Below are 57,671 nucleotides of genomic sequence, written 5' to 3'. Positions count from 1 at the left end.
TTGACCACTGACTATAACACGCAGGTCACCCAATTTGCCGCAGGCCAGACTGCCATGCTGCAGCAGGGGAACTGGACTGAAAATATGATCTATGAGGTTAATCCTGATATGAATATGGGCTTTTTGCCGATTCCGATCTCAGATGACGAAAATGCTGACCGCCTCCCTGTCGGTGTCCCGAATAACTGGGTGCTGAATAAGAATTCCGAGCACCTGGATGAAGCGAAATTGTTCCTGGAATGGATGGTATCTTCTGATACAGGAAAACGCTATTTAACAGAAGAGTTTGCTTTCATCCCTGCTTTTGACAATATTGAGGCATCAGGTCTTGGCGATCTTGGCCAGTCAATCCTTGAGTACTCCAAAGAAGAGAAAACAATTCCGTGGACATGGTTCAGATGGCCGGACGGGGCGAATAAGGAATTCGCCGCTAGCATCCAGGAATATGCGGCAGGTAAAATTGATTATGATACTCTGCTCGAGAGGTTCCAAAAAACCTGGGATAACTTAAAGTAAAGCAGGGATCCCTGCCAGGAAAAAAAGCATGTCTGCAACAGGGCATGCTTTTTATTTTCGACAACTGAAAAAATCTTCAGCATGTCTCCGCCTGTCCCATATATACTTACATTATCAGGGCCTGGGGAGGACTATTTATGATTAAGAACAGTATCCGCAATAAACTGATCGTCCTGCTGCTGCTGATCACGATCATTCCTTTCGGCACATCGATTATCATTACCTACTTCCATACGAAGGAGTTTTTGAAGAATCAGGCTGTAGAGGAAAACAGCAAGCTTCTCTATCAGGGCAAAATCAACCTGGAGAGTTATATGAATGAGCTGAATGGATTGACATTGTCTCTGTACAATAATCCCGGCTTCTTGAATTTCCTGAGGTCTTCTAAAGATGAGGACAATTATTTAACAATAGGAATCATGAAAAATGTGGTCCAAACCATCCTTTATGCCGGGGATACCATTAACAGGGTCCAGATAGCCTTTGCAGACGAAGACAGGGTCATCTCCGCTTCCAGGAGGTCGACAGTCGTCTTCATGAAAGGAAGGAGCGCCAAAAGCGCAGATGCCTTCAATAGAGCCAGGGACAGCTCCTCACATATGTATATTGAACCGCTGATGGAACAGACGAATTCCCGGAATATCATGGCAGTGCATCGTGCGTTTACAAATATTCCATCAGACAATGTGCTGGCCTATATTACCCTTGAGATCGCTCCGGATGACATCGTGGATCTCAGCAGGAATCTTTATACTCCGGGAAGCGAGGAATTTTATATCGCATCTCAGGATGGCCTGCTCATTTATAGCTCTGATGAGAATGGTGCAAGCGGGCAGGTGCACGAAAAATGGGTGGATGCCATTTTGAGTTCAGGAAATAAGGCGGGGACGCTTGAATGGAAGAAAGATGATTTCAGCGGCATGATGATTTACGAGCAGATGGAAGAAAGTGCGGGCGGCTGGTTCCTCGTAAAGCGGGTCCCGGATACAACTTTATATGAAAGCGCTTTTAGCGTAGCGAAAATCAATATCCTTTTCGGCATTATCGGGTTAACGCTGGTTATCCTTGCCACCTTATTTGTTTCTTTTAGAATCACCTCCCCAATCCGGGTGCTGCTGAGGAGCATCAGCCAGGTAGAGCGGGGGGACATGAATGTTGAATATGATTCATTCGGGAAGGATGAAATCGGCATTCTCGGTATGAGGTTCAATGAGATGATCGAGAAAATAAACCACCTCATCAACAGGGAGTACAAGCTGGAGATTGAGAATAAAACCAATCAGCTGAAGGTGCTCCAGTCGCAGATCAACCCGCATTTCCTGTACAATGCCCTCCAGTCAATCGGAACGGTTGCCTTGAAGAATAAAGTCCCGCAGATTTATACCCTGATCACCCATCTTTCAAAAATCATGAGGTACGGGATGGACATGGAGGAGGACCGGGTGCCGCTGATGAAAGAGATTAATTATACAAAGGCCTTCCTGCTCCTGCAGAAAGAGCGGTTTGGCGAAAAGTTTATCTACAGAATTGATGCAGGCGAAGAGGCCTCATCTGTCAAAGTTCCTAAAATGCTGCTGCAGCCGGTAATTGAGAATTATTTTAAGCATGGATTTACTCCGGGTGAAGGGACAGGCGAGCTGGATATCGAATGTTATAAAGACAGCGGATTTCTTTGCATAGATATTAGTGATAATGGCGCCGGCGCGGATGATGGCAGGCTGAGGGACATATGGCGCCGTATTAAAGGCGGGCCGCTGGAGGCCAGAGGGGAAAGCACGAGCATCGGGCTCAGGAATGTGTATGGGCGGCTGATGCTTTATTACGGAGAAGAAGCAATCCTGCAGCTTGGAAATCGTGGAGGCAATGGCTTTATCGTTTCCATGAAGCTTCCGCTGCACCCGGGGGGCGAAGAGGATGAAGGCAATCATCATCGATGATGAAAAGCATGTCAGGGAAGGGCTTCTGATGCTTGCAGAATGGGAAAAGCATGGAATCAGCTCCATCTTTGAGGCAGAGGACGGGGAAGAGGCAATCAGACTGATCGGCGAAGTGGAGCCTGATATTATTTTTACTGATATGAATATGCCGAGGTGCGACGGCATCAGCCTTTTGAAGTGGATCCATGGTTCCCAATGCCAGGGGAAAACGATCGTTGTCAGCGGTTATGATGACTACGAGTATATGAGAAATGCCATCTATTATAAAAGCTTTGATTATATATTGAAGCCGATTGATCCGGAACTGCTGAATGAAACGCTCGAAAGGGCAGTCAATGACCTTGCAGCTTCACGTTTGGCAGGGGAGGGCTTTAGAGAGCCCAGGGAAAGCAAAACAGCCCAGAAAGAGAACAATAACATCAAGCAGATCGAAGAATTTCTGGTGCAGAATTATCATCTTGATATCACACTGCAGGATATCGCTGACCGTTTTTATTTGAGCAGAGAGTATATATCCAGGAAATTCAAACAGGACTTCCAGGCAACCATTACAGATTATTTGACCAATATCCGGATGGAAAAGGCAAAAGAGCTGCTTGGCAGCCCATCTTTGAAAATTTACGAGATTGCCTATCAGGTTGGATACCAGAATGAAAAATATTTCAGCAAGGTTTTTAAAAAGCTGACCGGCTATACACCGAATGAATATCGGAATCTGCCGCCGGGCAGCAGATAGGAGGAAGAACAATGGCAAAAGTAACAGTATGGAATGAAAATCAGCATGAGCAGAAAAACGCGGAAGTGAGGGCCGTATATCCGGATGGGATACATGGAGCGATTGCCTCCTTTTTGGAAGGTGAGTCTTTTGAAGTAAGGACAGCGACGCTTGATGACGATGAATGCGGATTAACCCGGGATGTTCTGGAAGATACAGATGTACTGATCTGGTGGGGGCATATCGCCCATGATGAGGTCCCGGATGAAATTGTTGACAGGGTGAAACAGCGGGTGCTGGACGGCATGGGGCTGATCGTCCTTCATTCAGGCCATTTTTCAAAAATATTTAAATCATTGATGGGAACTTCCTGTGATTTGAAATGGCGGGAAGCAGACGAAAAGGAACGGATCTGGATCGTGGATCCGAGCCATCCGATTGCGGAAGGGCTGGGGGAGTATATCGAATTGGAGCGGGAGGAAATGTACGGTGAGCATTTTGATATCCCTGCGCCGGACCAGCTCGTGATGGTCAGCTGGTTCGAGGGAGGAGAAGTGTTCCGGAGCGGCTGCACCTATCAGCGCGGGAAAGGAAAAGTATTTTATTTCCGGCCTGGACATGAAACCTATCCGACATATTTTAACCAAGATGTTCAAAAGGTCATCATCAATGCTGTCAGGTGGGCAAAAGGATCCCGGCAGCCTGAGGTGAAGTATGGGAATGCCAAGCCGCTGGAGCATATAAAAGGGAAGAACGGGGAGGGGTAAGGATGGAACAGATTAAAATTGGGGTCATCGGGTGCGGCAGCATCGCCAAGCACAGGCATCTGCCGGAATATCACCTGAACGGCAGGGCTGAAATCATGGCTGTCTGTGATATTGTGGAGGAAAGGGCGATGGATATGGCTGCCCTGTATCATGCTGAAGCATATACCAGCTATGAGGATCTGCTGGCAAATCCGGAAATCGATGCAGTGAGCGTGTGCACACCGAATTATCTGCATGCACCCATCTCCATAGCCGCCCTGAAGGCCGGGAAGCATGTTCTTTGTGAAAAGCCGATGGCTGTGTCGGTGGAGGAAGCGGAGAGCATGATAGAAGCGGCAAGGAAATATGGGAAAAAGCTTATGATCGGCCATAATCAGCGGTTTGTGCCTTCCCATCAGAAAGCCCGTGCGTTTATAGCGAGCGGGGAAGCGGGCAAGGTATACAGCTTTAGGACCGCTTTTGGGCATGGCGGACCGGAAGGATGGAGTGCGGATGGGAAGGACAGCTGGTTTTTCCGGAAAAGCGAGGCATTTATTGGTGCAATGGGAGACCTCGGGGTACATAAAACCGACCTGATCCGCTATTTGCTTGGAGAGGAGATCACACAGGCAGGCGCTTTTGTGGAAGGGAGCTCCAAGGAAAACAGCGATGTGGATGATACGGCTGTCTGTATTTTAAAAACAGAAAGCGGTGTGATTGGAACTCTGGCAGCAAGCTGGTCCTATGTATCAAAAGAAGATAATTCGACCATCATCTATGCTGAGAATGCGATCCTCAGGCTTGAGGACGACCCAGAGCATTCCCTCGTCATCCAATACAAGAACGGAGAAACACTGAAATATGAGCTTGGCGGCATTCAGACGAATGAAGAAGGAAAGCAGACGCAGTCCCATGTTATCAGTACATTCATTGACTGTGTTGCCGAAGACAAGGAGCCTCCTGTGAGCGGGGAAGAGGGACTGAAATCCTTAAGGGTTGTCCTTGCTGCGCTGGAGTCGGGCCAGTCCGGGAAAATAGTGAGATTGCCTTAAGGGGGGATTGTATGGAAAAGCTGCGTGTTGGAATTATCGGGGCAGGGGGGATTGCGCAGAGCCGCCATATCCCCGCACTGCTGACATTATCAGAGCTGGCCTCTGTTGAAGCAATCTGTGACATTCATGAAGAGACTGCCAGGCTTACTGCAGAGAAATTCGGGGTGCCTCACGCCTTTGGTGATTATCAGGATATGCTGGAAATTGTGGATGCTGTAGTGATTTGCACGCCGAACCGGTATCATGCTGAAATTTCTGTGGCAGCATTGAAAGCCGGAAAGCATGTTCTTTGTGAAAAGCCGATGGCGATGACTGCCGAAGAATGCGAAGAAATGATTAAAGCCTCTAAGGAATCAGGCAAACAGCTGGCGATTGCCTATCATTATCGGTTTATGAAAGAAGCAAGGGCTGCTAAAAAGGTCATAGAGGAAAACGAAATCGGCCAGCCGATCGTTGCCCGGGCAAAGGCACTGAGAAGAAGGAAGGTTCCGGGCTGGGGCGTTTTTACCAATAAAGAGCTGCAGGGAGGAGGCGCCATGATTGACTATGGCTGCCATTTCCTTGATCTTGCACTATGGCTGCTCGGCAGCCCGGAACCTGTTGAGGTAACGGGAACAGCTTACAATCAACTCAGCAGGATGGAAAATCAGGTGAATCTGTGGGGAGATTATGACCATACATCCATCGAAGTCGAGGACCATGTGACTGCCTATATCCGCTTTGGAAATGGCGCCTCCCTCCTGTTCGAGACTTCCTGGATGGTCAATATCAAAAATGATGAAGAAAGCCTTGGCATTTCCGGGCTTACCGGAGGGATTGATATATTTCCATTCCAGCTGAACCAGCTGAAGAATGGGATGCTCCTGAATAGTGAGGCTGAGTGGCTGCCCGGGGAGGAGGATCCCGGCATACCGCAGGCAAGGAATTTTCTCAATAGCTGTCTGGGAAAAGAAGAGCTTATTGTTAAGCCGGAAGAGGCCCTGCGCGTATCGAAGATCATTGATGCCATATACAGGAGCAGTGAATTGGGCAAAAGCATTGTCCTGGAATAAGGGGATGCGGCATTATAATCTGGACTTGACTGCCAGCTGATGGATGCCAAATGAGAAAAAAGCAGATGCATGTTAATGTGAGTAGTTCAGTTTTTGTGGAGAAACTTCGCAAATGGTATATGAATTAGCATAACTTTTAGCACAGTAAATAACAGAACCGTTTGTATTGTTATATCAGCATTTTATAAGAATATAACAACAAAATATGATAAGAAATAGCACCCATAATAACAGTGTGACAATGGCTATTGTCATTGTGCGAATAAGGGTGCTATTTTATTTGTGAATGGGTAAGTGATTGTCATTCTGTTGCGAGACAAATCAAGGATTTATTGCATTAGGCGGTAAAATAAATTTAAACATTATGAAAATTAGTTCCTCAAATAACGGTCAGAAAAGTTGAAGAAGAATTCAATATTATTTCGGTTTGAATTTATGTATGATTTTGGAGAGGGGTGAACGAAATGAGAAAAATTTTTAGTGTATGTTTACTGTTGTTCTTAGTTGCCTGTCAAACTGTTCAAATACATGATAGCTCCCACATCACAGAAGAAGAGGTAGTAAAAGCATTACAAGATAATGGTATTAATCTAGCGGAAGCGAAATTTCCACGAAGTGTCTACGGTTCGAAACTGGGAAATGCGGAGCCTCGAACGTATGAAATAGGCGGAAAATCGATTTTTATCTTCGAATTCAAAACAGAAAATGACCTTGAGAAGGGCAAAAAGGAATTTTCTAAAAAAACTGCAACAATGGATTTGGTATCTGCTAGTAGTTTCGAAAAGAGAAATATCCTGATTTTTTATGTGCATGGACAGGATTTAAATTCAGATAATGTGCCATTTGAAAAAGAAATACAGGCGGTATTAGACGGTATTGTTGAAGGATAAAATGCTAATATAGAACTTCTGTTGACGGAGAGATTGTATAACATGGTTGGCCAATCTTGTGCTAACGGGTGCTTTAAATTGAATAAGAACAACACATTCAATAACAAAAAGCTTGAGATATCCCAAGCCTTTTGTTGTGTTAATTGTATTGTTAATTCAATTGCTATTTAAGTTGCGAAAACGTAGTTTTTTAGGGTAGTGATTTTAAGTTTTCTCCACATTATCTGAACTACTTAATGTTAATGCCTCTGCTTTTTTCTCATCCAACAATACAGAATTCCCCTTCTCCTCCATGAACCTGCAAAAACATCCCCATAAGGGATTCCGCCAATCTGGCACAGCTGTCTTTTTCAAGAGACGGCCTGAAATAGATGATCTGCACAGCTTCAGTTGTTTCTTCTGTAACAGGCGCACGATTGGAGTCGACAAACGGGCTGCCGAATGGGCCGTTATGATCTTCGGTGATAATCAGGTTCTCAAGTGAATTCGGCCTGCCGTTCAAGCCTGTATATTCTTCTCCTTCATGTCCCAGACGAAAATGGACATCTCCATCCAGCTTGCTTTTATCATAGATGCCGATTGGAGACTGATATTCCAGCGAGAAAAAATTATTCAGATCTGCGGCACTGTTCACGGTGGAAAGGTAATTCTGCTTCCTGATCCTCCGGAATAGGGCCTCTGCTGAATGGCGGTAGCGGTTCGGATCTTTTCCCGCCTGCTTGAACACCTGCCTCCATTCTCTGATTCCTTCGAATTCTGTCACATTCTTATTCTCGAGCTCAAAGAAAATCGACTCCTGGAACAGCTGCAGCCGCCCTTTCAGCATCTGCGGGGAATCTCCTACCACAATATTTTCATACTCAATGATGCCGGCTTTAAAACCGGGCACCTTCTGCATTAAATCAGGCGCTATACTGATTTCCAAACCTTTCACCTCCAAAAATCCTTTAAAATAGTTTATCATAGAAAGGATGCGAATAAATATCTTGGCGATTTGCCTTTTTATATACTAAACATGGGAATGAAAGGAGCGGGAGGATATGAACTACTCAGAGCTTAAACAGGATATCATCGATTACAGCAAAACGATCGGCATTGATAAAATCGGATTCGCCTCTGCCAGCACTTTCGGGGAGATGAAGGGCAGGCTCATCAGACAGCAGGAACTTGATTACCAATCAGGCTTTGAAGAGCCTGATATTGATAAAAGGACAGAACCGGCCCTATTGCTTGATGAGCCGATGTCCATCATCTCCATTGCCCTTGCTTACCCTTCAAAGATGAAGACCCGGGTTGTCAGCAAAAGGGGCGAGCGTCGCGGAATTTTCTGCCGGGCCTCCTGGGGGACGGACTATCATACTGTTTTGCGGGACCGGCTCGGGAAGCTTGAGGCGTATATCAACGAAAGGCTGCCTGAAGCAAAGCTCAAATCGATGGTCGATACAGGCGAGCTTGTGGACCGGGCGGTCGCTGAAAGGGCCGGTATTGGCTGGAGCGGCAAAAATTGTTCCATCATCACGCCAGAATTCGGCTCTTACGTGTATTTGGGAGAAATGATCACAAATCTTCCGCTCGAGCCGGATGAACCAATCGAAGACGGGTGCGGTTCGTGCAATCTGTGCGTCGATGTCTGCCCGACAGGCGCGCTTGTCGGCGGCGGCCAGCTGGATTCCAAGCGCTGCATCGCCTTCCTGACACAGACAAAGGGCTTTCTTGAGAAAGAATTCAGGGTGAAAATCGGCAACAGGCTTTATGGCTGTGATACATGCCAGACAGTCTGCCCGAAAAATAAGGGCATGGATTTTCATTTTCATGAAGAAATGGAGCCGGATCCTGAAATTGCCAAACCGCTGTTAAAGCCTCTGCTTCACATGAGCAACAGGGAGTTTAAGGAGAAGTTCGGCCATGTATCCGGGTCATGGAGAGGCAAGAAGCCGATCCAGCGGAATGCCATCATCGCCCTTGCCCATTATAAGGACGAGACAGCTGTATATGACCTGATCCAAGTAATGAAATCAGATCCAAGGCCGGTTATCAGAGGGACAGCAGCCTGGGCACTCGGAAAGATCGGCGGGCTGGAGGCAAGGGAAGCTGTCGAGTCTGCCCTTGAAAAGGAGACGGACGAAGATGTGCTCAGGGAAATGGAAAACAGTTTGTATATGTTCAATTAAAGAGAGGGGAGCCTCTCTTTTTTTATGGACATTTATCAGAAACCTTCAGCAGCCATTTTAGAAATGATTCGGCATTTTCTTTCATATGAATGAATGATGGGAGGAATGCATATATGAAAAAACAGCTTCAGGAGCTGCTGGAGCAGAGGGTTCAGCAGTGTGTGTCCCATTCCCGCAATGACTTTCGCACATGCCCGAAAATTGAAAGGAAAAAGGATATTCTCTCAAGAAGATCCGGGGAAATTGTTAAAGCGAAAGCTTCAGGGAAGATTATTGAAAAAGCAGGACAGGATGCAGATGAACTAAGCACAGTCCATTATCATGTCCACTTTCAATATTTGATAAAGGATAAGGACGGATTGTATCTGGAAGAGGAAGTCGAGCAGCGTGAGGCTGAATTTTATAAAGGGGTGCTGGTCGGCGATGGTGAAAAGAATCCGTTCCTTCATTTGGAAGAGCCGGCAGCACTTCCGGCGGAGCCTGCTGCTGATGGGGAAAGGGCGGGATTCAGATATGACCGCCTGAAGGCTGTCCAGTATGCGGAAAGATGGTGGAATGACTATAATCCTGCCTATAAGAAGTTCGAGGTTGACTGCACAAATTATATTTCGCAGTGCCTCCATGCGGGTGAAGCGCCCATGAGGGGCTATCCGAACCGTTCAAAGGGCTGGTGGATGAGGAGCGATAATTGGAGCTACAGCTGGACGGTCGCCAACTCGCTGCGCTGGTATCTTCCGGGCTCCCGGACAGGGCTGAAGGGAAAGGAGGTAGGCAGTGCAGAGCTGTTGCAGCCGGGCGATGTGATCTGCTATGACTTCCAGGGGGATGGCCGTTTTGACCATACGACAATCGTGACAGCCAAGCAAAGCGACGGGACACCGCTTGTCAACGCCCATACCTTTAACAGCAGGATGCGCAACTGGGCATATGAAGATTCAACCGCCTATACACCAAATATTAAATACAAGTTCATCAGCATCGATGATGAATCATGACCCGGTTGTATGAGAGATAAAGAGTGGTATAATAGCTGGTAGAGTTTTTTTTGAGTATTGGGGATAAATTACTCCGCAGATAAAGTTTCACTTGATGAGGTGATGGACGTGGCAATACATGTAGTACTATACCAGCCGGAAATCCCGGCCAATACGGGCAATATCGCCCGTACCTGTGCAGCGACAGATACAACCCTGCACCTGATCAGGCCCCTTGGATTTTCCACTGATGACAAAATGCTCAAACGGGCAGGCCTTGATTATTGGCAGCATGTAACAATCCTTTATTATGATTCATTGGATGAGTTTTATGAAAAAAATGCCGGCGGCGAATTCTTCTACTTAACCAAATTCGGGAAGAAGCCGTATACAAGCTTTGAATACAGCGACAAGGAAAAAGACTATTATTTCATTTTCGGCAAAGAAACGACAGGCCTTCCGGCAGAGGTCAAGGAAAATAACAAGGACCGCGCCCTCCGCATTCCGATGACTGGCAATGTGCGGTCATTGAATCTGTCCAACACCGCTGCCATTCTTATTTACGAAGCATTGAGGCAGCAGGATTACCGGCATTTAACATAAAGGATCGAGGCCATGTCCAAGGGGATATGGCCTTCTTTTTTTGCAGCTTAAGATGGGAAGGCGCCGAGCTGTCTTTTATGATATTGTACCGGGATTAGGTTAAAATGAAGATATTCATTAGAGGAGGTACATACCATGAACGTAACGGTAGAAACAATACTGGCCCACCGGTCAATCAGAAAATTTGAGGAAAGGGAGCTTTCGAGGGAACAGGTGGAAACGATTGTATCCTGTGCCCAGGCAGCTTCCAGCTCAAGCTTCATCCAGGCGTACACCATCATCGGCATAACAGATCCGGAGAAGAAACAGAAGCTGTCTGAGGTCGCTGGAAATCAGTCTTATGTAGCGCATAACGGACACTTCTTCGTTTTCTGTGCGGACCTGAACCGCCATCATGTCCTCTCTGAAATGGAAGGGAAGGATTTAAGCGAGTCCCTTGAAAGTACGGAAAAATTCATGGTTGCGCTGATTGACGCTGCACTGGCGGCCCAGAATGCAACAGTCGCCGCAGAGTCAATGGGCCTTGGCGTCTGCTATATCGGCGGCATCCGCAATCAGCTTGAGGAAGCTGCCAAGGTGCTGGGTACACCGGAAAGGGTCATCCCCCTCTTTGGCCTGAGCGTAGGGTATCCGGCCCAGGATCCCGACAAAAAGCCAAGGCTTCCTTTAGAGCATGTCTATCACGAAAATGGCTACCAGCAGGATCAGGAAAAATATAAACAGCAGCTCGAGGATTATAATCAAACGGTGTCAGCTTATTATGCCGAACGCACGCAAAACATGAGAAATGACACCTGGACCGGCCAGATGGCAGCTATGCTCGAAAAGCCAGTAAGGATGTATATGAAGGACTTTGTGAATAAGAATAAACTCGATTTGAAGTGATTGCAGGGAGTGGCTGCAGGATTGGCTTATGGGATACATGAGTTGTGCTCGGGAAGGGCAGTCATGTATTCGGGGAGCGTTCCGGGATACATGAGTTGTGCTCGGGAAGGGCAGTCATGTATTCGGGGAGCGTTCCGGGATACATGAGCTGTGCTCGGGAAGGGCAGTCATGTATTCGGGGAGCGTTCCGGGATACATGAGCTGTGCTTGGGAAGGGCAGTCGTGTATTCGGGGAGCGTTCCGGGATACATGAGCTGTGCTCGGGAAGGGCAGTCGTGTATTCGGGGAGCGTTCCGGGATACATGAGTTGTGCCTGGGAAGGGCAGTCATGTATCGAAAGAGGCCAAATCGATACATGACCCAGCACTAAAAAGGCAAGTCATGCATAGAAAGAGCCCTCATCAATGCATGACACACACCCAGAAAAGAAATGCCTCGCCCAAAATATGGCCGCACTCCACCAGGCACATCTAGTTCTGCTGACAATCAAAAAAAGGACCGGAATCCCAAGATTCCGGTCCTTTTTTTTTACTTATTCATACCTGGTTTGTCGTTGTAGCCGGCAGTGAAGATGGCTGACAGGAACGCGATAGTTACGCCGATGATCAAAATCAAGCCCATGATGTTTGCCTCCTTTTTATGTAGGAATTCCCTTTTGCATACCTATGTAATCTTATTATAGCCCAATTCCGGCATGGTGTGAATGAAAAACTGTGGATATTTTATGGAGAATATCCGGGGAAATGCGGCACGGCTGGCAGTTTGAGGGACCCTGAGGGCGAGGGGAATTCTGCTTTTCTTCCGGGTTATAGAATGTTTAATTGCCCAAGCGCATAGATTATATTAATCGTCTCTGATAATGCGACAGGGGGAGGTCCTTATGGATATTTTAAAAAAAATCGAGATGTACAGACACGAAGAGGAAAAGCTCAAATGGGAAGGGACATTCAGGGAGTATTTAGACATTGTCAAAGAGAAGCCATGGGTAGCCCAGTCAGCACATTCCAGGGTATACAGTATGATCAAGGATGCCGGTGTCGAAGACGATAAAGGGAAAAAGCGGTATAAATTTTTCAGCAATCAGCTGTTCGGGCTGGAGGAATCGCTCGAGCGGCTTGTGGAAGAGTATTTCCATCCTTCTGCAAAAAGGCTTGATGTCAGGAAAAGGATCCTGCTTCTGATGGGTCCTGTGAGCGGAGGGAAATCCACGCTTGTCACGATGCTGAAACGCGGGCTTGAAGCGTATTCCCTGTCCGATAGAGGTGCAGTATTTGCAATCAAAGGCTGTCCGATGCATGAAGACCCGCTCCATCTGATTCCGCATCATCTGCGCAAGGACTTCTTCGATGAGTATGGAATCAGGATTGAAGGGAATCTGTCTCCGCTGAATATGATGCGGCTTGAGCAGGAATATGGGGGAAGGATTGAAGACGTTGTGGTTGAGAGGATCTTTTTCTCAGAGGACAAACGGACAGGTATCGGGACATTCAGCCCGTCTGACCCGAAATCCCAGGATATTGCCGATCTTACCGGCAGCATAGATTTCTCCACAATCGCCGAATATGGTTCAGAATCTGATCCGAGGGCCTACAGGTTCGACGGGGAGCTGAATAAGGCGAACAGGGGGATGATGGAGTTCCAGGAGATGCTGAAATGCGATGAAAAATTCCTCTGGCATCTGCTCTCCCTCACACAAGAAGGCAATTTCAAGGCAGGGCGGTTTGCGCTGATTTCTGCGGATGAGCTGATTGTGGCGCATACGAATGAAACAGAGTACCGTTCCTTCATTTCCAATAAGAAAAATGAGGCGCTCCATTCCCGGATCATTGTCATGCCTGTCCCTTATAACCTGAAGGTGACGGAAGAAGAAAAAATCTATGAAAAAATGATCAGTGAAAGCGATGTTTCTGATGTCCATATTGCACCGCACACTCTCAAAGTGGCAGCGATGTTTACGACCTTGACGAGGCTGAAGGAGCCTAAAAAGGGTGATATTGACCTGGTGAAGAAGATGAGGCTCTATGACGGAGAAAGCGTGGAAGGCTACAACCGCGCAGACGTGGAGGAGCTTCAAAAGGAATATCCTGATGAAGGAATGAGCGGAATTGATCCGCGCTATGTCATCAACCGGATCTCATCCACAATCATCCGGAAAGAGATTACTTCAATCAATGCACTCGATGTTCTGAGATCCCTGAAAGAAGGGCTTGATCAGCACCCGTCGATCACAGCTGAGCTGAAGGAACGCTATTTGAACTTCATTTCACTGGCCCGCAAAGAGTATGATGATATTGCCAAGAAGGAAGTCCAGAAAGCATTTGTCTACTCATATGAAGAATCCGCCAAAACACTCATGGACAATTATCTGGACAATGTGGAGGCATATTGCAATAAAGCCAAGCTCCGCGATCCTCTGACAGGAGAGGAAATCAATCCGGATGAGAAGCTGATGAGGTCGATTGAAGAGCAGATCGGCATCTCGGAGAATGCGAAAAAGGCATTCAGGGAGGAAATCCTGATCCGCATTTCTGCCTATGCAAGGAAAGGCAAGAGATTTGACTACAATTCCCATGACCGTCTCCGCGAAGCGATCCAGAAGAAGCTGTTTGCAGACCTGAAGGATGTTGTGAAGATTACTACTTCTTCCAAGACTCCGGATGAACAGCAGCTGAAGAAGGTGAATGAAGTTGTAGCAAGGCTCATTGATGAACACGGCTATAATTCTACTTCTGCAAATGAACTGCTGCGGTATGTTGGAAGTTTGCTGAACAGATAAATGAAAAGGCTGGCAGGGTTTGCCGGCCTTTTTGGCTGTTTTCTCCCAGCCAAGAGTTAGTTTCAATTCGGGCGGACAGGGGAAAAGGGTGTATAGAGGTGATTGAGATGAAAAAAAAGGAACTGGACAAGGACTTTGTGCCAAGAAACAGCTCCATGGCTGAAAATGTAGAAGAGATGCATAATCTGGGAAAGCAGATGGAGCATCTCAGGACTGGGGAAGAGCTTGAAGAGGACGGAAAGCAGCCTGATCCCATCCAGTATAAAGATAACGAAAAGTGACTCCTGCGCTGAAGCTGCAGGAGTTTTTTTGACCGCATTTTTCCGGGGTTCTATTTCAACCTGACACTTAATAGATATAGCAATAAAAAGCTATTAGTCAGGGGAGAAGCAGGGATGAGAAAATGGGTGGCTGCTATTTTAATAGCGATTGTGCTGTTTGTACTGCAGGAAGGACAGGCTTCTGCCGCACAAAGGAATGAGTATATATGTGCTGTCGGCGTGAATGACTCTGTTTTGAATTTGAAGCAGAACCCTCCGTTAGTGCTGGAGCATACAGCCTATATGCCTATTAAAGATTTGGCAGCAGCCATTGGAGCCAGCATCTCTATAGAAAATCCTGACAGCTATACGATCAAAAAGGGGAAATCATGGATCCGGTATTCTGTAAAACAACAGCAGGCTTTAACGTCTGCGGGAAAAACGGCCGAATGGAAAGCGATGATCCGGGAAAGCACCCTATTCGTACCAATCCGGTCAGCCGGCGAGTTTTTTGGCTATAAAGTTGAATATCTATCAGCTGGCCCTGCAGTCCGTCTGCTGAACAAAGGAGCGAAAATGGCAAACGAACAATTCATCAGCGCCAATAGAGCGGCTATAAAAGATTTTTATGTGAAAAAAAAGGCTGTGTACTTAACCTTTGATGACGGTCCTGCAAAAGGGATGGAATCTATCCTGGATATTTTGAAGAATAAGAAAGCAAAGGCGACATTCTTTATGATTGAACCGCAGGCAAGGGCCAACCCGGCTTCCGTTAAGCGGCTGGTGAAGGAAGGGCATTATCCGGCCCTGCACAGTGTGACCCATGATAAAAACAAGCTTTATGCCGGAAACCCGCAGAATCCGGCCCTGGAAATGGATAAGACCAGGAAAACGATATTGAGCCTGACCGGCATCGACTCCAGGCTGGCGAGGGTGCCTTATGGGAGCAAGCCTTATATGACAGGGCCGTTCAGGGATGCTCTTGTGCAGAAGGGATACAAAATGTGGGATTGGAATATTGATACCCTGGACTGGAAATATGCAAGAACCAGTCCGCAGACCATCTTTGATAATATGAAAAAGGGGCTTCAGCCGGCGGCTGCAGGCGGGAAGCCCCCGGTCATCCTGATGCATGTGAACAGCGGTACGGTTTCCATGCTGCCGCAGATCATCGATTACCTGTACTCACAGGGCTATGAATGCCTGGCTTATAATCCCGATAACCACTTTACAATGAATTTCTGGAAAGATGACAGGCTCTAAAAAGGCTTGTCCGACAGCATAGGCATTTGTCTTATTGTCAAAATTATTTGTAAATTATTTCGATGTCTCGCATAGTATAGAGTAATTAATATTTCACGTTCCTTTTGACACTCGGGATATTGTATGTTGCTTAAGGCAAATGTGTGCAATGAATCCATGAATTTTTTTCAAGGAGGGGTTATAATGACCGACATCAACAACCGCCAGTTTGTGATTTCCGAAGAAGATTGGTCCCTCCATCGCAAAGGCCACGATGATCAGCAGCGCCACCAGGAAAAGGTACAGGATGCGATCCGGAACAATCTCCCAGATCTGATAACAGAAGAGAGCATCATTATGTCCAATGGCCGTGAAGTCGTGAAAATTCCGATTCGCTCTCTTGACGAATATAAAATTCGTTATAACTATGATAAAAACAAACATGTAGGCCAGGGAGACGGAGACAGCCAGGTAGGCGATGTGGTCGCCAGAGACGGCTCCAGCGGCCAGAAAGGCCCCGGGAAAGGCCAGGGTGCCGGCGACCAGCCGGGCGAAGATTATTTTGAGGCTGAAGTGTCCATGATGGAGCTTGAGGAAGCACTGTTCAAGCAGCTGGAGCTGCCGAACCTGAAAAGGAAGGAACAGGAAGAGCATCTGGTTGAGAATATTGAATTCAATGATATCCGCAAAACAGGATTAATGGGCAATATTGATAAAAAGCGGACAATGATGACCGCATTTAAACGGAATGCGATGACAGGCAAGCCGGCATTCTATCCGATCTATCAGGAGGATCTGAAGTTCAAGACATGGAATGAAATCGTAAAGCCTGATTCTAAGGCAGTCGTGCTCGCAATGATGGATACGAGCGGATCGATGGGATTATGGGAGAAATATATGGCGAGGAGCTTTTTCTTTTGGATGACCCGGTTTTTGCGGACAAAGTATGAGACGGTGGAGATTGAATTCATCGCTCACCATACAGAAGCGAAGGTCGTATCAGAGGAAGATTTCTTTTCAAAAGGGGAAAGCGGGGGAACCATTTGTTCATCAGCCTACCGCAAAGCTCTGGAGCTGATCAATGAAAAATACAATCCAAGAAGATTCAATATCTATCCTTTCCACTTTTCTGACGGAGACAATCTTACCTCTGACAATGCCCGCTGTGTGAAGCTTGTTGAAGAGCTGATTGCGGTATCGAGCATGTTCGGGTACGGTGAAGTCAATCAGTACAACCGCCACTCGACCCTCATGTCCGCTTATAAGAATATAAAAAATGAACACTTCCGATACTATATCCTCAAGCAAAAAGCAGATGTTTTCCATGCGATGAAGAGCTTCTTCCAAAACGAAGAAAATAAAATTTATGCCTAAAACAGAACCGGCGGGCAAGTTGCCTGCCGGTTTTTCTGTGCGCCTGCACAAAAAAAGCCGTTTAATGAAAAGCGGCTTTCGTTGCATGGTTCCTGTTTATTTCTCCAGCGGGATTGCGATGATCTTTCCGCCGATCTGGACGTGGACTGTGTCATTAAATACGGCTTTTACAATTCCTTTTAAGGAGATCGATGAATTTAATGCCAATTTGGATTGTGCTGAATTTTCCGCCATGAAGATTCCCCTTTGCTTCGTATTTGAAGAGTAGCACCTAAATAAAGTAAATGAGTTAGTTACTTTCTTTTTGCCACTTTTTTGCAACTCCTAAACCTGATTTGGCGCATTATGCAGGAAATAAAGCCGGGGGTAGGGGGAGAGAAAAAGCAGTCGCTCATGAATAGCAGACTGCTTTTTCTTCCTTCAGCACTGAGCTTTTGCAGACCGGGCAATCAATATCATCGATCTGCCTAAATTGGATTTTTTTGAAATCTTTTTTAATGAATGTGGTAAAGCCTTTGTACTTATAGCCGCATTCACAGAAATTCGAGTCTTTGACCAGATGCCTCTGATTAGTCTCTTTGCATAAAAATGTCGGGTAAAACATAGATCTCCCTCTCTTTAATAAATGGATTAGGCAAATTAGAAAGGGTGTATGATTTATAAAAGTTTACAAGAATGATATTCTTGGCGGCCCGGCTGCCATGACAAATAATTTGTTTTAGGCCCGTGGCTTTGCGTCTTTTACTTTCGTAAAATTTGCCCTTAGTAAGATTAGCATTAAATCAGGGGAAAAATAAAGAGTTTGTTTATTGTTAATTTTCTTACTTCGATCACTCTCCGTTGTAGAGCGGATAGATTCCCTATGGGGAATAGCAGAAAAGAGCAGCCTGGCCGGCTGGCCAGGCTGTGAGGTTAAGATAGGAACTCTGCAGGATTGAGCCCGAGCTCCCGGCAGATATCACTGACTGCCTGCTGCTCATTCGGATCAAAATGTCCGTCTGCAAAGCCGATTGCGATACAATAGCGGGCCACCAGCCTGGCGATTTCCGGTTTCGTCCGTATCCTGCCAAGTGCTCTGAATGCCTCTGCCCTGCCGATCGAAGGATCGCGTTCAATCTTCTGGACGTACAGGTTGAACTGCTGGATGACTTTCTGCGTATCAAATACCCGAAGCTCATCACTCTGATTGACGAATTCAAGCATTTTCTGGCGTTCTGCCGGATCCAGCCTTCCATCAGCCATAGCTACAAGTGCACATGCTGCTACGATGGCCTCAAGGACGTCCTGGCTCTTGAACCGGTTAAAGAGGTCCTGGGCTTTTCTTTTTTGCTGATTGGCCCATTCGGCGTAATCGGTCTGTGATGGAGACCAGGCATTGCCGCAGCTGTTGCAGGTAAACTTCAGCTGTTTTTTCCCAATGAAGCCGCCCAATAATCCGACAGGCCCGAGGATCAGGCCGCCAATTGCCGCTTTACCGAGGCCAAAGCCCTTTTCGCCGGTGCGTACATTAGTGGACTGGCAGCGCGGGCAAGCAATCTCTTCTCCCCCATATCCCTGTGAAGAAGAGTAGGCAGGCTGTCCATAGGAAGCTTGCGGCTGTGTCTGCTGATAGCTTCCTGAGCTATAGTTCTGCTGGGAGCTGCCTGTGCTATAGCCCTGCTGGTAATTTGGGGCTGCAGGTGCCTGCTGTGAATAGCTCTGCTGGTAAGTCTGGTTCTGCCCGTAAGGCTGATTGCCATGGGAAGTCTGGGGAGCCGGTTCATCATCCACCGTCACGCCGAAATTGCGGCAGAGGGCAGCCAGGCCGCCCTGAAAGCCGCTGGCGATGGCATTGAATTTCCATTCGCCATTATGCCTGTAAAGCTCTGCTGCGACGATGGCCGTTTCCACGGTAAAATCCCTGCCAAGGCTGAAGCGGATAAGCTCTTCATTATTTTGTTCATTGAAAATCCGTACATAAGCATTTTCAATATGGCCGAAGTTCTGCTGTTTTGCCTGAGCATCGTGTATGGTAATCGTAAAGGCAATCCGGTGGATCGAGTCCGGCACCCTGCGCAGATCAATTCTGATTTGTTCATCATCGTGATTGCCTGCGCCTGTGCGGTTATCGCCGCTGTACAGGATGGAGCCATTCCCGCCGTTGGGATTATTATAGAATACGAAATCGAGGTCACTATGTACTTTTCCTGATGCGCCTAATAAGAAAGCAGATGCGTCCAAATCATAGTTGGACCCCTGCCGGCTGATATCCCAGCCTAATCCAACAACAACATTTTGAAGCCCGGGGCGGTTCTTGGTCAGATCGACCTTCTGCCCTTTGCTGAGCGTCACTCCCATACTTTCACTCCTTCTTTTCCAGGACCGGCGTAAGCCGTCTCTTGATAGAATCATATATTCCCAATATAACACAGTTCTTAAAGCGGTTTACAGCTTTGGCTGTGCGGAAATGCCTCTTTTTATAATACGGGCCATGGAAGGAAAAGTTTCAGGGGAGGAGGTTCGTTCAATGAAAAAAAGCAGCTTCCCTGATTGGGAGAGCTGCCTATGATTGGGCTATTTATTATCTGTCGACATAAGCCGGGCCTGAATGGTCCTGGCGGGTATTCCCTTGGTCAGAGTTCAAAAAAGGAAGCTTCGATTTGACTTTGCTGATATTGTCTTCACCGACTGTTGATTTTACCTTATTCATAACCTTATCCCGAGATTCCTTGTTCCTGAACATATACGCAAGTGCACCCAGTGCTACTACCCCGGTCAGGGAGTTTCTTTTGCTCATGGATTAGTCCTCCTTAGGTTTGATATTATTCCTTTCCCTTTGCAGGGGGAGATAAACAGTTATATTTTGCTAACTGGGTGAGCGAAGTTAAAGTTGCGATTATATCGAAAAGGGATTTGTATTAACTGGGTTAGAATGAAAAAAAGTTTGATAAGCCTGTTGATTGGAGTGGAAGGCACGTAGACTCCTGTGGGATTGCAGCGGCAGAGCTGAGACCCCGCAGCGCGTAAGCGTGAGGAGGCTCAGCGCCGCCCCGCGGAAAGCGAAGTGCCTGGAACGGAAATCAACAGCCAACATTCAGAGGGCTATTAAGACAAAAAGGGATACAGAATGAACCCATTCCATACCCCTTTTGCATATTGTTAGAAATTGAAGTTATCAGGATCGGCACCGACGCGTTCGTTTTTGTTGAGGGCATCGATTTTTTCCATGTCTTCTGAGGAAAGTTCGAAGTCAAAGATATCTGCATTTTCGATGATGCGGTGTTCTTTGACTGATTTCGGGATGGTGATGACCTCATTTTGCAGGTCCCAGCGCAGGATGATCTGGGCAGGGGACTTTTTGTGCTTTTCGGCAATCTCTGTAATAACAGGCTCATCCAGGAGCTGTCCCTGCTTAAGAGGAGACCAGGCTTCAAGCTGGATTCCTTTTTGTTTGCAGAATTCGCGGAGCTCAAGCTGTGCCAGATGCGGATGGTATTCAACCTGGTTGACCATCGGCACGATTTCCGCTGTTTCAAGCAGATCCTCCAGATGGTGTACATGGAAGTTGCTGACCCCGATTGCACGGACTCTGCCATCTTTATAAAGCTTTTCTAGGGCTCTCCAAGTGTCTTTATACTTGCCTTTGACAGGCCAGTGGATCAGGTACAGATCGACATACTCCAAGCCAAGCTTTGAAAGGCTTTCGTCGAATGCAGCCAATGCAGAGTCATAGCCCTGCTCAGAGTTCCAGACCTTTGTCGTGATGAATAGATCTTCGCGCGGGGCACCTGATTCTTTTATGGCCTGTCCCACGCCTTCTTCGTTGCCATAAATGGCTGCTGTGTCAATGCTCTTATAGCCGTTCTTGATGGCTGCTTTGACTGAATCAATGACTTCGGATCCTTCCTGGACCTTGAAGACGCCAAGTCCGAACCAGGGCATTTCCACTCCGTTATGCAGTTTTGTAGTGTCCTGCAAGCTTTTTGGCATATTGTTACCTCCCGGAAATTTGATTGCCTTTTTATTTTCTCACAAATGGGGATATTTACTATATTCATATGCTCAGAAATTTAATGATTGATGCCTGCTACCTGATCGACATCCAGGATAAAGGAAATCCCATTGCCAGGAACATTCAGCTCGACAGCATCGCAGATTGCCTGGAATACTTCCTGTGTCATGCCCTTGTGGATGATGGTCAGCACAATCTCTTTTTCAGGTTCGATCAGCATATTGAATAAAGTGGCTTTTTCATTGATGCCGATCCCCCTGCCGGAAATGATGGTTGCCCCGTCAGCCCCGGCATCTTTTGAGGCCTTTATAATCTTTTCGGCTTCCGAGCTTTTCACGATGGTCACAATCAAATCGTACTCTTTATCGGCTGGCTTCATGTTGGCCGCTCCTTCCTCTGCTTTTGAATCAGCGGGGCCTTCGGGGGACTGGACGCCGATGAATCCGCTAATATTGATAAGCAACCCAAGCCCTGTACCGGGCCTTTCGAAATGGAGATGGCTGGTGACTTCCGTAATGACGTCTTCAGCAGAGTCTTCCTTGATCAGCATAAGGATGACTTCTTTCTCATGGTTGATCTCCATTCCGAGAAATGAGGTTTTCTCATTTTTTCCGATTCCCCTTGCATAAACAGTTGCCGCAGCAGCAAGCCCTGATCCCCGGGCAAGCCGGACAGCTTTTTTTGCAGTGCCTTTTTTTACGATGGCGATGAAAAGCTTGTAGATCATTTAAGAAGCACCTTCCTTCCTCTTGAACAGGAGCCCCAGGATCAGGACAGCCAGGATCGGTATGAGGGCGACCAGGGCGATCAGGCCGAAGCCGTCTGTCAGAGGATCACGCCCCTCAGTTACAGCGGCAGCACCGACGGCCATTGACAGGATAAAAGTAACGGTCATCGGCCCTGTTGCGACACCGCCCGAATCGAAGGCGATGCTTACAAAGCTGCTGTTGGAAAAATAAATCAGGATCAGCGCGAGTGCATATCCCGGCGCAAGATAGTACCAGAGAGAGAATCCATGATGGATGCGGAGCATGGCAAGGGCGATGGCCAGACCGACTCCCCCTGAAAGGGTGATGAGCATGATTTTTTCTGAGATGTATCCCGATGTTACTTTTTCAACCTGTTTGTTCAATATTTTTACAGCTGGTTCTGCCAATGTAGTGACAAATCCGAGCACAAATCCGATTGGAATGATGATCCAGGAATATGGAAGATTGCCCAGCTTCTTTCCCATTTCCTCCCCGATTGGCATAAAGCCGAGATGAACCCCGTGAAGGAAGAATGCCAGTCCGGCAAAAGCAGACACAAAACCGGCAAGGATCTGGATGACCTTCTGTTTCTTTAATTTCAGGAAAAAAATCTGAAATATGATGAAGCAAAGAAGAAGGGGAGCAAGGGCCAAAGCAACCTCTGTCAGAGTGCTGCCAAAACCATGAAATAGCTTGTCCATCATTTAAAGATCCCTCCCAGCAGCAGAACGGCCAGGATCGGCCCGATGCTGGCAAGTCCGACAAGGCCAAAAGAATCGCCCGAGGATTGTTTGTTCCGGAAAACCTGGGCCACGCCTACTCCGAGTGCCAAGATGAAGGGTACGGCGAGCGGCCCTGTCGTTACTCCTCCTGCATCAAATGAAATCGGGACAAATGACGAAGGGGAGAAGAAGCTGATAATAAAGACGATGGCATAGCCGGCAATCAAAATGATGGTGACAGGAATTTTGTAAATGGTCCTGATCATGGCAAGGCCGACAAAAAGACCGACTCCTGCAGCCACGGATAATATGAGGGATATGGACGATATCTTCCCTCCGGATACCTGGTCAACCTGTGTGGAAAGTACCCTGACGTCAGGCTCGGCCAGCGTAACGGCAATTCCAAGGATGAATCCTGTGAGGATGATGACCCACGCTTTATTCGACTTCGGCAGGATCTTCCCAATCATTTCGCCTATTGGAAGGAGGCCGATATTAACGCCGATGAGGAAGAACATCAGTCCAAGGATGACAAAGAAAAGGCCAAAGAGGAATGGAAGAAAGTCCTTGAAAGGCAGTTGGATCAGGACAAGCTGCAGAAGGATTACTGCAGCAGAGACGGGAAGGATGGCAAGCAATGTTTCTTTGATGGACTCTTTAATTTCTTTCACATGAAGCGCCGCCTTTATTAACGATTTTTGTTTTTTTATTTCTGCTTTTTTACCCAGATTTACAGTTGCAGTAACAGCCTGCGCAAAAAAAACATTTTCCAATAGAATGCGGGGGCGGATAAAAAAAGCAGGCACCCCATTGGGGCGCCTGCAGCGGTTATTGAAGGGTATTCATATTTGGCTGGTTCATCATTTGCTGTCCGCCTGCCTGGGTATAGCTTCCAAGCAGCTGTTCTGTATCCTGCGGCGCAAGCTGGGGAACCTGGTAATAATGCTTCTGATTCTGGTAGAGGAACAGCTCGTAAGCCATTTCTGCATAATTGGGAACACTGTCAGCAAGCACACGCCTTACTACTGGATTTGTGCACTCCAATGCTGCCATTGACAGCTGGGAGGCTGCACCCTTCATTAGAGCAAGCAGGTAGCCTGAATAGCATTGGTCGCCAATTTCGGAAGCTGACTGTTTTGGTGCAGCAGGCTGGGATGGCTGGAGTCCGTAGATGACGTCATGCGTTTCGCCCATCATATAGGTTGTAGTCGATACAGCCGGCTTTTGGCCGGTAGAGAAGCAGTCAACCATGGTGTTGTATTGGGTGATCATGAACTGCCTCTGGCGGTTTGCGATTTCCTTAAGCTGCGGATCCTGGATTTGCCCGATGAACATAAGGTATTGATCGATTGCCGCTACGGTGCTTGAAAGGACCTCTTTCATATCCAGCATCTCGTGTCCGCCATGATTCATATGTGCCGGGATTTGTTCATTTGTGTTCATTCCTGACTGTCCTTGCTGGTTAAACTGCTGCATCTGACTACCCCCAGTTTGTAATTTTTCCCCTCATGAAGGGCTGTGATGGTGAAGACCATACATAACTATTGTGGGTATCCTGCAGGGCAATCATGCGGGGCAGATGCAGCTAAAAGAGGAATAAACATCCATCATGAGGATTCTATCTGATGGCGGGAAACATATGGGCTGCCTTTTACCCAGAAGCGCCACGGATAGTCTTTTGCTTCTCCGGAATTATCAATTCCAATCCTTTTTCCTTTAGCTATCTCAGCAGGGGTATAGCCTTCAGCAAGAATGAGGGGAGGCTCCGAAAAGAGGCGTCCATAATCCTCCATATTGACGCCAAGGGCTTTCGTAAGCTTCCCTGGCCCGTTGGTCAAATTCTTCAGATTATCCATCTTTCTCCGCTCTTTCATCAGGGAAATTCCTTCTGCCGGTTCTATGGCCCTGATGAGAACAGCCTCCGGTTTGTCCTTTTCTGCGCTGACGACATTTAACAGGCAGTGGGTATGCATAAGGTATGTGTAGGCGAGTCCCGGGCCGGCGTACATGACTTCAGTCCTCTTGGTCCGGCGGTTATTATAGCTATGTGCAGCCCTGTCTTCAGGGCCTTTATAGGCTTCTGTTTCTACAATATATCCAGCGGCTGTACCTTCAGGTGTTTCCTTTATCAATAGACAGCCAAGGAGAGCCTGGGCAAGTTCAATGGTCGGCTGTGTGTAAAATTGGTCCGGAAGCGGGGTTCTATCCATCATGATTCAACGCTCCTTCAGTTAATGCTGGAGAAAGAATTTTCCGCACAGTTAAGCGCGGAGCATTTCCATTTTACCCTCTGACACCCTGATATAACCGGAAGCTGGAATTGAAGCAGGTGAGGAAGTATAATATAGGGAGCAATTTATGCAGGGAAGTGGAAAAATGGAGAAGAAAATCGGTTTTATAGGGTGCGGAAAAATGGCCCAGGCAATCATCGGGGGAATGCTGAATTCAGGGATCGCCCGGCCGGAGGATATAGTCGCAAGTGCTAGGACGGAGAGTACTCTGGCCAATGTGAAAAATACATATGATATTGAAGTGACCCTTGATAATAAGAGAGCAGCTGAACAGGCTGATTTTTTATTTCTGGCGGTAAAGCCTGATGTTCATATGGAAGTGATTGAGGAAATCAGCGGGAGCGTTCCTGAAGATGCTATCATCATCACCATAGCGGCAGGGATCAGCCTTGCCTTTCTGAAGTCTGCTTTCGGCAGGGAAGTAAAAGCGATCCGTTCTATGCCCAATACCCCATCGCTTGTCGGGGAGGGGATGAGCGCCCTGGCTGCCAGCAGGCAGGTGACTGAAAAGGAACGGTTAGAGGCAGCAGAATTATTCAAAAGCTTTGGGAAAGCTGAGTTTATTGAAGAAAAACTGATGGACAGCATTCCCGCCATCAGCGGCTCTTCACCTGCTTATGTCTATATGTTCATTGAGGCTCTTGCAGATGGCGGCGTCCTTCAGGGGCTTCCAAGGGAAACCTCGTACCGGCTGGCAGCCCAGGCAGTGCTTGGCGCAGCCAAAATGGTGCTTGAGACAGGCAAGCATCCGGGAGAATTGAAAGATCAGGTATGCACGCCTGGGGGAGCCACTATTGAAGCAGTAGCTGAGCTGGAAAAACAGGGCTTTCGATCTTCGGTCATTTCGGCCATGCAAAGCTGCACCGACAAATCAAAAAGGCTTGCAAAAAACCAGGAGGAATAGTCATGATTATCAGGACAGAGAAGGAAGCTGATTATAGCAGAGCAGAACATGTCCACTGGCTTGCTTTCAGCCGTGAAAATGAAGCCGGCCTTGTCAGAGCCATCCGAAGCTCGAGTGAGTATATCCCTGAATTATCGCTAACAGCGGAAGATGGAGAGGATATCGTGGGCCATATCATGTTCAGCAGGGCAGTGATTGATACAGGGAAAGGGGAAGTGCCTACCTTGGCGCTTGCCCCGGTTGCTGTCATCCCCCAGCGGCAAAATGAAGGGATAGGATCCCTTCTTATAAGAGAAGGTTTGAAACAGGCGGAACTTCAGGGCTATGCCCATGCCGTTGTATTGGGGCATCCCGATTATTATCCGAGGTTCGGGTTCCAGCCTTCTGCAGTTTTTGGGATTATTCCGCCTTTTCCTGTACCGGAAGAGGTATTTATGGCTATAGAATTTAAGGAAAGCTCCTTGGCTGGAATCAGCGGGACGGTGAAGTACCCGCCATCATTTGATCATGTGTAAGAACAGGTGTTAATCAGGACATTTTTCAGCAGGAAGCAGGATGGTAAAGGAGGTGCCTTTATTCAGCATGCTTTCTGCTTTTATTTTTCCGCCCATTCCCTCAATGATCCGAAAGACAACCATCATTCCAAGCCCCGTCCCTTTTCCTTCTTTTGTTGAAAAATACGGTTCCCCCAGCCTGCTGAGCTGCCCGGAGGTCATTCCCTTGCCTGTATCAGATATCAGGAGCTCCGCTTTGCCGTCCTGCAGCTTTGCCGATATAGAGAGGATCCCTCCGCCAGGCATTGCTTCAATGGCATTTTTAAGCAGGTTGAGCAGGCATTGCTGAACCTTTGCATCTTCTCCTTTTATATATAATTCTTCCTTTGTGTCGCAATGGATTTCAACAGAATGGGCATTTCCGTAGGGTGTGATCAGTTCAACCGCTTTTCTGATTTCTCCTTCTAATGAAAAACATGAATTTGTTTCACAGTGCGGCTTGGCAAATGTAAGATAATCACTGATGATCACTTCTGCTCGGTTCAGCTCCTCGAGAGCAGTGTCTAAATAATAGGAACGCTTTCCTCCGCCTGAATCTTCTTCTTTTAACAACTGGAGAAATCCTTTCGTTACGGTCAGGGGATTTCTCACTTCATGGCTGATGCTGGCAGCCAAATGAGAAACGACTTCCATTTTTTCTGTCTTCATTACCGCCCGGTTCAGCTGCTGGTTCTGTACGATCAGCTCAATAGTGTAGGCTGCCAAAAATGCTCCGACCGTCTGTGTTACGGTATAAATAACAGCGAACCCGATGCACCCCTCCATCCCTGCTGTAGAAAAAGGAAGTAAAAAAGCTGTTATAGAAACGAGAAAAGACAGCAGTGAAATGGTTAATAGCTTCCGATTGGTATGCATAGTCAGAAAAGATGGATGGATCCTGTATACAGTGTAACCGGCAAGCAGCCCTATCAGAATATTATAAGCAGCCCCTACCCCGCCAAGGGGAATCCTGATAAAGATGACAAAAATGAGCAGGGCGAGAATGACTCTGGGACCTCCGTATAATCCTCCCAGCAGGAATGGAATCCACCGCAGGTCAAAAATAAAGCTGCTGTTCATCTTGATTGAACAGATCAGGCAAAGGGAAGCAGTTATGATGCTGATGCCGGCAATAATATACTCGCGGTGGCGCAGAAAAAGCGATTGAAGGCGGCTGGCAAAAAGGAGCTGGAAAGAAAGCATGACGATAAGAATGATCAGCAGGTTGAACAGCAGGTCTTTGATATGCTCCATTGCTTAGTCCTCCAATATTTAGTTGATAAAAAATTTTTTTCAACTTTGATTATTGTCTTGCAGCTGCGCCTGCCCCCATGCGGACGTGGCGGTCTTGGTCTGCGTTCCTTTAATGTGAGCAAGGCGCTTGCATTTTTCTTAGTTATATATTCCTGATTTTACAAATACCTGTCCGAATCGACAATATCATCTTATTGACAAAATACCGCTTTAAGCGACATATTCAGACAGCGGGGGTGATGGGAATAATCTACCATTTTTTCCAGGCGGCATATTGGCGTCTGCATCTTGTTTGTTTTTTCGGTATACTCAAGGCAAATGCATAAAATATATATTGACTTAATATGACAGGAATCATATATTTTAATTGGCTTGCAATTCTCTGTTTCGACAGAAAATGCAAGGGTGTTTTTAAGAATATAGGACACTGTGATGAGCGGTTTTTAATTTGCACTTTAAACCGCTTGGTGTGACTAGTGCAGCCGGCCAATGATCTATGATGGCTGGTTTTTATTTTGGCCGGGGCCTCTGCTTCCTGGCTGATGCTTAGGATGAAAGAGGTGCTTATAATGAAGCTTGATAAATATAAAACTTTATTGTTTCAAAAGATTAAAAATCAAATGACTCTTTGGTTTGAACAGGAAGCGGAAGCTCCTGTAAATAACGAAGATGTTTACCGTTTCCTTCACTCCATCAAGGGGACAGCAGGAACCCTGCAGCTCGTCGGACTCCATCAGGTGGCAGGCAAACTGATGGACCAGGTGGAAAAGAGCAGTGAAAAAATATGGGAGAACCGGGAACTGCGTGATTTTTTATATGAACTGATGGGCCTGAGCTATGAATATGAACATTTCCAAAGGGAAGAGGAAAAACAGAGTCTTCCAAGGGATGAAAATATGCCATTGATCCAGGTGATTGATGATGATGTATCGATGCTGATCCTCCTTAAAGATGCACTGGAAAGCAAGGGCTGGATGGTGATGGCAAATACCGAGCCTGAAAAAGCTGTCGACCAATTCTTTGATATGAATCCCGACTGCCTCATCATTGATGTTAATCTTCCTGGAAAAAGCGGGTTCCATGTGCTTGAGGACATCCAGAAGCATTCCAATAAAAAGTTTATTCCAAAGCTGATGATCAGCATAATGAATGACAGAGAAACGAGGATCAAGGCTTACAGGCTGGGGGCGGATGATTTTATTTCCAAACCCATAGACCTGGAGGAATTCCTTATAAGGGTAGAGCGGCACTTGGAGAGGAAACAGATTTTTGATCAGTCTGTCCTGATCGATGAACTGACGCAGGTATACAACCGCAGGTTCCTGAAGGATTCTCTTAAACGGTATTTAAAAGAGCTGGAACGGAGCAATCAGTATTTTTCTATTGCCGTCCTTGATCTGGACCATTTCAAGCAAGTGAATGATATGTACGGGCATCCGGCCGGAGACCGTATCCTGTCGGAGTTTGCCCAGTATCTGAAGGAACATGTCAGGATTGGCGATATTGTGTTCCGCTATGGAGGGGAGGAGTTCATCCTGCTGCTTCCGCGCACGAATGACCATGACAGCAAGGAGGTCGTCTCAAGGCTTCTTGCCGGCTTCTCAAGCCGAACGTTCATAGAGGGCGGGGAGGAATTGAAAATGACCTTCTCGGCCGGTGTATATATGGTCCATGATTCTTCTGCTACTGTGGCAGAAGCAATCAAGACGGCTGACCAGGCTTTATATGAAGCAAAACGGAACGGCCGGGCCAGGGTGGAAAGTGCCAATAAATTGATCGGCGGCCATACAAGGAAGGTTCTGAATGTTTCTGTCATTGATGATGATGCCATCATCAGGACCATGCTCATGAAGATCCTGCAATCCATGGAATTCGAGCATACCAGCCTGGATATCCAGGTATATGAGGATGGACAGAAGTTCCTTCAATCCGGCCGTATGGAGCAGAAAGGGGAGCACTTCCTTATTCTGGACGGGATCATGCCTGTAATGGATGGGACTGAGGTTCTCCAGAAGGTGAAGGAAACCCGGAATGCAAGCCGCGTCCATGTCTTAATGCTGACAGGCAGAAAAACGGAATACGATATTGCCAGGGCACTGAAGCTGGGGGCAGATGATTATGTGACAAAGCCGTTCAGCATCACTGAGCTGCAGGCAAGGATCCAGCGCCTGATCCAGAGGATGTCGTGATGAGACTTGATCAGGAACTGTTCCTTCTCGCTGCAGCGGCCCTTTCCATTACAGGAATATTGACAGTCATTCTGGTGTATCTCGTGATTAGAAAAGCTTTTGAAATAGCAGCAAGGCGAAAGGTTGAAGATCGGAAGCAAAAACTGAACCTTCCGCTGTTTTCTTTTTTATATGAAGGGAAGCAGCTGGAGGAAGCTGTCCTGTCTGACCGGGCAAGCCTGCTGGCTGCTGAGGAGCTCCTCGGTCATTATGCGGATATCCTTGAAGGGGAGCAGGAAAAAGAAAATCTTTCTTTTTTTGCAGAGTCCTATCTTAGGGGCCATTATGCCAAAGGACTTCAAAGCAAAAAGTGGAGTACGCGGATAAATTCGCTTTATCATATAGAGGATTTCCATTTGAAAAGTCTGGAGGGAGAAGTACTGCGCATTGCCGAAAGCGGGGGAAGCTCAACTTCTGAAAAAGTCCAGGCCTTCAAGATCCTGGCAGATTTCCAGAGTGAGCACCTGTCCATGCTGCTGGATTCCCGGAGTTTGCCGTTCTCGGAATTCGATCTCAGAAATATTTTAATCCGGCTTGATAACAAAGGTTTTGACCGGTTTGTTGAAGGCTTTAGAACTGCTCCGGAAAGACTGCAGTTTGCTGTATTGGATGTGATTGCTGTCAACAGGCAGCTTGGTTATCTTCATTTTGTGGAAGAGGTGTTCATGTCTGAGACGGGGGAAATGAGGCTCCGGGCATTGAAGGCATTAGCTTCAATAGGATACACAGAGAATATAGCCCCTTATGCGGAGCTCGCTGAATCCTCCAGCTGGCAGGAACGGATGCTTGCCGCCAAGCTTTTCGGCAGCATAAAAGACGAAGGGCTGCTCCCAAGGCTGGCAGAAATGCTGCACGATTCATCCTGGTATGTAAGGTCACAGGCAGGCCAGTCTATCCTGGCTTTTTCAAAGGGGAAAGAGATATTGCAGAAAGTAATTGATAGTTCGCATGATCCTTATGCCAGGGATATGGCCTGGGAATGGATGCAAAAAGGGGAGCGGCGCTGATGCTGGCAGCTTTATGGGAGAATGCCGCTTTGTTTTTTGGCTGGTTCATCGCTGTTTATATGGTGATTGTCATCGTTTTTTACACAGTTGTCCTTGTCATTTCGATGGTTCAGCTGCGAAGGGAATACCGTCTTAAGCGCGACCGGATCTATGAGGAATATATGAGTGAGATTTATACAAAGCCTGTTTCCATCATTGTCCCTGCCTTTAATGAAGAAGCTGGGATCATCCAGAGTGTCAGGTCCCTTTTGAGCATCAGCTATCCTGAGTATGAGATTCTGGTTGTGAATGACGGATCGAAGGATGGAACACTGGCAAAGATGATTGGGCACTATGAAATGATAAAAGTGGACAAGGCTGTCAGAAAGCAGGTGGAGACAAAGGAGATCAAAGGTATTTACCAGTCCCGCCTGCTGCCCAATTTATACTTGATCGATAAGGAGAATGGAGGAAAAGCCGATGCGCTCAACGCCGGCTTGAATATCTCCCATTATCCTTATATCTGTTCCCTGGACGGGGATTCTGTCCTCGAACATGATGCGTTCCTTAAAGTGATGAAGCCGATCATTGATTCTAATGAAGAGGTGATTGCATCCGGAGGAAGCATCCGGATTGCCAATGGCTGTGAAATCAAGGATGGAAACCTGCTGAAGGTAGGGCTTGCCAGTGAACCGCTCGTCATCATGCAGATCATTGAATATTTGAGGGCTTTTCTGATGGGCCGCATCGGGCTGAGCCGTCATAATCTGCTGCTGATCATTTCAGGAGCATTCGGCGTTTTTTCAAAACGCTGGGTCCTGGAGGCAGGCGGGTACAGGACGGATACTGTCGGCGAGGATATGGAGCTTGTGGTCAGGATGCACCGTCTTATTAAAGAAAAAGGGCTGAAGAAGCGTATCGTCTATGTCCCCGACCCGGTCTGCTGGACGGAAGTGCCGGAAAGCGCGACTTTCCTGAGGAAGCAGAGGGGGCGGTGGCACAGGGGGCTGTTCGAAAGTTTGTGGACTCACCGGAAGCTGACCTTTAATCCCAAATATGGGGCGATCGGGTTCATCTCCTTTCCTTATTTCTGGGTTGTCGAATTTTTCGGGCCGATTGTAGAGCTGCTTGGCTATGCCTATGTGGTGCTGTCACTTTTCCTTGGGGGAATTTATCTGGAGTTTGCCATTCTGATTTTCCTGCTTTCCTGCCTCTACGGTTCTATCTTTTCGATGGCAGCGGTCTTGCTTGAGGAATGGAGCCTGCGCAAATATCCGAAGGTGTCTGATTTGCTGAAGCTGTTCTTCTACTCTCTGACAGAAACTTTATGGTATCGCCCTCTAACAGTATTTTGGAGATGCGAGGGCATCTGGAAGCTGATCAGGGGAGATAAGAGCTGGGGAGAAATGAAACGAAAAGGTGTGTCTGAATGAAAAAACTGTTTACGAAATCACAGGCTGCCGTGTTCGGTGTGGTCATCGGCATTCTTTTGCTCCTGACAAGTCCTTTCTGGCTGTGGCAGCTCGCACCGGACAAGACGCTCGAGGCACTGATCATTGATAAAACCGTGCCGGATGAAACTTACCGGGAGCATAAAGGCCTTGTCTGGATTCTGAACAATGGCAAATGGCAGAGAAGAAATGGCGAACATTATGAGGTAAAGAGCGACTACAGCGGATTTAAGCCGCTTGGGGAAGATGAATATAAAGTAAAGCCGCTTCCGGAAAATCTGGAAAAATATGATGTCTTTTATCTCGCTGACCAATACGGTGTGTATGAAGAGGAATTCTTCGGCAGCAACAGTCTGGGCGAAAGGTCGGACAGCATCTATGGAGGCCTTCAGGCTGAAGACGCTGACAGGCTAAGAGAGGCCCTTATTCATTCAGAAGGAAAGACGCTGATTGCTGAATTCAATACATTTGCAGACCCGACCGATGATGCTGCCCGGGAGAAAATCACCTCGCTCCTGAATATCAGCTGGAGCGGCTGGATAGGCAGATATTTTCCTGACCTGTCATCTGATGAAGTCCCTGTCTGGGTGAAGGAACAGGAAAAGAGCTGGGATTATGAAGGCCCTGGACTTGTACTGGTCAACAAAGACAATCATATTGCGGTATTCGGCGAAGAGGACCTAGAGGGAGAAGGCGCCCTTTTCAGCTACACCGATGCAGGGGAAAAGAAGCTGGGTGCAGAGGGGGAGTCCCGCTATTCATACTGGTTTGATATTGTTGAAGCGAATAACCAGGAGGAAGTGCTGGCAACCTATCAGCTTCCCCTTAAAAAGAAAGCAGAAAAAGAACTGGAGGGATACGGGATCCCATCCGTCATCCCGGCAGTCATCCAGCATGTGAATGCAAAATATTCTTCCTATTATTTTGCAGGGGACTTTGCGGATGAAGCGGAGGTTCCCGGTATTTATCAGACAAAGGGTCTCGATGTCTGGAAAGGGAAATTCAGCTCACGGGATTCTTTCTATTGGAATACGTATGTCCCGTTGATGAAAACAATCCTGGAAAGAGGCACCGGCCTGCATAATGAGCAGGAAAAGCCGGAAATTGCCGGGCAGAACGGAATCAAAACGAACAGCAGGACCGGAAGCGAGTATATTCAAGTGCGTAAAGACGGCAAGTGGGAGGACTTTCTGGTCAAGGGCGTTAATATGGGCATTGCGAAGCCAGGCTCTTTTCCAGGGGAAACGGCCATCACAAAAGAGGAATATCTCCGCTGGTTCAGGGCAATAGGAGCCATGAACAGCAATGCCGTACGTGTGTATACCCTCCATCCGCCAGGTTTCTATGAAGCTTTTTATGAATATAATCAAACTGCTGAACACCCGCTGTATTTATTCCATGGAGCATGGGTGAACGAAGAGAATCTTGTCAGTGAACGAAATGCATACAGCAGACTTGTAACAGATGATTTTAAAACCGAATTGAAGCATATGGTGGATATTGTCCATGGAAACGCAAGCCTGCCGGAACGGCCGGGCCATGCGTCGGGGGAATATAAGTATGATATATCGGAGTATGTGCTGGGATACATGATCGGGATCGAGTGGGATCCAGAAGCAGTATTACAGACAAATGCCGGCAATGAAGGGAAGGGCTCTTTTTCCGGGAAATATTTTGAAACCAAAAATGCTTCCCCGTTCGAAGGGTGGATCGCCCGGATGATGGATTACACGGCAGAATATGAATCAGGGCAATATGGATGGCAGCATACGATGAGCTTTACAAACTGGGTGACCACCGATCTTCTGGACCATCCGGCCGAGCCTTCGGAGGATGAAGATAAAGCAGTGGTGGACCCGAACCATATCCTGCCGGCGGAAGGATTTAAAGCCGGGATGTTTGCTTCCTACCATATCTATCCTTACTATCCCGATTTCCTGAACTATGAAAAGAAGTATGTGAATTATATAGATTCACAGGGAGAAAAAAATAATTATGCCGGATATCTGAATGATTTAAAAAAAGTCCACTCTATGCCAGTGCTGGTGGCTGAGTTCGGCGTTCCTGCCTCAAGGGGAATGACCCATGAAAATGTAGACGGAATGGACCAGGGGCATCATTCTGAAGAGGAGCAGGGAAAAATAAACAAACGCCTCTTCGAATCTATTATGGATGAAGGCTATGCCGGCGGCCTTGTATTCACATGGCAGGATGAGTGGTTCAAGCGGACGTGGAATACGATGGATTATGACAATCCTGACAGGCGGCCGTTCTGGTCCAATATGCAGACGAACGAACAGCACTTTGGGCTGCTGGCGTTTGAGCCCGGCAAATATGAAGCGGGCATCTATCCGGATGGTCTCACAGGTGATTGGGATAAGCTTGGTGCAGAGCCGCTCTTTAAAAGCAGCCAAAAAGAAGATGCACTAAAAGCTTTATATGCGGCATCAAATGAAGAATATCTTTATCTCCGCCTCGACTATAGCAGGCCTCTGGACTGGGGAAGGGACAGCACGTACCTGATGCTTGATACTATCAAGGGTCAGGGGCAGAGCACTGTCCCGCTTGGAAACGAAGCTGAAGCTGCTGCCGATTTCGGGGTCGATTATTCTATTAATCTTACAGGGGAAGATACATCGAATATGATGGTAGACAGCTATTATGACACTTTCTATTTTCAGTACGGAGAGCTGCTGAATATGCTCCCGGAAAGACCATATGCAGCTCAAAAGGATAATGGGATTTTCCATCCGATCAGATTGGCTTTGAATAAAGAACTGACGATTCCATCTACCGGAAAAACCCTTCCGTTTTCTTCTTATGAAACAGGGAAGCTTATGTTCGGCAATGCCAATCCGGAAAGTGAAGATTTCAACTCCCTGACCGATATAAGTTTAAGTGATGACAGGAAAACGCTGGAGCTGAGGATTCCGTGGCTGCTCCTGAATGTAAAGGATCCAAGCAGCCGGGAAATACAGGGAGACCTTTGGCAATCCGGCCTATCCGGAAGCAGCATCATCGAATCTATCACAATAGGTGCAGCGGTCACAGAAAATGGAAAATTGGCAGGCACCGCCCCTGCAATGACTGATGGAGTAATAAAGGAAGAGGATTCTTTCAAGTATTCCTGGAAAAGCTGGGAGGAGCCGCAATACCATGAAAGGCTAAAGCAGTCCTACTGGATCATGAAAGATGCATTCAGTAAAGCAGCTGCTGGAGGAGGAGCGAAATGAACAGAATTTTACTGGCAGAAGATGAAGATATACTGAGAATGCTGATTGTGGATACGCTGGAAGACGGCGATTTTGAAGTGGATGAAGCAGCAGATGGACAGGAGGCGCTGGATTTATTTCAGTCAGGAGAGTACAGCCTCCTGATCATTGATTATATGATGCCCGTATACACAGGGCTTGAGGTCATCGAAAAGATAAGGGCCAATAGTGATAAAAATCATGTCAAGATTCTCATGCTGTCAGCAAAGAGCCAGCAGTTTGAGCAGGACAGGGTGCTGGAAGCAGGGGCCGATTATTTTATGGCCAAGCCGTTCAGCCCGCTGGAGCTCCTTGAAAAGGTAGAGGAAATACTGAATGAAAATCAATGATTATTTTAAAAAGAGCCTGTCAAGGCAGTTTGCCGGGTTAATGGGTGTCTTTATTTTCTTTTTCATTGCCGGAACGATTGTGCTTGTCATCCTGCAGCAGAACCTCAGCGATTCTTATAATGAAAAGCGTGCTGAACTCGTTAAAAAGGAAGCGCTGGTCCAGGAAATCGACAGTACCTTCAACCGTGTATTCTTTGATGTAAGAGGCTATTTGGCGTTTGACAACGATGATATGAGGATCAGCGCACAGTCAAAGCAGCCGGAGCTGAGAAAGATGGGGAAGCAGCTGGATGAACTTGCTGCCTCCCAGGATGATAAGGCATATGCGAGAGAAGTAAGGGAGTTTATTGATTACTATTTTATTGAAAAGCTGCCTGCAACGGTAAACTATTTTGAAACCGGAAGAATAGAAGAGGTCAAGATTTTGGCAAGCACCGGAGCGACTGCGAGGGTAAATACATTCCAGGATGATTCGCTGAAATATCTGCAAGGAGTAAATGACCAGCTCAATGAAGAAGCGGAAGGCCTGATGAAGAAGCAGTCTTATATCCAGATGGGCTTTGTCTTATTCAGCTTTGTCATCCTTGTCCTTTTGGCACGGATCACCCGGGTGATGTTCCGAAGAGTCGGACAGCCGCTTGCTGACTTTGCAGCGGCTGCCAATGAGATTGCGGCGGGGCGCGAAGCGGTGATAACCGTCGAATCCAGCAGGGAGGATGAACTCGGCGCTTTATCGGTCGCGTTCCAGAAGATGGTCTGGAGTGTGCAGGACAAAGAACAGGACCTGACAGCCCAGAATGAGGAGCTGCTCGCCCAGCAGGATGAGCTCCAGGCCCAGCAGACTGAGCTGGAGGAGATGCTCGAAGCTTTGCGCGAGAACGAACTGAAGCTGAAGCGGAGGAATGACTTGACGAATGGAATCTCCAGCTCCCTGGATCTTCAGAGCATCCTTGACAGCATTGTGGTCAATATGTGCGGAGTCATCAGTGCAGATCGAGGGATGATCGGGATACTGAACACCAGGGCAGCAGCGTCTTACGCCATTTCAGCAGCCGGTGTGGAGCAGTTTATGAACCATATTGAAAACGGGCTTCATGAAAGGCTGATCCACACTAAGAAATCTTTTGCCATAAAGCGGGAGCTGCGGGCAGAAGAAAAAGGTTATCATGAGGCAGCGTCCTACAGCTATGACCTATACCTCCCTGTCATCTCCTCAAAGGACGAAGTCATTGCCGTGATGATGTTCAGCCGCTTCGGATCTCCTTTCCCGGAAAAACAGATGGACGAATATGAAGCATTGTCCAGACAGGTAGGAATAAGCCTGGATAATATCAGCTTATACAACCAATCTGAGGAAGAGCGGAAGCTGAACAGAGATATCCTGAACACAGTCCAGGAGGGCATCCAGATGGTGAGCCGTTCAGGGGCCATACTGCAGGCGAACCGCCAGCTGGAAGAGATGTTCACCTGCCCGGGTGCTGCCGGAAGGCTGGAAAATCTCCCATGGGAAATTTGGTCGGCCGAAATGGCAAATAAGGTTGAGCAGCCTGATGAATTTTTGGCTTTCCTTCAAAATGCGGTTCATAGTGACAGCTGTGAGATGGAAAGCATCATCTATCAAATGAAGCAAACGGGGCAGGTCATCAAAATGTACTGCGAAGGCCTCGGGCAGGAAGATGAAAGGATCGGCACCGTGCTGGTGCATCGCGATATAACAAAAGAATTTGAAGTCGATCAAATGAAATCTGAGTTTGTGAGCACTGTCAGCCATGAACTGCGCACCCCGCTTGCGAGCATCCTCGGCTTCACCGAATTGATGCTGAACAGAGAGCTGAAGCCTGATAAGCAGAAAAAATATTTGACGACCATTTACAATGAAGCCAGGAGGCTGACTTCCCTCATCAATGATTTCCTTGATGTCCAGCGGATGGAAGCCGGAAAACAGACATATGAGAAGAAATATCTCAGACTCCTGCCGATCATTGAGCAGGTTATAGAAAAACAGCAGATCAATACAAATATCCACCAGATAAAAATTGATGACCGTTCTATAGGAAATGATGTGATCCTGGGAGATAAGAGCAAGATAGAGCAGGTATTCACCAATCTGATCTCCAATGCTGTCAAATATTCTCCGGGCGGCGGGGATATCCTCATCAGGCTCTATCAGGAAGATAAGTCTGTTTTGGCAGAAGTGGAGGATAAGGGGCTCGGTATTCCGGAGGATGCGCTTGATAAACTGTTTACCAAGTTCTACCGTGTGGATAATTCCGACAGGAGAAGGATTGGCGGTACAGGGCTCGGGCTTTCGATTGTCCAGGAAATCATGAAGGCGCACAGCGGCAGCATTTCCGTAGCTTCCAGTTATGGAAAAGGGAGCACTTTTACGCTCTCATTTCCTCTGATTGAAACAGCTGAAGAACCTCGGGCTGTAACAGTGACGAAAACCTCGGCAGAAGGCTACCGCGTTATGGTGGTGGAAGATGACCAAAGCCTGGCGGAGCTGATTATCCAGGAGCTGTCTGACAGCGGGTTCCAGGTAGTTCATTATAAAAGGGGACAGGAAGCCCTGGATTTCCTTGCCCGCCATACACCTGACGCAATCGTGCTTGATATCATGCTGGAGGAAGAACAGGTGGATGGCTGGCGGATCATGGAGCAGATGAAGGAAAATGACAGGCTTAAGAACATACCTATCATTGTTTCCACGGCTCTTGATGAAAAAGAAAAAGGCTTTTCGCTTGGCGCGATTGATTATTTGGTCAAGCCTTACAAGCCGAGCCAGCTGTCCAGGGCAATCATGCAGACTCTCCTGAAAATCGGCAAAGTCGGCCAGATACTCATTCCTGAGAAATAGAAACAGACAAAAAAGCACCCTCGCTGAATGATCTGCCTGAGGGTGCTTTTTTGCTGTCCCAGCTTCATTATTCTATAGAAGTCCTCTTAGATAGAAGCAATCTCAGCAAGCTGCAGTGCGCATATATTTGCTCAAGAGCTCATATATAAGAAGGGCTTTAAAATATATTGCAAGAAAGGAGGATTTGCGAGTAATCCCGATTTGACAGATGGGAATATATGAAATAAAGTGTGTTTATAGGAAATATTAGGAGGGATAGTATGTCTGCGGTATATATTATAGTGAATATTGCCATTATGCTTTTATTGATTTATGGACTATATGTGATGCAGAAAAAACATATATCGTTCTCCAAGCGTGTATTCACTGCACTTGGAGCGGGGATTATATTCGGCTTTGCCCTGCAGTTCATTTACGGATCCGGTTCGGAAGTAATCGCCGAGTCGGCAGAATGGTTCAATCTTGCCGGGGGAGGATATGTCAGATTTCTGCAGATGATTGTCATGCCGCTCGTCTTTATTTCGATACTGGCTGCTTTTACGAAGCTGAAGCTGACCAATAATATTGGAAAAATCAGCACCCTGATCCTTGGGATCCTGGTTGGGACCACGGCGATCGCAGCGGCGGTCGGCATCACGGCGGCCCTGGGATTCGATCTGGAGGCAGTCCAGATTACACAGGGAGAAGCGGAATCTGCAAGGGCTGAACAGCTTGAGCAGCGGTACGGGGAAATTCAGGACCGCACTTTCCCGCAGCAGATACTGGATCTTCTGCCTGCCAATCCATTTCTGGATTTCACAGGTGCGCGGCCTACATCCACCATTTCGGTTGTCATATTTGCCGCCTTCCTGGGGATCGCCTATCTTGGCGTAAAACGGAAAACACCTGAGCATGCGGAGCTTTTTGCGAGAATAGTAGATTCTTTTTACAGCATTATCATGAGGGTCGTTACATTGATTCTCCGCCTTACGCCATACGGGGTTCTGGCCATCATGGCAAAGACCGCGGCTACCAGCGATCTTGAAAGCATCCTGAATCTTGGCAAATTTGTCGTTGCTTCCTATGCAGCGCTCATTGTCATGTTCCTGATTCACCTGCTGCTGCTGGTATTGGCTGGCCTGAATCCTGTCACGTACATGAAAAAAGCTTTCCCTGTCCTGGCCTTTGCCTTCACATCCAGGACGAGTGCTGGAGCACTGCCGCTGAATATTAAAACACAGCGGTCACTCGGGGTATCTGAAGGGATAGCCAACTTCTCAGGTTCATTCGGCCTTACTATCGGCCAAAACGGATGTGCCGGGATCTATCCGGCAATGCTGGCAGTCATGATTGCGCCTACAGTAGGAATCGACCCTCTGTCACCGTCATTCCTGCTGTCTGTCATCGCCATCGTCGCCATCAGTTCTTTTGGCGTAGCAGGTGTAGGCGGCGGCGCTACCTTTGCGGCACTGCTTGTCCTTTCAGCACTCAATCTGCCGGTAGGGCTTGCAGGCCTCCTCATTTCCATTGAGCCCCTCATTGATATGGGGCGGACAGCGGTCAATGTATCCGGAAGCATGACATCCGGCATTCTCACAAGCCGTGTGACTGGGGACATTGATACTGCTGCTTATAATGATGCTGCTAATAAAATTGAAGCAGAAGCTTGATTGAAAAGGCCGGGGGCTCCCTCCGGCTTTTTCTGTATGAAAAAACGAAATTGGTAGAAAAATTTGGTATATTCCGTTACGATAATGGAAAAAAGGGAGTTGGACGGTGAAAATGGATAACTTTGAAGAATATGATGATCCTGTTTTATATGATATTGAGAACAGCTGGACAGGGGAGCTGCATCTGCTGCTGGAGCTTTTGGAAGGCAGAAGGGGGCCGGTCATCGACCTGGCATGCGGGACAGGGAGGCTCGCTATTCCGCTGGCTGAAAAGGGTTTTGAAGTGACAGGTGTCGATATACATAAAGGCATGCTCGGCAGGGCGGCTGAAAAAGCGAAAGGGCTTCCGATCAAATGGATCTGCGGGGATGTAAGATCGGTGGATCTGGAGCTGAAGTCTGGGCTCATTTACATGTCCGGCAATTCCTTTCAGCATTTTTTGACCAATCAGGACCAGAATAGGCTCCTGGAAGCCGTTGTAAACCACCTGGACAAAAGAGGGCTGTTTATCTTCGATACCCGGTTTCCTTCTGCAGAAGAATTGCTTCAGCCTGAACAAGAGGAATATTGGAAAACCATCACTGGAAAAAGCGGGGAGCAAATAAAGGTTTCTACGATCAGCAAATACGATAAGTTAACACAGATCCAGCATTACCAGACAATCCGAAGGAGCGATCTGGAAGAAACAGTAAAGAATATTTTTCTTAGATATACATATCCGCAGGAGATGGAACGGCTGCTTGGAAGCTGCCGCCTGGAGATAGTCCAAGTCTATGGAGGCTGGGACAAAAGGGCGCTGACTGCCCGGTCTGAATCCTTGGTTTATGTATGCAGAAAGGCTGGAGGTGCCTGATACAGGCTCCTTCAGCCTGTTTGCCGGGGCTATGCCCCTGCTGCTGAATGCCGGCCCCGATTCATCATGATCGTCAGGATTGCCACACTGATGATGGTCAGGAACGAATAGAAAAAATGCGTCCATCCGACTGCTTTGATTCCTGATGAGATAATCAGCGCATCCATTATAAAGATGATCAGCCCCACATTGACAGAAAATGCTTTTGAGAGAAGCTGTGCAAGCAGATCAGAGCCGCATGTGCTTGTGTCATACCGGAGCATGAGTCCGATCCCGCAGCCGACCAGTATTCCTCCAATAACAGCGCTTGGCAGTATCCCCAGCGGCATGGTTCCTTTGATAGGCTCAAAGAGGTCAATAAAAATGGAGGAAGCCAGCAGACCGGACAAACTGTAAAAGAAATACTTGCGGTGATAAAACCAGGCCGCTGTATAAACAGGGATGCTGAGGCATACCAAAGACAGGCCCGGTGGGAAATCATAATAATAGTGCAGAATCAGGCCAAGCCCGATAAAACCGCCATCCAGCAGATGATGAGGAATGATAAAGCCATTGATGCCAATCCCCATAAGAAAGCTTCCCATTATGATAGCAGTCATTTTATGTACCATCTCTCACATCACCTTATCTTGTCCTGTCCTATAAAGAAAAGTATGTGCGAATTGTACATTTAGAACGTCTGCCTTAAGGGTTATAATTTGAAAGCTGAAACTGGAAGGCTTCTGTTCAATCCTGCTCCTGCAGCTTCTGATAAGGCAGTAATTTTCAGTTGAAGAGGGAGGGAAATAACAGGAAGATACAGCCGGTACTGCTATATCTGTCAGGCACTGCTTTCTTTGTTCCAAAAGTTGGTAATGGGTGATTGGTATCTTTTCGCGAAAATATCAGCTATAATGCCCACTATATAAGAAAATTATAGAAATAGCCCTTTATCAGGAGGGCGAAAGGGGACGGATCATGAAGAAGATTAAATGGACGATGCTGGCAGTCTTGACCGCTGCCGTTTTAACTGCTTGCGGCGGGAATGGGGACAATGCTCAATCAGAAGATAAAAATGCAAGCAAGCAGGAAGAAAAGAGCCAGGAGGCCAGCATGAAGGAAATGCAGGAAAAACTGGACAAGCAAAAAGTCGATGAAAAAGAAACCGTTGCTGTTGTCAATGACGATAAAATTCTGGGCAAAGACTTTAACGGCATGCTCCAGAATGCTCAAATGAGCTATCAGATGAGCGGACAGGATCCGACTACCAAAGAAGCCTCAGAACAAATCAAGCAGCAGACAATAGACAGCCTGGTCGGACAAAGCTTAATCATGCAGGAAGCCGCTGATAAAGGCTACAAGGCCTCAGAAGAAGAGGTACAGGGCCAGCTGGATGAAATAAAGAAACAATACGAAGGCGATGACAAGAAATTTGCCGCTGCCCTAAAGGATGCGGGATTGACTGAAGAAGAGCTGAAGGGGCAAATCAGCGATTCTATCGTATCAAATAAGTATATCGATAAAGAAATTAAAGCTGATGCCGCTACAGAAGAAGAAGTCAAAGCTTATTATGATCAAGTGAAAGCATCAACACCTGAAGGGCAATCAGTTCCGGAATACGAAGAAATAAAAACAAAAATCCAGGAACAGCTTAACGACCAAAAGAAACAGGAAGTACTGGTTAAACAGGTTGAAGATCTGAAAAAGGATGCCAAGGTTGAAGTACTGATATAAAAGAAAGAGCAGCTGCATATTGCAGCTGCTCTTTTTGTTTGTTATTTTCAATGGGCAAGCGACCTCCGCATTTCGATTGTCCAGCTCCAAAGCCTAGCCCCTCGAGTCATAAGCCAAACAGATCAAAAGGTTAAAGGGCAAACCTTTCGCTCTGTTCGTCTTATGCTTGTCGGGGCTGAGCAAGGCTTTTCCGCATTTCAATTTGTCCAGCTCCGGCTCCTAGGTGCTCGAGTCATAAGCCAATCAGGCCAGAAGGTTAAAGAACAACCTTCCGTCCTGATTGGCTTATGCTTGAGGGCCACAGGATGTGGGTCATGCGGACGTTGCCACAGGACGTGGCGTTCTTAGTCCGCGTTCCTCTAATGAACAGTCGCCTCCGCATTTCTATTAGTGCGGCAAAAACGCCAGCTGATAAAAGAACAATACGGCAAACAGGTAAACAAGCGGATGGACGTCGCGCCATTTTCCTTTTACGATTTTCATCAGCGGGTAGGAGATGAAGCCAAGTGCGATGCCTGTTGCGATGCTTGATGTCAGCGGCATGCTCAGGATGATCAGGAAGGCAGGGAATGCTTCGTCCAGTTCATTCCATTTAATATGCGAAATGCTCCCCATCATCAGGCTGCCTACAATGATCAGTGCTGGTGCAGTGATGGCCGAAAGTCCGGATACCGCGCTTACGAGCGGACCGAAAAAGGCTGCAAGGACAAACAGACCAGCTACAGTGAGGGAGGTCAGGCCGGTCCGGCCCCCTGCGGCTACTCCTGAAGAAGATTCAATATATGCTGAGGTAGGGCTTGTACCGAACATTGCACCGATTGTGGTAGCGATGCTGTCAGAAAGAAGCGCCTCCCTCGCCCGCGGCATGGTATTGCCTTTCATGAGCCCGGCCTGCTGGGCCACGCCGATCATTGTTCCTGTTGTATCAAAGATTGTAACAAGCAGGAAAGAGAAGACGACGGCATACAGACTATGCTGGAAGACTTCCGCAAATGCTGACAGCGGATTGGCAATGATCAGGCCATCAGGAAGTGAAGGCAGTGAAACTAATCCTTGCTCAAAGCTGAGCTGGCCCGTGAAAAAGGCAATCAGTCCGGTAGCGATCATTCCGAAAAACATTGCGCCATTTACATTCAATACCATAAGGACGAGTGTGACGGCCAGGCCGATAAGCGCAAGCACGGCTGATGGCTGATGAAGGTCTCCCAGCGCTACCAGATTGGTCGGATGGCTTGTAATGATGCCTGTAAGCCGCAGTCCGATGAAGGCAATGAACAGGCCGATCCCGGCCGTGATGCCATGCTTCAGATTTTCAGGAATCGCTTCAATCAGCTTCTTGCGGAAAGGGGTCAATGACAGGATGATAAAGATGATCCCGGCAACGAAAACGGCTGCAAATGCCGTCATATAATCAATATTTCCATGAGTGCCCACAACTGAATAGGCGAAATACGCATTCAAGCCCATTCCAGGGGCGATGGCTATCGGGTAATTGGCGAACAGGGCCATCCACAATGTCCCGGCAACAGCAGCAATGATGGTCGCTGTGAACACTTGGTCAAAAGGGACGCCGGCATCTGAAAGGATGACAGGATTGACGACTACAATATAAACCATCGTCAAGAACGTTGTGATGCCTGCTAGAACCTCTGTTTTCACATTGGTTTGATAATCTTTAAGTTTAAACATAAAAAACCTCCGGAAATACGAACATTTAAAAAGCACAAATAATATATTATTCGTTTTTATAATGAAATTCAAGTGCTAATCATTATTATTCTGTAAAAAGCCTGAATGCATTCGGTTTCACATAAACTTTGCTGAAAGCTGGTACAGGGAAAATTTTAAATAATTTGAAAATGGGTTGATTATTGCATCCTGCAGACTTTACACTTATTTCAATTACTGAATGGGGGAATTTTGCATGTATGCAGAATTGCAGGGACTGACAATCTTTGAACAGGCGGAAAAGCTGACAGCAGAGCTGATCAAGCGGGATAGCTATACCAATACAGACGGTGAAAGAAAGAAGGCAGAATTCATCAAGGGGATCATCAGCACTTTTCCATATTTTAAAGTCCGCCCGGATTTTTGCTGGGAGCAGGAGATTGAAGGGGATCCTTTTTCCAGAAAAAATGTATTTGCTTTTATTAAAGGAAAGGGAAAGCAGACAATCCTTTATCATGCCCATTTTGATACGGTAGGGATTGAAGACTATGGTACATTGAAGCCCTTTGCCCATGATCCGGACGGGCTGCAGGCTTTCTTTGCGCAATATGAAGCAGATGTGGAGCTTTGTAATGATGCAAGATCAGGTGAATGGCTTTTTGGCCGAGGGGGCCTTGATATGCAAAGCGGAATTGCTGTCCACCTGGCAAATCTCCTTTATTTTTCAGAGCATCCAGAGGAGCTTGACGGGAATCTGCTTGTCCTCTTCAATGCGGATGAAGAAGGCCAGCACACCGGCATTCGGGCTGCACTGGGGGAACTGCTCCGGCTCAAAGCAGAGCACGGGCTTCAATACCGGGCCAGCATCAATAATGACTTCATCTCCCCTTTGTTCGACGGAGACAGCAGAAAATATATCTATGCAGGGACGGCCGGGAAGCTGCTGCCGTGTTTTTATATCGCAGGAAGGGAAGCGCATGCAGGCGAAAGCCTTGCAGGACTCGATCCGACGATTGTAGCATCAGAGCTCAATCTAAGGATCAGCCAGAATTTCAAACTTGCTGAAAAAGTGGAAGATGAATTGATCCTCCCGCCGAGCTGCTTATATATGAAGGATGACAAAAAAAGCTATGATGTCCAGACAGCCGTAAGCTGCAAGCTGTATTTCAATTATTTTATCTATAATAAATCGCCAGTTGAGCTGATGAAGGAATTGAAGATGATTGCAATGGAAGCGTGCGCTGAGGCTGAGAAAAGGCTGTCGGAAAGCTATGAGCTTTATCGGCGCACCAATAGCCTGCCGGAGGGCGGCCTTGACTGGGGAATGGAGGTGATCACCTTTTCGGAGATGGTCCATTATCTTGATGGACTAGGGCTCGATCCTGTGAAAGCTGTCAGGGACAGCATCAAAGAAGCGGGAAAGTATGAAAGTGATGAGCGGATGCTGGCATTCGCAGCAGTCGAGGCGCTTCACCGGCTTGATCCTGAGAAAAAGCCGAGAGCCATCCTGTTCTTTGCACCTCCATTCCTTCCTGCGAATCACATTGGGGGTGGAAGCATCCTGAGCTGTCTTGAAGAAGTGCTGAGAGAGGAAGAGATGCTGACAGGCGAGGAATTTAAGCTGAGAAAGTATTTCCCGTACCTGTCTGATGCCAGCTTTCTTTCATACAGCGGGTCAGATGATGAAATCGGCTTGCTAAAGCAGAATTTCCCGGCAATGGACGAGCTCTTTCCCATCCCGCTAAAGGAAATGAAAACATTGAATATTCCTTCCCTGAATATTGGAGTCTATGGGAAGGGCGGACATAAATGGACAGAAAGAGTCTACAAGCCATATACCTTTGGGATTCTCCCTGGCCTGATCAGAAAGCTGACTGTCAGGCTGCTTCAAAGCAGCTGATCATAAGACTGTTTTTAAAAGGCTGCCTCAGTCAGCAGCCTGGTCCAGGAAAAATTTGCGTGTGAGCACCAGCCCTGCTATATAAAGCCCAAAAGCAAAGTAGGCAGGCAAAAGATGATAAAAGGTGGTATAGCCGATATAAAAATGGGTGAGAATACCTGCCGCAAAGGCAGGGATGCCGCCGATGAGAAGCATCCTCCACACCCACTTCCCGCCTTGGCGGAAGCCCCATAGGGCGGTCATCAGCACCAGCAGGCCAACACTGAACAAAGCGCTGCCGAAGCCGGCCCGATCATGGGCAATCAGCGGGATGAGCTTTTCATTGAGATTGTTCATCTGTTCAGGGGTCATGCAGATATATCCGATATCAGTCTGGACGAAAACACCGGTTGCACCTATGGCGGAAATGGATATCCCGCCAATGACAAAAGAAAAACCAAGGATGACAAAACACAGCTGCCCCCAAAGGCTTTTCCGCCAGGCTGCTGTGTTTTTTCTATTAATAGAACGAGGCCTTTGATTGGCTCCCTTTGAGTTCCAGAGCCCCATTAAAAAGAAGGGAAGCAGAATGAGCCAAAAAAGTCCGTGAAGCCAATCGAAATAGCCGTATCCGATAAACAGCAGGATTCCGAGGAAACCAGTCACCGCGCCTGCATTGATTGCCTTTCGTGCCCAGTGGAGACCGTGCCTGGCACCGTGGCGGGCAAGCTCCATATAGAGGATTCCGCCCGAGATCATGGTCCCGGCGAGTGTCATCCGGTCGTGCAGCATAAATTTGATGAGCAGCGGGTTCATCAGTATAAGGTCTTCCCGGCTGATGCCAAGGAAATGTTCATCATAAGGAAGAATGACAGATGTCAGGCTGAAAAAAAGGGCGATCAGCCCGCCAATCAGGATGAAAAAGCCAAACAGCCAATACAGCATCCAGCCTCCAAAATCCCCCCTTCCTGCATGAACCCCGAGGTCTGCAGCCGCTTCATTGATCCTCTTTGGAAGCCCGGGCCCTGAGGAAACATATCCTCCCGACAGCATAATCAAGTCTGCCCCTGCTGTATATAATCTAATGGCGTCCTCCGGCTCAAGGACTCCCCCGGAGACAATTGCAGGAAAGCCAGCTGGATATGTGTTCTTTATAGTCGATAAACAATCCGTGAAAGCTTCTGGAGCGCTTAATGGGAATGTTTGCCTGCCGCCTGAAAAATACGCCTCTTCATCTAATACAATCCCCTGAATCAGGTTTTCATCTGCCAAAGCGGCAATAATGGTCTGCTGCTTCCGGAAGGCAGCGGGGGAAGTGCCGAGGAGGACAGGTTTGCCTTTAAGGATACCGGCAATCTTTCTATAGTGTTCCTGCTTAAACCTCCATCCGTCTTCAAGGATCATTGCCGAAGCATATGGGCAAAGGCGTCCAGCCAGATCGATAATTTCTGCTGCTGCCAAATCCATGCTGGAAGCAGGTGAATTTATTCTGATGAACAGCGGCTGATGGGCAGCTTTCATTTTTTCAAGCTTGGAGATCGTCCTATCTACTCCAATGGACTCCAGCGGAACAGGATAGGAAATCGATCCATCTTGATGCTTGACAGCGGTACCGCTGGAAAGCTGCACTTCCATAGAAACAGGGCCGGCTTCCAGAAAACCGAAGCCTAGCCTGGTAAAAGCCTTTGTACCGGAAAGAAGGGGATCCACTTTCCCACTTAAGCCGACAGGCGATTGAAAACTGTATCCAAGCATCGTCTTTTGAAGTTCAGGTGCCGGAGACATATGCCCAAGAAATTCAATGATGTGCCTGCCGCCCGGCAGCGATGAGAGACTGTTCATCCCTTTATGGATAAATTCCCGTCCCGCTCCGCCCGGGAGCCTTTCCAGAATCGGTTTGAATATCGGATGATATGACCAGTCAGGCATCGTGTGCACCTCCCTGATTATTTTCTAATCCTAGTGTACTGGAAAACTTCCAGTCTAACCAGAAGGCAGGACGGCACTTTTTTCTGAAAAAACAAATGAAAATATTTTCCAAAAGCACTACCCGTTGTAAAATAAAATCATGAATATAAATTGAAAGTGCGAGGTCACTAGAATGATAGAAGGAAAAATCTTGGTTGTCGAGGATGAATTGCCGATCCGGAAGCTTATTCTATTTAATCTTGAAAGATCCAACTTCGAGGTGCTTGAAGCGGGAGATGGGAAAACGGCGTTGCAGCTTGCGGAGGATAAAAACCCTTCGCTCGTGGTGCTGGATGTGATGCTGCCTGATATGGATGGTTATGAAATATGTACAAAGCTCAGGGAGCGGCACCCGGATCTGCCCATCATTATCTTATCTGCAAGAGGGCAGGATATGGACAAAATCATGGGTCTGGAAATAGGTGCTGATGATTATATTGTCAAACCCTTCAACCCGCTTGAGCTTGCCGCAAGGATCCGCTCTGTTCTGAGGCGGACATCAAGGAATACTTCCCCGGACCGGCCTGCAGCCTTAGAGCTGGGCCCTTACCTGCTTGAAGTCAAAACCCAGCGCCTGTATAAGTCGGGCAGGCTTGTAAAATTGACGGCAAGGGAATTCCAGCTGATGAAGTTTTTGCTGCAAAAGCGGAATGAGCCAGTCACTAGAGATGAGCTTCTTGACGAAGTGTGGGGATTGAATTATTTCGGTGATCCGAAAACAGTGGATGTCCATATCAGGAGGCTGCGGGAAAAAATTGAAGATGAACCTTCAAGCCCTTTGTTCCTTAAAACCGTTTGGGGGTATGGGTACTGCTTTCAGGAAAGCGGGCAGAAGTCATGAAAAACGGGATCAGAAAACGGCTTGCAGGAAGCTATCTTGTGATGATCATCATCACAGTGGCCCTTTTCGAGGCAGTCATCCTGTCAGCCCTGCGGCTTTATTATATGGGGGGTGTCAAGCAGGCGCTCAGGGATCAGGGAAGCATGTTCTCCGTTTATTATGAGCAATATTTCCAGACAAGGCCGCTCAAGGATTCAGCAGATCAGCTCCTGCAGCAGTACAATTTCCTCCTTGATGCAAAGGTGCAGATCGTCGGCAAGGATGGAGCACTGCTTTCGGGGAGCAGCCTGCCGGAAGGAGAAAGCCTGAAGGGTTTTCAGGATATAGAATCGGCCCTCTCCGGTACTACAGGCTATTGGACGGGGACCGAAGCTGGAGAAAAGCTTCTCTCTGTCGCAAGGCCGATCCTTGTTTCTGGAGAGCCGGTCGGTGCCATCAGGCTGACAACCTCACTCGAACAGCTTAACGAAGTTTTCCTGCAAAATGCATCAGCATTAATTATGATCGGACTCGCCGTCATCCTGATTGCCGGGACTATCAGCTATTTTCTGGCGAATACGATTATTAAGCCTGTAAGCCGTATAACAGAGGCTGCAGAACTGATGGCATCCGGAAAGTTTTCTGTGAGGATCAAGAAGGAGCGGGATGATGAAGTTGGCCTGCTTGCCGATACATTGAATTATATGGCCGAGGAGGCCGAAAAGCATGAAAAGCTGAAGAACGAGTTTATTGCCTCTGTTTCCCATGAGCTGAGGACACCTTTGACCTCTGTCAAAGGATGGGCCCTTACTCTCCGGAGCATGACGGATGAAAAGGTGTTCACCGAAGGATTGAATATCATTACAGACGAAAGTGAAAGGCTTAGCCATCTGCTCGGTGAACTGCTTGATCTATCAAGCCTTTCATCAGGGAAGGCGGGCTTTGTTTTTGAGCGTATCCTGCTGCAGAAAATGGTCCAGCAGACAGTCAATCAGCTTAGACCGCGGGCGAATCGCCAGAATATCCTTTTATCCAGTGAGATAACGGAAGAACCCCTTTTTTTAAATGCAGACAGAGATCGGCTGAAGCAGGTGCTGCTGAATGTTCTTGATAACAGCTTGAAGTTCACACCTGCAGAGGGCACCATATCTGTCGCTCTGAAGCGGAAGGAAAAGGAAGCAGTCATTATCGTCAGTGATACAGGGGCAGGGATACCTTCCGATGAGCTGGAAGCAGTAAAGGAAAAGTTTTATAAAGGAAAAATCCATGGAGCAGGAACCGGACTTGGACTTGCAATCTGCCAGGAGATCATAGCGGCACACCAAGGGCAGTTTGAGCTGGCCAGTGAGAGAGGAAAAGGAACTGCCGCATATATCAGGCTGCCTTTGTAAGGATGGAAGAATGTATTTCCTTCTAGCCCTTGAGGGAGAGTGGAGGGGAAAATGAGAAAACTCAAACTTATAGCCATACTGCTGGGCTTTTTGCTGCTTGGAGGATGCACGTTTCTTCCTGAGCCGGTCAGCCTTATACAGGCGCCAAGGCCCCCGGCAGAAAAGATTCAGGAAAAAGAAAATCTTGAGCCTGTCGCCAAGCGGTTCCTCCCTGCAGATGCAATTTTAGCGGTTCCTGACAGGCCGGTTGGAGGAAGCAGCATACTGGAAGCGGATTTTGATGGAGATGGGTCACCGGAAGCGGCAGTTTTCTACAAGCTCAAAGGAGACCCCGGCAAACCAGGGACTCTTGTTCTCAAAAAAGTGCAAAAAGAATGGACTTTGCAGGAAGATATAAAAGGCATTGGATTTGATGTAGGCTGGGGTGCGGCCGCCGACGTGACAGGGGATGGAGCGGATGAACTATTGCTGGGCTGGAGCATCGGCGCTTCAGCAGGAAGCACGCTCAATATTTTTTCCTTTGCTGAAGGCTCCCTGAAAAAGATTGGCCAGGAAAACTATCACGAGCTGGAAATGGTCCGCCCTGAAGAAGGATCTTTCTATTCATTGGCCGTATGGGCACGCGATCTTGCTGACGTATATCAGGTTGATATGCTGTCATGGGACGGCAGCCGCTTTACTTCTGATAAAGAGCTGTATCCAGCTTACTTCCCTAAAGTTTCACAATATTATAAAGCAAGGACAGCTGAAGTCCCTGATGCAGCAATATACTGGTATTTCCTGGCTGAAGCGCAGGTGAAGGAAGGAAAGCCCGAAGAAGCAATCCAATCAATAGAAAAGGGCATGAACCTAAACATGATTATGCCGGGTTACAGCAAGTTTTCAGAGCTGAAAGACGAAATTATAGCCATGCTTGGAGACAGGAAAGGACAGGATACTGCTTTATATATTCCCGAATCTGACCTGACGCTCGCTATCCCGCTTGAATTGTTTCCTTATTTGACTGTGGAAGGATCTCCCGGCACAAGCAATGAATACAGCTTATCTGCAAGCATCAAGCCCGAGGGGGAGGAAAAAGGGCAGCTGTTTGATATTGTGATTTATCCTAAAGATGCAGGAGAACCCATGGATGAAAAAGATTTACTGAAGCTTTTTGAGGATGACCTTTATATATATATGGTCAGGAAAGGGTGGAAAAACCCCTATCCCACGGACAGTCCTGCTTTCGAACTTTACAGCTTGGCAGTTTCTAAAAAGGATGAAATAATCTCCAGTCTGAAGAGGGGTTCTCCTGTACAGAAGCTCGAAAACCTGGAGGAAGAAATGCTGGCTGCTGCAATCAATGAAGCGGCACAAAAGCGCTGGCATGTTCAAAGCGGCGGCAATATAGAAGAAATGGAATCCATTACGATCGATGATTTGGACTATCGCTTTATGGGCAGGGATCTTGATTCAGAATCAAAGCTGATCCAGTATTTTTCATCTTCCTTTACAAATGAAGCCATTTCAGCTTATATCACTCATTCAGGCATCAAGGAACATAATGGAAGGCTCGTGCAGCCTAATGCAGATGGCGGGTCCATCATGGGCTATCAGCATGCAGAAATCCTTCAGATGAAGGATGCCGGTGACGTGAAAGAGTTTGATTTAAAGGCCCCGCTTGGTGATACACTTTTATACGAAACTTTTCATATTGAATTTGAAAAAACAAAGGCCGGCTGGAAAATTTCCTCCATGCCGGGAAGCTTTTAGTTCCTGAACCATCCCCTGCGGCCGGGGATGGTTCATTTCTGTCATGCTGCTCATGTTATTTTTCATGATCCTTGCTGCTGCCTTTTCTCAGGCTTAAGCTATAGGCAGCAGCTGATATTATTGAAGCGCATAGAAACAGCAGGCATAATATCCCTTGCATCCGGTGTCCTCCTTCCTGAATTTCTCAAACCATAAGAGGAGCTTAAAGTATGAAATGCGTTCCAGCGCAAGTGAAAATGCCGCACATGCTATAATGCTGATAAGCAAGGAGGTCAGGAGATGGCGAATATCAGAGAAATTGCCAAACTGGCAAACGTGTCTGTGTCAACAGTTTCCAGGGTGCTTAATAAGCATCCTTATGTGGCAGAAGAAAAACGGCTGGCCGTCATGAAGGCCATTGAAAAGCTCGATTACATCCAGAATATCAATGCAGTCCATCTGTCAAAAGGGAAGACCAGGACGGTAGGGGTTATGCTGCCATATGTGAATCACCCTTATTTTTCTTCCCTGCTGGAAGGGATTGGAGAGGAAGCTCTAAAGCATGAGTATGGCCTTCACCTTTTTCAGACTGCCTATGATCCTGATAAAGAAATAGAGGCACTCGCAAAGATGAAAATGAGGATGGTTGATGGGATGATCATTCTTTCCCGGAAAAGCAGCTGGAGCAAAATGGAGCCATACTGCCTCAATATGCCTGCAGTCATTTGTGAAAAGCTGGACCATCCTTCTGTCAGTGCTGTCTATATCGACCATTATAAAGCGTTTCGCCAGGGGCTCGATCATCTGCTGTCTAAAGGGTATAGGAGAATCGGCTATTGCATTGCCAGGAGAACCGGCACAAACAGCATGCTCCGGTATCAGGCATTCTGTGAAGGATTGGCAGAACAGAATATCGCCGTTACAGAGGATTGGATTTTTGACAGATGCCTGGGCATTGAGGACGGCGAAAGGGTGGCCAGGCAGCTTTATGGGATGGCAGAGAGGCCGGACGCACTGCTCGTCAGCAGCGATCAGGTGGCAGCCGGCATCATTGCAGAATGGAGCAAGCTGGGACTCAGGATACCAGGTGATCTGGCTGTTTTAAGCTTTGATAATCATCCGATTTCCAGGGCACTGCAGATTACAACGATGGATCTGCCTGTATACGAAATGGGCCAAACAGCTTTCAGGCTGTTCCTGGAAAGGCTCTCAAGCGGACAGGCAAAACAGATGGAGGCAGAAGCAGCCCTGATTGAAAGGAAAACCGTCTGAAGGGACATGTTGCAGAGGAGTGAGTGTATGGAATTAAACAGTGAAGAAGATATAGTAAAGGCCATTCAGGACGACGTCTGGATGATGGACATCCTGAAAGCGGCTGAAGCTGCCGGGCTGCCGGACTGGTGGATTTGTGCCGGGTTTGTCCGCTCTAAGATATGGGATGTTTTGCATGAAATCCGGGAGAGGACGCCCCTCCCGGATATCGATGTCATATATTTCAATAAAGAAAATACTGGTGAAGCTTCTGAAAAGGAGGCTGAACAGCTGCTGCGGAAGCTGATGCCCGGTGTTCCATGGTCCGTAAAAAATCAGGCAAGGATGGCTTTCCGGAACGGGATGCCTCCTTATGCTTCTTCACTTGATGCTGTTTCCAAATTTCCTGAGACAGCAACTGCGCTTGCTGTTACCCTGGATCAGGGCCGGCTGCAATTGGGTGCCCCCTGGGGAGTGGAAGATGCCGTCAGCGGAGTGGTCAGGCCGACCAGTTTTTTCCTGGAGAATGAAGAGAAAAGGGAAATATACCGCCAGAGGATAAAAAAGAAAAAATGGCATCACAGCTGGAGCGGGCTGTGCATTCAGCAGATTTAAAAGGGCTATAAAATAATCCAGCAGAAATAGGGCATGAATAAGGTATTCGGCAGAGGTTGTAGTGATTGATTTTTGGAGATAAAATGTTATAGTTGAAAAGGATTTTAATCAAAGGCTTATGCTGTACATAGGAGGAAGAAACGTGAAGCTAGGTATAATTGGACTGGGCAAAATGGGGTACAATCTTGCCCTTAATATGAGAGACAAAGGCCATGAAGTGGTGGCTAATGATGTAAATACAGAAGCAATGGAAAAGATTTCGGCAGAAGGCGTCGCGACGGCAGCTTCGATTGAAGAGCTTGCAGCAATGCTCCCTTCTCCTAAGGTTATCTGGATGATGGTGCCTGCCGGAGACATCACTGAAAAGGTTCTGAGCAGTGCAGCAGCTGTGCTGACAGAAGGAGACATCATCATCGACGGCGGAAACTCCAACTACAAGGAAACTCTGCGCCGCGGGGATGAACTCGCAGAGAAGGGCATCCATTATATCGACTGCGGAACAAGCGGCGGCCAGGAAGGTGCACGCCATGGCGTCTGCACGATGATCGGCGGCGACAAGGAGGCTTTCAGCGTAGTTGAGCAGCTGTTTGCCGATATTTCTGTTCCGAACGGCTATCTTTACTCTGGAAAGCGCGGCAGCGGCCACTTCCTGAAAATGGTCCACAATGGCATTGAGTACGGAATGATGCAAGCTTTTGCCGAAGGCTTTGAAATTCTTGAAAAAAGCAATTTCGACTATGATTACAAAGAAGTATCGCGTGTATGGAATAATGGTTCTGTTATCCGTTCATGGCTGTCTGAGCTTCTGGAAAATGCGTTCAGCAAAGATCCTAAGCTTGAAGGCATCAGAGGTGTCATGAATTCTTCAGGAGAAGGCAAATGGACAGTAGAAGCAGCACTTGACTTCCAGGCGTCTGCCCCGGTTATTGCGATGTCCCAGTTCATGCGCTATCGCTCACTTGAGGATGATACATTCCACGGCAAGGTAGTGGCAGCACTCAGGAATGAGTTCGGCGGTCATGCGGTCGTAAAAAGCGGCGAATAATAAAGAATGATCCTGCCTAAGCAGGATCTGAAGACTGCAGATAAATTCAATGAAAATTGAATGTCTGCAGTCTTTTTTTTGCTGGTTATGCTGTGAATTTTGCTGTTCACAGCCGTACCTGAAATACGCAGCATATAAAGCGTTTTCATTTTTGGGGTTAAATCCGTTTTGAAGAGATGGCATTTCTCATTTTCCGAAGCGCCTGCTTTCCTTCCTCTTTGCGGGCGATCATGACGTTTACATATAAGGCATCAATGATGCTCAGCTGGGCAATGCGGGATGACAGGGCCTCTGAGCGGTAGTCTGTTTCTTCGGCAACCGTGTAAAGGGCGATGTCGGCCTGCTGAGTCAGCGGGGTTTTGGCAAAGTTGGTGATGCTGATCGTCCTGGCGCCGTTTTCCCTGGCCACCTTCAGCACTCCGATCATATCCTTCGTTGCCCCTGAATGGGAAATGAACACGGCCGTATCTTTATCGGACAGCTGGGAAGCTGACATAAGCTGCAAATGGGAATCACTGTTGGCATGGACGGTAAGTCCGGTCCGGATGAATTTGTGGTAGGCATCCTGCGCAATGATTCCTGAGCCCCCGCTTCCGAAAAACTCAACCTTTTCCGCCTGCAGGATTGCTTCCACAGCCATTTCAAAAGCTCCTCCCCTTATAAGCTTCAGGGTATCCTCCAATGTATTGATATTCGACCGGAACACTTTTTCCGAGACTGTAAGAACGTCATCCTCCTCCTGGATCGTCTCATGGATATCCTTTATCGGTGCGACAATTTCAGAGGCAAGGGCTATTTTCAGCGCCTGATAGCCTTTGAAGCCAATCCTTTTGCAGAAGCGGAAAACCGTTGAATCTGCAATCCCTAAATCATCTGCCAGCTGATTGATGGAGCTGTGGACAATTTTTTCGGGATTGTCCAAAATATAGTCAGCTATTCTTTTTTCTTTATCACTGAATTTGGAATAATGGGTTTTAATGCGGGCAAAGCAATAAAGAGTTTCCATTGATGCACTCCCTATCAAATTTTTCTATAGTTCTATTATAAAAGAAAAAAATTTCTTTGAAAACGGTTGCAATCAGAAAAAAATTTTATATAATAAAAACATAAGGCGAAAGAATTTTTTTTCATGTATTAATAGATAAAGAAGAAAATTATTTCGTATTCTGTCAAATTATCAGAAAACAAAATGTAAGCGTTTAATAGGGGAGGAACTAAAATGTCTGGTTCAATGCTTATTTTAGTAGCAATGGCAGGAATCTTCCTGCTGCTGTTTCTTGTAATGAAAACCAAGCTCCATGCTTTCGTCGCGTTGCTCCTTGTCAGCCTGCTTGTAGGGATTGCTGCAGGAATGCCGCTTGGAGGCGTCATCGAATCTGTCCAGAATGGCATGGGGGGAACCCTCGGGTTTGTAGCTGTCGTAGTCGGGCTCGGGGCTATGTTCGGCCGAATGCTGGAGGTTTCCGGCGGGGCTGAGCGCCTGGCGCAGACGATGATCAAGAAATTCGGGGAAGATAAAGCACAGTGGGCCCTAGGGATCACGGGCTTCATTGTAGCCATACCAGTATTCTTTGATGTCGGCTTCATTATCCTTGTGCCGATTGTCTACGGGCTTGCCAAGAAAACAGGTAAATCCCTTCTGTACTACGGGATACCGCTGCTGGCAGGATTGGCTGTCACACACAGCTTCATTCCCCCTACTCCAGGGCCTATCGCGGTAGCTGACCTGATTGGCGCAGACTTGGGCTGGGTGATTCTGTTTGGTATTTTAGCAGGTATACCTTCCATGATCATTGCTGGTCCGCTGTTCGGTAAATTTATTGCCAAAAGGATTCATGTTACCATTCCGGAATATATGAATATCGAAGAAAAAGAATATGATAGGGAACTTCCAAGCTTTGGAATGATTGCAAGCATCATCTTCATCCCGCTCGTACTGATTTTAATCAATACAGTGTCCGGTGTTGTGCTTGAAGAAGGAAATGGCCTGCGTGCTGTATTCACTTTCATGGGACATCCATTTGTTGCTCTGACGCTGGCTACCCTGCTGGCATTCTATTTCCTCGGCACAAAGCGCGGTTATTCCCGCCAGGAAGTGCAGGATATTGCAACGAAGTCTCTTGAGCCAGCCGGGATCATCATCCTTGTAACCGGTGCCGGCGGTGTCTTCAAGCAGGTTCTGATTGATTCAGGTGTTGGACAGGTTCTGGGCGATATGATGGCTTCGTCATCACTGCCGCCGATCCTGCTCGCATTCCTGATTGCTACATTTGTCCGTGTAGCCCAAGGTTCGGCAACGGTCGCGATGGTAACAGCGGCAGGCCTTAT

General features: G+C 47.4%; 50 protein-coding genes and 2 riboswitches (2 of these 52 cut by a window edge). Of the genes, 34 read left to right on the top strand and 16 right to left on the bottom strand.

The genetic code is table 11. The features are described from left to right. The 7 genes from FZD51_RS22330 to FZD51_RS22300 all read left to right on the top strand — a co-directional run. Positions 1–516, top strand: the 3' portion of a protein-coding gene (locus tag FZD51_RS22330; protein ID WP_148976775.1) for an ABC transporter substrate-binding protein. The gene continues 768 nt to the left of window position 1, outside the view; 516 of the gene's 1,284 nt are visible here — the last part of the coding sequence; its start codon lies off the left edge, out of view; its stop codon occupies positions 514–516. A gap of 137 nt (positions 517–653) precedes the next feature. Beyond that, on the top strand, positions 654–2,453 hold the full coding sequence (locus tag FZD51_RS22325; protein WP_148976774.1) for a cache domain-containing sensor histidine kinase: 1,800 nt from the start codon (positions 654–656) through the stop codon (positions 2,451–2,453). Next, a complete protein-coding gene (locus tag FZD51_RS22320) occupies positions 2,431–3,189 on the top strand; it encodes a response regulator transcription factor (RefSeq protein WP_148976772.1) in 759 nt (252 codons plus the stop codon). Before FZD51_RS22325 ends, FZD51_RS22320 begins: the two co-directional genes overlap by 23 nt. Positions 3,190–3,200: 11 nt before the next feature. Beyond that, positions 3,201–3,935, top strand: coding sequence for a ThuA domain-containing protein (locus tag FZD51_RS22315; protein WP_148976771.1), 735 nt, complete (start codon positions 3,201–3,203; stop codon positions 3,933–3,935). 2 nt (positions 3,936–3,937) lie between these two features. Beyond that, a complete protein-coding gene (locus FZD51_RS22310) occupies positions 3,938–4,966 on the top strand; it encodes a Gfo/Idh/MocA family protein (RefSeq protein WP_148976770.1) in 1,029 nt (342 codons plus the stop codon). 11 nt (positions 4,967–4,977) lie between these two features. Then, the gene (locus FZD51_RS22305) at positions 4,978–6,018 is read left to right on the top strand and encodes a Gfo/Idh/MocA family protein (protein ID WP_148976769.1); all 1,041 of its coding nucleotides are present in this window, start codon (positions 4,978–4,980) and stop codon (positions 6,016–6,018) included. A 464-nt stretch (positions 6,019–6,482) separates the two neighbouring features. Next, on the top strand, positions 6,483–6,908 hold the full coding sequence (locus FZD51_RS22300; protein WP_148976767.1) for a hypothetical protein: 426 nt from the start codon (positions 6,483–6,485) through the stop codon (positions 6,906–6,908). 259 nt (positions 6,909–7,167) lie between these two features. Here FZD51_RS22300 and FZD51_RS22295 read toward each other — a convergent pair whose 3' ends face one another. After that, positions 7,168–7,833, bottom strand: a complete 666-nt coding sequence (locus tag FZD51_RS22295; RefSeq protein ID WP_148976765.1) for a B3/B4 domain-containing protein — start codon at positions 7,831–7,833, stop codon at positions 7,168–7,170. Between the two features lie 115 nt (positions 7,834–7,948). Between FZD51_RS22295 and queG the strand changes: the two genes are divergently transcribed. From queG to yhbH, 8 genes are all read left to right on the top strand, one after another. Then, positions 7,949–9,079: a tRNA epoxyqueuosine(34) reductase QueG gene (gene queG, locus FZD51_RS22290; RefSeq protein WP_148976763.1), complete on the top strand. Its 1,131-nt coding sequence runs from the start codon at positions 7,949–7,951 to the stop codon at positions 9,077–9,079. Positions 9,080–9,192: 113 nt separating this feature from the next. Beyond that, positions 9,193–10,074, top strand: a complete 882-nt coding sequence (locus FZD51_RS22285; protein ID WP_148976761.1) for an amidase domain-containing protein — start codon at positions 9,193–9,195, stop codon at positions 10,072–10,074. 108 nt (positions 10,075–10,182) lie between these two features. Further along, positions 10,183–10,656 carry a tRNA (uridine(34)/cytosine(34)/5-carboxymethylaminomethyluridine(34)-2'-O)-methyltransferase TrmL gene (gene trmL / locus FZD51_RS22280; protein WP_148976759.1) on the top strand — a complete coding sequence of 158 codons (474 nt, stop codon included), beginning with the start codon at positions 10,183–10,185 and terminating at the stop codon, positions 10,654–10,656. Positions 10,657–10,791: 135 nt separating this feature from the next. Beyond that, positions 10,792–11,541 (top strand): oxygen-insensitive NADPH nitroreductase, encoded by a 750-nt coding sequence (nfsA, locus tag FZD51_RS22275; RefSeq protein ID WP_148976758.1) that lies wholly within the window; start codon positions 10,792–10,794, stop codon positions 11,539–11,541. 880 nt (positions 11,542–12,421) lie between these two features. Continuing rightward, positions 12,422–14,317 (top strand): PrkA family serine protein kinase, encoded by a 1,896-nt coding sequence (locus tag FZD51_RS22270; protein ID WP_148976756.1) that lies wholly within the window; start codon positions 12,422–12,424, stop codon positions 14,315–14,317. Between the two features lie 107 nt (positions 14,318–14,424). Further along, the gene (locus FZD51_RS26330; protein ID WP_009795008.1) at positions 14,425–14,598 is read left to right on the top strand and encodes a hypothetical protein; all 174 of its coding nucleotides are present in this window, start codon (positions 14,425–14,427) and stop codon (positions 14,596–14,598) included. A 114-nt stretch (positions 14,599–14,712) separates the two neighbouring features. Then, positions 14,713–15,840, top strand: coding sequence for a polysaccharide deacetylase family protein (locus FZD51_RS22265; RefSeq protein WP_148976755.1), 1,128 nt, complete (start codon positions 14,713–14,715; stop codon positions 15,838–15,840). A 183-nt stretch (positions 15,841–16,023) separates the two neighbouring features. Beyond that, positions 16,024–17,193, top strand: coding sequence for a sporulation protein YhbH (gene yhbH, locus FZD51_RS22260; RefSeq protein ID WP_009795010.1), 1,170 nt, complete (start codon positions 16,024–16,026; stop codon positions 17,191–17,193). Between the two features lie 96 nt (positions 17,194–17,289). Here yhbH and FZD51_RS26325 read toward each other — a convergent pair whose 3' ends face one another. From FZD51_RS26325 to FZD51_RS22215, 10 genes are all read right to left on the bottom strand, one after another. Continuing rightward, positions 17,290–17,427: a hypothetical protein gene (locus tag FZD51_RS26325; RefSeq protein ID WP_187445865.1), complete on the bottom strand. Its 138-nt coding sequence runs from the start codon at positions 17,425–17,427 to the stop codon at positions 17,290–17,292. Between the two features lie 157 nt (positions 17,428–17,584). Continuing rightward, entirely contained in the window at positions 17,585–17,797 is a 213-nt protein-coding gene (locus FZD51_RS22255; protein WP_148976754.1) for a hypothetical protein, read from the bottom strand. Positions 17,798–17,876: 79 nt separating this feature from the next. Further along, positions 17,877–17,964, bottom strand: a riboswitch (cyclic di-GMP riboswitch). 141 nt (positions 17,965–18,105) lie between these two features. Continuing rightward, the gene (locus FZD51_RS26765; protein ID WP_148976753.1) at positions 18,106–19,530 is read right to left on the bottom strand and encodes a TerD family protein; all 1,425 of its coding nucleotides are present in this window, start codon (positions 19,528–19,530) and stop codon (positions 18,106–18,108) included. A 223-nt stretch (positions 19,531–19,753) separates the two neighbouring features. After that, a complete protein-coding gene (locus FZD51_RS22245; protein WP_148976752.1) occupies positions 19,754–19,969 on the bottom strand; it encodes a hypothetical protein in 216 nt (71 codons plus the stop codon). A 362-nt stretch (positions 19,970–20,331) separates the two neighbouring features. Continuing rightward, on the bottom strand, positions 20,332–21,162 hold the full coding sequence (locus FZD51_RS22240; RefSeq protein ID WP_148976751.1) for an aldo/keto reductase: 831 nt from the start codon (positions 21,160–21,162) through the stop codon (positions 20,332–20,334). An 80-nt stretch (positions 21,163–21,242) separates the two neighbouring features. Further along, positions 21,243–21,911: a P-II family nitrogen regulator gene (locus tag FZD51_RS22235; protein ID WP_148976750.1), complete on the bottom strand. Its 669-nt coding sequence runs from the start codon at positions 21,909–21,911 to the stop codon at positions 21,243–21,245. Continuing rightward, positions 21,912–22,637, bottom strand: a complete 726-nt coding sequence (locus FZD51_RS22230) for a DUF1538 domain-containing protein (protein WP_148976749.1) — start codon at positions 22,635–22,637, stop codon at positions 21,912–21,914. Continuing rightward, positions 22,634–23,326, bottom strand: coding sequence for a DUF1538 domain-containing protein (locus tag FZD51_RS22225; RefSeq protein WP_148976748.1), 693 nt, complete (start codon positions 23,324–23,326; stop codon positions 22,634–22,636). The genes FZD51_RS22230 and FZD51_RS22225 overlap by 4 nt, the downstream gene beginning before the upstream one ends. A 157-nt stretch (positions 23,327–23,483) precedes the next feature. Continuing rightward, positions 23,484–24,131 carry a spore coat protein gene (locus FZD51_RS22220; RefSeq protein WP_148976747.1) on the bottom strand — a complete coding sequence of 216 codons (648 nt, stop codon included), beginning with the start codon at positions 24,129–24,131 and terminating at the stop codon, positions 23,484–23,486. Positions 24,132–24,262: 131 nt separating this feature from the next. Next, positions 24,263–24,868 carry a DNA-3-methyladenine glycosylase gene (locus FZD51_RS22215; protein WP_148976746.1) on the bottom strand — a complete coding sequence of 202 codons (606 nt, stop codon included), beginning with the start codon at positions 24,866–24,868 and terminating at the stop codon, positions 24,263–24,265. Between the two features lie 163 nt (positions 24,869–25,031). On the opposite strand from FZD51_RS22215, the gene proC reads away from it, so the two are divergent. Together proC and FZD51_RS22205 are read left to right on the top strand one after the other, a co-directional pair. After that, positions 25,032–25,850, top strand: coding sequence for a pyrroline-5-carboxylate reductase (gene proC / locus FZD51_RS22210; RefSeq protein WP_148976745.1), 819 nt, complete (start codon positions 25,032–25,034; stop codon positions 25,848–25,850). A gap of 2 nt (positions 25,851–25,852) precedes the next feature. Next, positions 25,853–26,365, top strand: coding sequence for a GNAT family N-acetyltransferase (locus tag FZD51_RS22205; RefSeq protein WP_148976744.1), 513 nt, complete (start codon positions 25,853–25,855; stop codon positions 26,363–26,365). Positions 26,366–26,374: 9 nt separating this feature from the next. On the opposite strand, the gene FZD51_RS22200 is transcribed toward FZD51_RS22205, so the two are convergent. Beyond that, positions 26,375–27,637, bottom strand: coding sequence for an ATP-binding protein (locus tag FZD51_RS22200; RefSeq protein ID WP_148976743.1), 1,263 nt, complete (start codon positions 27,635–27,637; stop codon positions 26,375–26,377). 413 nt (positions 27,638–28,050) lie between these two features. Continuing rightward, a riboswitch (cyclic di-GMP riboswitch) is annotated at positions 28,051–28,134 on the top strand. A 72-nt stretch (positions 28,135–28,206) separates the two neighbouring features. Here FZD51_RS22200 and FZD51_RS22195 point away from each other — a divergent pair. The 8 genes from FZD51_RS22195 (at position 28,207) to FZD51_RS22160 (ending at position 41,262) form a co-directional block, all read left to right on the top strand. Next, complete coding sequence (locus FZD51_RS22195; protein ID WP_262381055.1) at positions 28,207–29,826, top strand: diguanylate cyclase; 1,620 nt, start codon at positions 28,207–28,209, stop codon at positions 29,824–29,826. Beyond that, positions 29,826–30,872 carry a HEAT repeat domain-containing protein gene (locus tag FZD51_RS22190; protein ID WP_148976741.1) on the top strand — a complete coding sequence of 349 codons (1,047 nt, stop codon included), beginning with the start codon at positions 29,826–29,828 and terminating at the stop codon, positions 30,870–30,872. The genes FZD51_RS22195 and FZD51_RS22190 overlap by 1 nt, the downstream gene beginning before the upstream one ends. Then, positions 30,872–32,284 (top strand): glycosyltransferase family 2 protein, encoded by a 1,413-nt coding sequence (locus FZD51_RS22185; protein ID WP_148976740.1) that lies wholly within the window; start codon positions 30,872–30,874, stop codon positions 32,282–32,284. The genes FZD51_RS22190 and FZD51_RS22185 overlap by 1 nt, the downstream gene beginning before the upstream one ends. Then, positions 32,281–35,535 (top strand): hypothetical protein, encoded by a 3,255-nt coding sequence (locus FZD51_RS22180; RefSeq protein WP_148976739.1) that lies wholly within the window; start codon positions 32,281–32,283, stop codon positions 35,533–35,535. The genes FZD51_RS22185 and FZD51_RS22180 overlap by 4 nt, the downstream gene beginning before the upstream one ends. Further along, on the top strand, positions 35,532–35,903 hold the full coding sequence (locus FZD51_RS22175) for a response regulator transcription factor (RefSeq protein WP_148976738.1): 372 nt from the start codon (positions 35,532–35,534) through the stop codon (positions 35,901–35,903). The genes FZD51_RS22180 and FZD51_RS22175 overlap by 4 nt, the downstream gene beginning before the upstream one ends. Then, on the top strand, positions 35,890–38,760 hold the full coding sequence (locus FZD51_RS22170) for a hybrid sensor histidine kinase/response regulator (RefSeq protein ID WP_148976737.1): 2,871 nt from the start codon (positions 35,890–35,892) through the stop codon (positions 38,758–38,760). The genes FZD51_RS22175 and FZD51_RS22170 overlap by 14 nt, the downstream gene beginning before the upstream one ends. Before the next feature lie 260 nt (positions 38,761–39,020). Next, complete coding sequence (locus FZD51_RS22165) at positions 39,021–40,409, top strand: L-cystine transporter (RefSeq protein ID WP_148976736.1); 1,389 nt, start codon at positions 39,021–39,023, stop codon at positions 40,407–40,409. Between the two features lie 112 nt (positions 40,410–40,521). After that, positions 40,522–41,262 (top strand): class I SAM-dependent methyltransferase, encoded by a 741-nt coding sequence (locus FZD51_RS22160; protein WP_148976786.1) that lies wholly within the window; start codon positions 40,522–40,524, stop codon positions 41,260–41,262. A gap of 29 nt (positions 41,263–41,291) precedes the next feature. Here FZD51_RS22160 and FZD51_RS22155 read toward each other — a convergent pair whose 3' ends face one another. Beyond that, the gene (locus FZD51_RS22155) at positions 41,292–41,873 is read right to left on the bottom strand and encodes a YitT family protein (RefSeq protein ID WP_148976735.1); all 582 of its coding nucleotides are present in this window, start codon (positions 41,871–41,873) and stop codon (positions 41,292–41,294) included. 346 nt (positions 41,874–42,219) lie between these two features. Between FZD51_RS22155 and FZD51_RS22150 the strand changes: the two genes are divergently transcribed. Further along, positions 42,220–42,975 (top strand): SurA N-terminal domain-containing protein, encoded by a 756-nt coding sequence (locus FZD51_RS22150; protein WP_148976734.1) that lies wholly within the window; start codon positions 42,220–42,222, stop codon positions 42,973–42,975. A gap of 387 nt (positions 42,976–43,362) precedes the next feature. Here FZD51_RS22150 and FZD51_RS22145 read toward each other — a convergent pair whose 3' ends face one another. Next, a complete protein-coding gene (locus tag FZD51_RS22145; protein WP_148976733.1) occupies positions 43,363–44,664 on the bottom strand; it encodes an NCS2 family permease in 1,302 nt (433 codons plus the stop codon). A 235-nt stretch (positions 44,665–44,899) separates the two neighbouring features. On the opposite strand from FZD51_RS22145, the gene FZD51_RS22140 reads away from it, so the two are divergent. After that, a complete protein-coding gene (locus tag FZD51_RS22140) occupies positions 44,900–46,543 on the top strand; it encodes a M20/M25/M40 family metallo-hydrolase (protein ID WP_148976732.1) in 1,644 nt (547 codons plus the stop codon). A gap of 27 nt (positions 46,544–46,570) precedes the next feature. Here FZD51_RS22140 and FZD51_RS22135 read toward each other — a convergent pair whose 3' ends face one another. Then, a complete protein-coding gene (locus FZD51_RS22135; protein ID WP_148976731.1) occupies positions 46,571–48,451 on the bottom strand; it encodes a dihydroorotate dehydrogenase in 1,881 nt (626 codons plus the stop codon). A gap of 172 nt (positions 48,452–48,623) precedes the next feature. Here FZD51_RS22135 and FZD51_RS22130 point away from each other — a divergent pair, with 172 nt between their 5' ends. From FZD51_RS22130 to gnd, 6 genes are all read left to right on the top strand, one after another. Then, the gene (locus FZD51_RS22130) at positions 48,624–49,331 is read left to right on the top strand and encodes a response regulator transcription factor (RefSeq protein WP_148976730.1); all 708 of its coding nucleotides are present in this window, start codon (positions 48,624–48,626) and stop codon (positions 49,329–49,331) included. Next, entirely contained in the window at positions 49,328–50,701 is a 1,374-nt protein-coding gene (locus tag FZD51_RS22125) for a sensor histidine kinase (RefSeq protein ID WP_148976729.1), read from the top strand. The genes FZD51_RS22130 and FZD51_RS22125 overlap by 4 nt, the downstream gene beginning before the upstream one ends. 51 nt (positions 50,702–50,752) lie before the next feature. After that, positions 50,753–52,453, top strand: coding sequence for an IseA DL-endopeptidase inhibitor family protein (locus FZD51_RS22120; RefSeq protein ID WP_148976728.1), 1,701 nt, complete (start codon positions 50,753–50,755; stop codon positions 52,451–52,453). 279 nt (positions 52,454–52,732) lie between these two features. Beyond that, positions 52,733–53,704, top strand: a complete 972-nt coding sequence (locus tag FZD51_RS22115; protein ID WP_148976727.1) for a LacI family DNA-binding transcriptional regulator — start codon at positions 52,733–52,735, stop codon at positions 53,702–53,704. Positions 53,705–53,731: 27 nt separating this feature from the next. Then, positions 53,732–54,298, top strand: a complete 567-nt coding sequence (locus FZD51_RS22110; protein ID WP_148976726.1) for a nucleotidyltransferase family protein — start codon at positions 53,732–53,734, stop codon at positions 54,296–54,298. Positions 54,299–54,416: 118 nt separating this feature from the next. Continuing rightward, complete coding sequence (gnd, locus tag FZD51_RS22105) at positions 54,417–55,343, top strand: phosphogluconate dehydrogenase (NAD(+)-dependent, decarboxylating) (RefSeq protein ID WP_222928625.1); 927 nt, start codon at positions 54,417–54,419, stop codon at positions 55,341–55,343. Positions 55,344–55,500: 157 nt separating this feature from the next. Here gnd and FZD51_RS22100 read toward each other — a convergent pair whose 3' ends face one another. Continuing rightward, positions 55,501–56,349, bottom strand: a complete 849-nt coding sequence (locus FZD51_RS22100) for a MurR/RpiR family transcriptional regulator (RefSeq protein WP_148976724.1) — start codon at positions 56,347–56,349, stop codon at positions 55,501–55,503. Between the two features lie 213 nt (positions 56,350–56,562). Here FZD51_RS22100 and FZD51_RS22095 point away from each other — a divergent pair, with 213 nt between their 5' ends. After that, on the top strand, positions 56,563–57,671 hold the 5' portion of the coding sequence (locus tag FZD51_RS22095; RefSeq protein ID WP_148976723.1) for a GntT/GntP/DsdX family permease. It continues 235 nt past the right edge of the window; the window shows 1,109 of its 1,344 coding nt (coding positions 1–1,109); the start codon lies at positions 56,563–56,565; its stop codon lies off the right edge, out of view.

The sequence above is a fragment of the Bacillus infantis genome (assembly GCF_008180445.1).
In the GTDB taxonomy this organism is placed as follows: Bacteria; Bacillota; Bacilli; order Bacillales; family Cytobacillaceae; genus Bacillus_AB; species Bacillus_AB infantis_B.
Note: the sequence above shows the minus strand (reverse complement) of the source record. Positions and strands in the feature narration are given on the sequence as shown.

Excerpts from the sequence above, each read along its gene's own strand:
- FZD51_RS22195 (WP_262381055.1), top strand. The coding sequence starts at position 28,207 with ATGAAGCTTGATAAATATAAAACTTTATTGTTTCAAAAGATTAAAAAT.
- FZD51_RS22150 (WP_148976734.1), top strand. The coding sequence starts at position 42,220 with ATGAAGAAGATTAAATGGACGATGCTGGCAGTCTTGACCGCTGCCGTT.
- FZD51_RS22115 (WP_148976727.1), top strand. The coding sequence starts at position 52,733 with ATGGCGAATATCAGAGAAATTGCCAAACTGGCAAACGTGTCTGTGTCA.
- FZD51_RS22185 (WP_148976740.1), top strand. The coding sequence starts at position 30,872 with ATGCTGGCAGCTTTATGGGAGAATGCCGCTTTGTTTTTTGGCTGGTTC.
- FZD51_RS22315 (WP_148976771.1), top strand. The coding sequence starts at position 3,201 with ATGGCAAAAGTAACAGTATGGAATGAAAATCAGCATGAGCAGAAAAAC.
- FZD51_RS22135 (WP_148976731.1), bottom strand. The coding sequence starts at position 48,451 with ATGCCTGACTGGTCATATCATCCGATATTCAAACCGATTCTGGAAAGG.
- gnd (WP_222928625.1), top strand. The coding sequence starts at position 54,417 with ATGCTGTACATAGGAGGAAGAAACGTGAAGCTAGGTATAATTGGACTG.
- FZD51_RS22120 (WP_148976728.1), top strand. The coding sequence starts at position 50,753 with ATGAGAAAACTCAAACTTATAGCCATACTGCTGGGCTTTTTGCTGCTT.
- yhbH (WP_009795010.1), top strand. The coding sequence starts at position 16,024 with ATGACCGACATCAACAACCGCCAGTTTGTGATTTCCGAAGAAGATTGG.
- nfsA (WP_148976758.1), top strand. The coding sequence starts at position 10,792 with ATGAACGTAACGGTAGAAACAATACTGGCCCACCGGTCAATCAGAAAA.
- FZD51_RS26330 (WP_009795008.1), top strand. The coding sequence starts at position 14,425 with ATGAAAAAAAAGGAACTGGACAAGGACTTTGTGCCAAGAAACAGCTCC.
- FZD51_RS22255 (WP_148976754.1), bottom strand. The coding sequence starts at position 17,797 with ATGTTTTACCCGACATTTTTATGCAAAGAGACTAATCAGAGGCATCTG.
- FZD51_RS22220 (WP_148976747.1), bottom strand. The coding sequence starts at position 24,131 with ATGCAGCAGTTTAACCAGCAAGGACAGTCAGGAATGAACACAAATGAA.
- FZD51_RS22160 (WP_148976786.1), top strand. The coding sequence starts at position 40,522 with ATGGATAACTTTGAAGAATATGATGATCCTGTTTTATATGATATTGAG.
- FZD51_RS22320 (WP_148976772.1), top strand. The coding sequence starts at position 2,431 with ATGAAGGCAATCATCATCGATGATGAAAAGCATGTCAGGGAAGGGCTT.
- FZD51_RS22305 (WP_148976769.1), top strand. The coding sequence starts at position 4,978 with ATGGAAAAGCTGCGTGTTGGAATTATCGGGGCAGGGGGGATTGCGCAG.
- FZD51_RS22130 (WP_148976730.1), top strand. The coding sequence starts at position 48,624 with ATGATAGAAGGAAAAATCTTGGTTGTCGAGGATGAATTGCCGATCCGG.
- FZD51_RS26325 (WP_187445865.1), bottom strand. The coding sequence starts at position 17,427 with ATGGCGGAAAATTCAGCACAATCCAAATTGGCATTAAATTCATCGATC.
- FZD51_RS22205 (WP_148976744.1), top strand. The coding sequence starts at position 25,853 with ATGATTATCAGGACAGAGAAGGAAGCTGATTATAGCAGAGCAGAACAT.
- FZD51_RS22245 (WP_148976752.1), bottom strand. The coding sequence starts at position 19,969 with ATGAGCAAAAGAAACTCCCTGACCGGGGTAGTAGCACTGGGTGCACTT.
- FZD51_RS22145 (WP_148976733.1), bottom strand. The coding sequence starts at position 44,664 with ATGTTTAAACTTAAAGATTATCAAACCAATGTGAAAACAGAGGTTCTA.
- FZD51_RS22100 (WP_148976724.1), bottom strand. The coding sequence starts at position 56,349 with ATGGAAACTCTTTATTGCTTTGCCCGCATTAAAACCCATTATTCCAAA.
- FZD51_RS22155 (WP_148976735.1), bottom strand. The coding sequence starts at position 41,873 with ATGGTACATAAAATGACTGCTATCATAATGGGAAGCTTTCTTATGGGG.
- FZD51_RS22235 (WP_148976750.1), bottom strand. The coding sequence starts at position 21,911 with ATGATCTACAAGCTTTTCATCGCCATCGTAAAAAAAGGCACTGCAAAA.
- FZD51_RS22325 (WP_148976774.1), top strand. The coding sequence starts at position 654 with ATGATTAAGAACAGTATCCGCAATAAACTGATCGTCCTGCTGCTGCTG.
- FZD51_RS26765 (WP_148976753.1), bottom strand. The coding sequence starts at position 19,530 with ATGGGAGTGACGCTCAGCAAAGGGCAGAAGGTCGATCTGACCAAGAAC.
- FZD51_RS22180 (WP_148976739.1), top strand. The coding sequence starts at position 32,281 with ATGAAAAAACTGTTTACGAAATCACAGGCTGCCGTGTTCGGTGTGGTC.
- FZD51_RS22300 (WP_148976767.1), top strand. The coding sequence starts at position 6,483 with ATGAGAAAAATTTTTAGTGTATGTTTACTGTTGTTCTTAGTTGCCTGT.
- FZD51_RS22190 (WP_148976741.1), top strand. The coding sequence starts at position 29,826 with ATGAGACTTGATCAGGAACTGTTCCTTCTCGCTGCAGCGGCCCTTTCC.
- FZD51_RS22285 (WP_148976761.1), top strand. The coding sequence starts at position 9,193 with ATGAAAAAACAGCTTCAGGAGCTGCTGGAGCAGAGGGTTCAGCAGTGT.
- FZD51_RS22240 (WP_148976751.1), bottom strand. The coding sequence starts at position 21,162 with ATGCCAAAAAGCTTGCAGGACACTACAAAACTGCATAACGGAGTGGAA.
- FZD51_RS22230 (WP_148976749.1), bottom strand. The coding sequence starts at position 22,637 with ATGATGGACAAGCTATTTCATGGTTTTGGCAGCACTCTGACAGAGGTT.
- FZD51_RS22175 (WP_148976738.1), top strand. The coding sequence starts at position 35,532 with ATGAACAGAATTTTACTGGCAGAAGATGAAGATATACTGAGAATGCTG.
- proC (WP_148976745.1), top strand. The coding sequence starts at position 25,032 with ATGGAGAAGAAAATCGGTTTTATAGGGTGCGGAAAAATGGCCCAGGCA.
- FZD51_RS22125 (WP_148976729.1), top strand. The coding sequence starts at position 49,328 with ATGAAAAACGGGATCAGAAAACGGCTTGCAGGAAGCTATCTTGTGATG.
- FZD51_RS22170 (WP_148976737.1), top strand. The coding sequence starts at position 35,890 with ATGAAAATCAATGATTATTTTAAAAAGAGCCTGTCAAGGCAGTTTGCC.
- FZD51_RS22310 (WP_148976770.1), top strand. The coding sequence starts at position 3,938 with ATGGAACAGATTAAAATTGGGGTCATCGGGTGCGGCAGCATCGCCAAG.
- FZD51_RS22110 (WP_148976726.1), top strand. The coding sequence starts at position 53,732 with ATGGAATTAAACAGTGAAGAAGATATAGTAAAGGCCATTCAGGACGAC.
- FZD51_RS22265 (WP_148976755.1), top strand. The coding sequence starts at position 14,713 with ATGAGAAAATGGGTGGCTGCTATTTTAATAGCGATTGTGCTGTTTGTA.
- queG (WP_148976763.1), top strand. The coding sequence starts at position 7,949 with ATGAACTACTCAGAGCTTAAACAGGATATCATCGATTACAGCAAAACG.
- FZD51_RS22270 (WP_148976756.1), top strand. The coding sequence starts at position 12,422 with ATGGATATTTTAAAAAAAATCGAGATGTACAGACACGAAGAGGAAAAG.
- FZD51_RS22140 (WP_148976732.1), top strand. The coding sequence starts at position 44,900 with ATGTATGCAGAATTGCAGGGACTGACAATCTTTGAACAGGCGGAAAAG.
- FZD51_RS22215 (WP_148976746.1), bottom strand. The coding sequence starts at position 24,868 with ATGATGGATAGAACCCCGCTTCCGGACCAATTTTACACACAGCCGACC.
- FZD51_RS22200 (WP_148976743.1), bottom strand. The coding sequence starts at position 27,637 with ATGGAGCATATCAAAGACCTGCTGTTCAACCTGCTGATCATTCTTATC.
- FZD51_RS22165 (WP_148976736.1), top strand. The coding sequence starts at position 39,021 with ATGTCTGCGGTATATATTATAGTGAATATTGCCATTATGCTTTTATTG.